The organism is Anabaena sp. AL09 (genome assembly GCF_001672255.1).
GTDB classification, from domain to species: domain Bacteria; phylum Cyanobacteriota; class Cyanobacteriia; order Cyanobacteriales; family Nostocaceae; genus Dolichospermum; species Dolichospermum lemmermannii.
This window is the reverse complement of sequence record NZ_LJOQ01000083.1, coordinates 1-57,671: the sequence shown is the minus strand read 5'-3', so window position 1 is coordinate 57,671 and position 57,671 is coordinate 1. Positions and strand designations below refer to the sequence as shown.

Here is a 57,671-nt window from a genome sequence, read left to right as displayed (position 1 = left end):
GAGGTTTCAAAAAGATGATGAGTTAAATGATTTTTTCATTTTTTCTGATTTAAGGAATGGACATACAACAATTCACTCTTGGGATATTATCAATACGAGTGATAGAGAAAAAATGATTTGCTTAACACTTCTTAAATATAGAAGAAGTAAAAAATATGGAGATAAAGATGGTAATCCTTTATCTTTTGAAGATTTCCGAGAAATAATCACCGATATAGAGATCAATGAATTAAATAAATTGCTGGAAAAAGGAATATTCCGGTTAACATCTGATCATAAATATGAATTTGTAAATTCTAAAAATATGACAGGTATTAATAATATTTATAGAATTATTTTACCGACTGCTGAAATTTTCCCAACTTTAACTGCTACTGGTTCTAAAGACTATATTGCAACTGTGTCTATTCATGCTAATCATCCACAGGAATATAAAAATCTTTTCTTAGAAAAAATTTATCAACCGCAGAAATATATACCCATTACTGCAAAACACGCTTGTAAATTACAAGGATTTCCTCTGAATTTTGAATACCATAAAAAAGATGAGGTTGCTAAAAAACAGTTTGGTAATGCTGTTCCTGTTCCTGTGGTTGAGTATGTAGCTAAAGAATTACTGAGAGTTCTTGATATCTAACTAATTTAGATAAAAAATATCATAAAATTCCTTTGCAACTACATTAGTTAGGCGATTCTTACGGACTACTGAGTATAAGGCACACAGTCCGCGAACGCCATTGTTTTGATCCCTTTTAAATTAAACATATTAATTTAGTGCTACATACTGTCATTTTCGTGATCCTATCAGCTTCAGATATATTTTGGCAAATGAAACTGATTTCAGAATTTATGCCAATCTAGATATAGAAGTCTCTCAATAACTTAATTTGTAGGAAATACTTATGAACCGTTCCCAGATAGTTGCGATTATTACAGGGGCAATTTCTATACTTCTGGCTATTGCATACTTAATTGTTGTCCAGATTATTGATTACCGGGATATGAAACCAGCACCCATTAGCCAAGTCAGCCCAGTCGTAATCATTGCGGAAACTAATTTCCCTAATTTGCAGCTTGACATAATTTCTAAAGTGTGATCAGGATGGGGTGGAAAATGCCGCCCCTATACTATAGACAAATACAATCCATAGACTCAAAATAATAGTTACCATTTGATAATTAAATTGATTGAAATATAAGAATTCTTTACAAAAAATATCGTGAATTTGTCTAATTAAATAATTCCTTTTTGGCACAGATAAAGGTAAGCTATTTCTAACAATATTAAATAAAGATAAATTTTCATTGTCTGTCATCACTAAGTTGATAGGGATCAACGCTACTTGGTGTGTTTTCTTTAAGTTTTGCTGCAACCTATAGAGGTAATTGAATGGATCAGTATTTAGTAGACACTGTTTGGCTAATTCCGGTTTATGCTTTGATAGGTGGGCTTTTAGCCATACCTTGGTCGCCGGGAATCATTCGCAAAACTGGTCCTCGACCGGCGGGATATGTCAACGTGGTGATGACCTTTATCTCCTTTTTCCATGCCGTCTTTGCTTTCTTTGCTATTTGGAATCATCCAGCTAAAGAAGTATTTATTCCTTGGTTATCAACAGCAGGTTTAAATCTGACAATTAATTTAGAAATTTCTGCTGTCAGCGTCGGGGCAATAATTATTATTACCGGCTTGAACTTGTTAGCGCAGATATACGCTATTGGTTACATGGAAATGGACTGGGGTTGGGGACGCTTCTTTTCTTTATTAGGATTATTTGAAGCTGGTCTTTGTGCTTTGGTTTTGTGTAACGATTTATTTTCCACTTATGTAATTCTGGAAGTCCTCACCTTGGGAACTTACCTATTAGTAGGTTTGTGGTTTAGTCAACCCTTGGTAGTGACTGGGGCGCGTGATGCTTTTTTGACTAAACGGGTGGGAGACTTGTTTTTATTAATGGGTGTCTTGGGACTTTGGACACTTTCAGGAACTTGGAATTATACAGAGTTAACTGCATGGGCAGCCACGGCGAATGTTGACCCCACAATTATCACTTTAGTCTGTTTCGGATTAATTGCTGGGCCAATGGGTAAATGCGCCCAGTTTCCTTTGCACCTATGGTTAGATGAGGCCATGGAGGGACCTGTTCCCAGTACAATTTTGCGGAGTTCGGTGGTAGTGGCCAGTGGGGCATGGGTATTAATTAAATTGCAACCTGTGTTTAGTTTATCACCTGTGGCATCTTCGGCGATAGTGGCGATTGGGGCGGTGACAGCTATTGGTGGGGCGTTAATTGCGATCGCTCAAATTGACATCAAACGCTGTTTATCCTATTGTGTTAGTGTTTACATGGGGTTAGTATTTATTGCAGTAGGCACACAGCAAAACGAAGCCGCATTATTATTAGTTCTCACCCATGCCGTATCCGCTGCATTATTAGTTATGAGTACCGGGGGCATTGTTTGGAATAGTGTTACCCAAGATGTTACCCAATTAGGTGGATTGTGGTCACGTCGTCCCATGTCCGGGATAGCATTTATTATTGGTACATTGGGTTTAATTGGTTTTCCCCCTTTAGGTAGTTTTTGGGCATTATTTAAATTAGCTGATGGTTTATGGGAAACACATCCGACTTTAGTAGGAATAGTAATTTTTGTTAATGCCTTAACTGCATTTAGTTTAACTAGAGAATTTGCTTTAATCTTTGGTGGTAAACCCAAACAAATGAGTGAACGTTCTCCTGAAGCTATTTGGTTAATGGTGTTACCAATGATGATTTTATCTGGCTTTGTTTTACACCTGCCTTTAGTGTTGCAAAGTTTATCATTACTTCCTGACTGGGCAACATTAAATAAAGATGTTGCCCTCCTATTAATTTGGTCAAGTATCTTCGGTTGTAGTATTAGTAGCATCATCTATTTAGGCAACATTCCCAAACCAATTCGTTTACCCTGGCAAGGTTTACAAAATTTATTTGCTTACGATTTTTACACCCCTCAAATTTACAAAGTTACCATTATTTTCGGCGTTGCCCAACTTTCTAAATTTGCCGATATGCTGGACAGATTTGTAATAGATGGTATTGTCAACTCTGTGGGTTTATTCTCTCTATTGGGTGGTGAAGGCTTGAAATATAGTAACAATGGACAAACTCAATTTTATGCCTTAACAGTTCTGTTAGGAGTAGGTTTTTTAGGCGCTTGGGTGACATGGACTTTCTGGGGAATTCAGTTCATGAATTTAATTTTCTAAATATCTATGATTTAGATTGCTGATAATAATTTAAAATAATAATTACCATCTAAATCATATTAGGGATAATCCAGTGATCAAGAAAAACCTTTCTCGCCGAAATTTACTCCAATTAGGTACAGGTGTAATTAGTGCCGGAGTAGCTGTAGGAGTCTCCTCCTATCTAGCTACACCCGAACCAGCAATAGCTCAAAACAACATTACTCCTGACGCAGCACTAAAAGCATTACTTGATGGTAATGATAGATTTGCCAAGCAAAAGCGGCGCTATAAGAATCAAGGTTCTGCCCGCTTACAGGAAGTTGCAAAAGGACAAAAACCCTTTGCTTCTATCCTGGGTTGTGCCGATTCTAGAGTCCCAGCAGAAATAGTTTTTGATCAGGGTTTAGGAGATTTATTTGTTTGTCGAGTTGCGGGTAATCTCGCCACACCTGAAGAAATTGGTAGTCTAGAATATGGCAGTTTAGTATTAGGTTCAAAAGTGATTATGATACTGGGACATGAAAGATGTGGTGCTGTAGATGCTACTGTTAAAGGTGAAGAAGTTCCAGGAAAAATTGGTAGTTTATTAGCGGCAATTAAACCAGCTGTAGAGAAATCCCAAGGACAACCAGGAGATAAATTAGAAAATGCTGTTAAAGCTAACGTTTTGGTGCAAATTGAAACATTGAAATCATCACCAGTTCTAGCTGAATTAATCGCAGCCAACAAACTTAAAATAGTTGGTGGTTATTACGACTTAGATACTGGCAAAGTTAGTTTAGTTAGTTAATTCATCATAAATCAATTGGTAATAGCTAATCTATTACCAATGACCAATTACCAATTAATAAATATGTTGAGTGTTTTAATTTGGCTACCAATTATAGCCGCTATAATCATCGGTTTTTATCCGGCAAAAGACGTTCCTGCGAGTCAGATTCGGTTAGTATCTTTAATCGTCACAGGTTTAGTTTTGCTGTGGAATATTTTCATTTTGTTAAAATTTGATATCAGCAATCCAGGGATGCAGTTTACAGAATATCTACCTTGGAATGAAACATTAGGTTTAAATTATCAATTAGGAGTTGATGGACTATCAATATTAATGTTGGTATTAAATAGCTTCCTCACTTGGATTGCTATTTACAGCAGCAGCAAAGATACAGAACGTCCCCGGTTATTTTATTCCCTGATTTTGTTTGTTAGTGGTGGCGTTGCTGGTGCTTTCTTATCAGAAAATTTGCTTTTGTTCTTCCTATTTTATGAATTGGAATTAATTCCCTTTTATTTACTAATTTCTATTTGGGGAGGAGAAAAACGAGCTTATGCAGGCATGAAATTCCTGATTTATACAGCCATTTCTGGGGCTTTAATTTTAGCCACATTTTTAGGCATGGTATGGTTAACAGGTTCTCATAGTTTTGCCTTTGATGCTGTGGCGACTCAAAACATTTCTGCGGGAATGCAATTAGTATTATTAGCAGGAATAGTTTTAGGTTTTGGCATTAAGATTCCTTTAATTCCTTTCCATACTTGGCTACCAGATGCTTATGTTGAAGCTTCCACACCTATTGCTATTTTGCTAGGGGGAATATTAGCAAAACTGGGAACTTATGGACTATTGCGATTTGGCTTGGGAATGTTTCCCCAAACTTGGCAGATTATCGCCCCAACTTTAGCAATTTGGGGGGCAATTAGCGCGATTTATGGGGCAGTTGTAGCGATCGCCCAAACAGACATCAAACGCATGGTAGCATATAGTTCTATCGGCCACATGGGCTATATTTTACTAGCAGCAGCAGCCGCCACACCCTTAGCATTAGTTGGCGCAGTCGCCCAAATGTTTAGTCATGGAATTATTCTCGCTATTCTCTTCCATTTAGTCGGAGTTATTGAAACCAAAGTTGGGACAAGAGAATTAGATAAACTTAGTGGTTTAATGAGTCCTATTCGCGGTTTACCATTAATTAGTGCCTTACTGGTTTTAAGTGGCATGGCTAGTGCTGGTATTCCCGGTTTAACAGGTTTTATTGCGGAATTTATTTCCTTTCAAGGCAGTTTTTCAACCTTTCCTATTCCCACAATTTTATGTGTAGTAGCATCTGGTTTAACCGCAGTTTATTTTCTTATTCTTCTCAACCGTACCTGTTTTGGCAAACTGCAAAATAACCTAGCCTACTATCCCAGAGTATTATGGAATGAAAAAGTTCCCGCGCTAATTTTGGCATTCTTAATTATCTTTTTGGGAGTACAACCAGTTTGGTTAGTGCGTTGGAGTGAAACCACGACTACCGCTATGGTAGCGGCAGTTCCCACCACCGCAAAAACCGTAATTGCCTTGAAGTAATTATGATCAATATCTCGTTCCCAGTCTCCGACTGGGAATGCTATCACAGAGGCTCTGCCTCTAATTCTAATATTATTGAAGGCAGAGCCTTCTAGAATTCATTCCCACACAGAGTATGGGAACGAGAAATTCCCACACAGAGTATGGGAACGAGAAGAAAACTGTTCCGCAATCAAAAAAATTTTATTAACCAAAACAAAAATATTATGGTACAAACTCCAGCTAAACCAAATACAAAAATCCCACCTTCAAAACATGAATTTGCAGAAATTATTCATCGTTTAGAAGCTGGCGGTTCAATGTTGCCAGATACTCCAGAAAACCTCATGCAAATTATCGGTATTTATAAAGCTTATGCTGTACCAATGGATTTCTATTGGCGAGACTTACTTTATATTGCCGAAAGAGTATTTTTAGATCCTTTGCCAGCTTTTAAATATTTCCTACCCCAAGAATATTTAGACTTACATAATCACTATGCCGGGGATGATGCTGATTTAAGAATTTGGCGAGGTATAGCCACTGCACACCCAGAACTTTTGGCATTTATGGAAAAGGGTGAAACTACGAAAATGCCGAAGATTTTCCATCATTTATTCCATGATAGAATCAATATGGAATTTGCGGAAGCCTGTATGCAAGCTATGTTATGGCATCGCAAAATGTATGCACCTGTTAATCAATTTGATGCCTATTTAGATTCCGAAGAATATAAAGCTAATGCTGATAAAGCCATTAAAGCTTATTTTCGGAAAAACCCCCTCATGTCGGGACTTTATAAACTGTTTCCTGATATGTTTTTGGAACAGTGCCGGATGATGTCCTATTATTCTAATTTAGGACTTTTTTGGGAAGTCATGGCACCTGTATTTTTTGAAATGTCAGATATTTATGATGAAGGTGGTTTTAAAGGTGTACCTGATGCCATGAATTTTCTCATAAATGGTATATTTGCTATTGCAGGTCGTCCCATTTATCATCATGTTTATATTGATGGTGAATGTTATGAAATCATCCCCAAATCTAAAGGTTTTACTTGGCTATATGAAGCCGCATTACCCTATGTAGAAGCTGTTTTTTATCGCACAGCACCATTTAGAGGGACAAAGTCTTATAATGCTCAAGCAGGACAAGTTCCAGAAGATCAAAAAGACTTCCATTATGGGATTCTTTACGCTGATGTTTTTCCTGTGGGTACAGCGGGTATTCCTCCTACATTATTAATGCAAGATATGTTGCACTTTTTGCCTCAATATCTTGTTGATTATTACCAAGAATATTGTCGAGGAGAAGAGGATATTTTGATTCAATTGGGGATTACTTTTCAACGTTCGATGTATAATGTCACATCGGCGGTAATTCAAGCTTTAAGAACTGCCCTTTTATATCCTTTAGATGATGAAAATCCTCAGCATTTACAAGCAAATCGGGAATTTTTTGAAATGCAGCTAAATCGCTTTACTCGCACTGATTATGGTATGCGTGATGCAGCGAGATTACGGGATATTCAAAGACAGGATTATAGATAAATTACCCTCACTACCCGCTTTTTCTCTTAATATATTTGATGATCAAGAAAGAGGCGGGTAGAGGCTTGTTAATATCTAATGTTGATGTTCTTGCCCGTGATTTTTGCAACCACCCTGACCATGATGGTGGTCGTGATTATGTCCATGAGTGCAGCCTTGGAGGTTCTGCTGCATGAGGTGTTCACTCATTTGTTTTAAAGACTCATCTGCGGCTTTTAAGCCTATCCATGCGTCAATTTTCTCAACATCAAAGCCTACTTCTCTTTTATCCCCTACTTGGATCAAGGGACGACGGATTAATAAGGGATTTTTCAGCATCATGACCAAGGCATTTTCAGCGGTGATGTTTTCGGGATTCACCTCTCCTGATTTTACACTAGGCGCAGCTTTATTGAACCATTCTATGACAGGGCGATCGCCAAAAAATGACCGCAATTTTTCCACTGTCCAAGGTTCTGTTAATAGGTTATATGCTACTACTTCATGACCTGCTGCTGTTAGCAAAACTTTTTGCTTTGTACCACCTTTACAGCCTGGTTTTTCATAGAAAATTACTCTGGCCATTGCTGTTTCTCCTATAAGGTTATAGTTGGATGTTTGGATAGGAAATAATTAACCGCAGATGAACGCAGATAAACGCAGATGGAAGATGATTATTTTGATTGATAGCTAACACTTAGATCCCCGACTTCTAAGATTAATTATTCATTTATTGAGAATATCTAAAAAGAAGTCGGCGATCTTATTTTCTATAATATTTATCAGCATAATCTGTTATTTCTGTTTTTGCCACTATCTTTAAAATTTTTTAGCACTGTGATTAGTTACGTCAAATTCAAATCTCTGTTTTGGGTTTGTTTCTCCATAAATATTAAATGTTACTGTTGGTTCTTTACCAATGGCTTGAACTTGATGTATTGTCTCAGGTGTAAAACTGATAAGATCACCAGGGGATAAATTTACTTCGCCTGTTTTTTCAATTTTATCAGGAAATTCTGGATGAGAACTCCGTCGCCAAAAGGTGTTTTTTTCCTGACCTTTTAAAATTGCGACTACTCCCCATGTTCCATGATTATGAATATTAGAAGTTGTTCCTGGTGCAAATGTTACTGTTTGTACAGTTAGGGGAAATCCTAATTCATCATATAATAGTAGAACCGAGATTCCCGTTTTTAGATCAGGTTGTAAAGATTGACTTTGTACCCAATAGGAATTAATAATTAATCGTCTTACCAACATTCTAATTTCTGGTAGTCGTGTTGATTCATCTTCAACATTTTTGAGGATATCTTCGACTTCAGTTAAAAAGCGATACAGACGATAATTATCACGCAATAAATCCCATGATCTTGCTGACTTACAAACTTGATATTGTCCATTTTCAGCAACAAATAAATCCTGACCTTGCATAAATTTTAAAATATTGACTGTGGAGAATTAGGTAAAAAAATCAGAGGAGGAGAGGTTTGAGGCATTTTAGTTATAGGAGTTATTGGAGATGTAGGCATTCCCGGTAGAATCACAGTATTCTGGTTAGAAGATGAGGATATTAGCTGGGAATTTGAGTTGAAAGATAACCAATTATTCATGATTCGTAATTTGCTGATTGCTTGTGGTTGTCATTTGTAGGGGTTTTTCCCTATTTCCAGATTTAATCATCTACTTCTGGTGGACGAGTTAAAATATCGAGAAGAATACCAGCACCAAAATCATTTTTGTCATCAATACCTTTTATTCTGATACTGATTTCCTTTGCTTTTTCTATGTTTCCTAGTTTAGCTAATACCAAACCAGAAGCAGCATAAGCAGTTAAGTACAATCTGATTTGAGATTCTTCGTGACGTTTAACTAGGATAGGTTTAAGTTCTTGCCAATTATCAGGTAGACTTTCCGCTTTTTTTATTTTAGCGGTTATTTTCTCTGCTGTTGTCAGTGCTAAGACATAATTATTTTTGTAGTAAAAATATCTATAAGCTGCAACTAAAACATCTGTGTTATCTCCTGTTTTAGCTAACGCTTGCTGCATATATTTTGTAGATTCTTCTGTATTTTCCCAAGTCTGTGCAGCTAATATTAATAATTCTTTGACATCATCTGCTACATCAAACCATGAAAAGCTATTTGTATCAATTTGCATAATAGGTAATTAATCCCATTTGTTCTGGAATATTGGGGATTTCCCATATTTACTATTTAACAGTTAAAATTATATTTAGTTAGATAAATTTAATTATTTTATCACTTTGGTAAAATGAGAGAGAATAACGTCACTTTCTAGTACAGAAAGAGATTCCATACAACAAATTGCAGGAGTTGCTATATTAAGTATTGCTGTTGCTTCCGGATCTTGGGGATAGACTAACTTCTCAGTTTTTTTTATTGATTTTTGGCAAAATCAATAAAAAAATTAGTTTCTATATAAAGCGTAATCATTAAATTTTCTAACCTTTATTGTGCTGCATCAGCAATTTTATCTACAAAGCCTATCTGAGTTAGTTCTTCTGATTTTGGTGGATTATCTGTTTTCCAATTATCAGCCAAATCTCTCAACCATCCTTCAACTAATGTTTCCAGATAGTATTCAAAAATCCTCTTCTTATGACTAAATTCTGGATCATATTCAGACAAAACTTCATGAGTTGGGAAGGTGTAGACATTTTCTAACTTTTCACCATCCCATTGAAAAATCTTAATTTCTTCACGGGTAGCTGTCATAGCATAAGGAATTATAACTTTATTATGTTCATACTCAAATTTGAGAATATCTTCAACTTTGGCAGTAATATCTTCTACAATATTTCTAGCTCTAACTTTTGATACTAAAAGTTTATTTCCGTTTTTATCCCAAGCTGTAATGTCAATTCTCCCAAGCTACAAGATACTTCAACGTTTTCCCGAAAATTTTATTGTACAAGAAGTAATCTGGAGCAATTTTTTTATATGTCCGAGCAGCCGCAGGTGCTGGAACTGAGTTCATGGTATACACAGTAAATTTTTCAGCCAATATACTACTTGCATCTATTCCTTCTTCAAGCCTCCGATCAGTTATATTCTTTCTTGTACTCTCATCAAGATGAAATATCTCACCTTCTTTTGAGAGAATGAAAGCAGATTCGTTGTAAAGTTCACTTAAGAATGCAGCTAAATCACCACTAGTAGTTGCTACTTCTGTCCAAGTAGTTAGTGATTCATTAGAAAAATTAAGTAGTGAAATTGCTTTGTCTGTAATTACATCTTTGGAAACAGTAATTACCATAGTTTGAGATTTTATTTTTCTTTTCTGTAACATAAGCAACACTCTCATCTGGTAAAAATATTTGCTTTATATAGCTTATCAAAGCAGATTGACATTAACCTTATGCGTTTCTGATTTTTGATAAAATCTAAAAAACAGCAAACTCCGTATATTTCCTAATCTCAGGCGCTTTAAACCCTAAAATGATATGTGATTTTGGTATTCCCCCAGCAACTAAATCATTAGCAATTCCTTCCTCAGTGCCATCATGTTGAATCCAAACCTTACCATCAATTAAATCAAGATGTAATAAAGTTCCATATATCCGATAACCATTTTTCCAACCTGTTTCTACTAATAAATAACGATCATTTTTTTCATCTAACACCAATTCAACTTTAACTTGTTCATCATTGCCAAGAAAATCAGCATATTCTTCAAGAATTTTTTTAATGATTTGACGATATTGATTAGTTAAGGAATCCATTTGACAATTACCTCCTGTTCAGCATCAAAACTAAATAAACGAATTACACCATCTTCAATTAAAGTTTGACCAGCTTCTTCTTCAAAAACTGTTTTACAAGTGCTTTCACTCACAGCCAGAAATAACTTATATTCAGGATAATAACGTGCTAATAAATGATCATATAACACAAATTGACCAACAGCGTCTTCCAGGTCTTTCATATCCGAAGGACGAGTAAAACTTTTCACCTCAACAGCTATTTTTTCTGTTTCTCGTTCTGCTGCTAATAATCTTTCAGCACCTAAATCAACAAATAGATTTTTACCTCTTGCTAAACGAATTCGTAAAGGGTCATGGATAATTTTCCAACCATCTTTGATAAGTGCATTTTTTACAGTATTGTGATAGATGTCTTTAGCTGGCATAGTATTTATTTTATCAACATAATTTAACAAAGTAATCTCAACTCTATCAAGTAATACAATTATATCATAATTCATGCTGAGGCAAGCTTTTCTATAACCAGTATCAAACAATTGTTATTGCTTTAACAGAAACTTTACGAAAAATGCAGGAAATTGATAGAATTATTCCAGGTTTTCCAATAATCTAAGTAGATGAGGTTGACGCAAGGAAACCCAACATTTTCCAAACTTTGTTGGGTTGCGCTACCGCTTAAACCAACCTACAATTTTATTAACTAAATCGTATTGGAGTAAATAGCGTAAATATTAATTCCCTATCTACATTGCAAACCCAAAATATCCCCCATTTACCCCTATCTCCTGACGGTGCAAAAATAATATTAGGAAACAATATCACACCAGAACAAATAGCAATACCTATTGCACCTACCCCCACAACAATGTTTGGACCCCGTGCAGCTTGTTTATTGCCACCAACGGGACCATTATGGGTAGCAGATACAGGACATCATCGTTTATTAGGGTGGCGAAATTTACCCACAAAAGATCATCAACCTGCTGACTGGATAATAGGACAACCTGACTTTTTTCATGAAGGACAAAACGCTAAAAGAACACCAGGAAAATCTACATTTAGTGTCCCTACAGGTATTTGCAAATGTGGTCATGGTTTAGCCGTTGCAGACGCTTGGAATCATCGCATTTTAATCTGGTATAATATCCCTAGAGATAGTCATATTCCCGCAGATTTAGTATTAGGACAATCTAACTTTATTGATAATTTACATAACAGAGGAAATCAACAACCTGCGGCAAATACTTTACATTGGCCTTATGGTATTTTCTATCATCAAGGTAAGTTATTTGTAGCTGATACTGGCAATCGTCGCTTATTAATTTGGAATCAATTACCCACAGAAAATGGACAACCTGCGGATATAGTTTTGGGACAACCAGATATGATATCACGCAATGAAAATGGGGGTGGTTCTCCCACTGCTGCTAGTATGCGTTGGTGTCATGATATCACCCTTTGGGAAGATAATTTAGTTGTCACAGATGCAGGTAATAACCGAGTAATGATTTGGGAAGGAATTCCCACAGCAAATAATGCCCCTTGTGCGGTGGTTTTAGGACAAAAGAACTTCAATTTTGTGGAATTGAATCAAGGTGTTTATTTCCCTAGTGCCAGTAGTTTAAGTATGCCTTATGGGGTAGATATTGCGGGGGATTGGTTAATAGTTGCTGATACAGCTAATTCCCGTTTGCTAGGATGGAAAAAACGAGCATCTATTTTATTATTGCAGGGTGCTAATGCTGATGGTGTGATGGGACAAGATAACTTTACAAATAAAAGCGAAAATCGGAATTTTGGACTACCAACACGACAAAGTTTAAATTGGTGTTATGGAATTAAGGTTTGTGGTGAGAATGCGGTAGTTGCTGATTCTGGGAATAATCGCGTTTTGATTTGGAAGTTTTAATTATTTCGCGCAAAGATACAAAGGAGCAAAGACGCAAAGATGAGAATAGAAGAAATTCGGGTTTGTGGTATTGTGCAAGGGGTGGGTTTTCGTCCTACTGTGTATCGTTTGGCGAAAGTTTTTGGTTTGAAAGGTGATGTTTGTAATGATGGTGAAGGGGTGTTAATTCGTGTTTCTGGTAGTGAGGAGGAAATAGCGGAGTTTGTCAATCAATTATATCAAGAATGCCCTCCTTTGGCAAGAATTAATGAGGTGATTAGAAGTCCATATTTGGGGGAGTTTGATTTTAATGATTTTGTGATTTCTCGCAGTGTTAATAGTGTGGTGAAAACGGAAATTTCTCCTGACGCTGCAACTTGTCCCCAATGTCAAAGGGAGATTTTTGATCCTTTTAGTCGTTATTTTCGTTATCCTTTTACTAATTGTACTCATTGTGGTCCAAGGTTGAGTATTATTCGGGCTATTCCTTACGATAGAAATAACACTAGCATGGTGAATTTTTCAATGTGTAAGGAATGTGAAAAGGAATATCAAGATGTCGAAAATCGTCGTTTTCATGCCCAACCTGTGGCTTGTTTTGAATGTGGACCGCGTGCATGGTTAGAAAGGGCTGACGGTAAACCTGTGATATCTGATATGTTTTCTATGTTAGATGATGTGGATGCTGTTTGTACTTTATTACAAAAGGGTGAAATTGTTGCTATTAAAGGTTTAGGCGGTTTTCATTTAGCTTGTGATGCCACTTTAGAAAATGCAGTTTTAAAACTCAGAAATCGTAAACAGCGTTATCATAAACCTTTGGCTTTAATGGCAAGGGATATTAATATTATTTCTGAATATTGCTATATTAATGAGTTGGAAAAAGAATTATTAACAAGTCCTGCTGCACCTATTGTTTTATTAAATATTAAAGATCATAGTAAATTAGCATCTGACCTAGCCCCAGGACAAAATACCCTGGGTTTCATGCTACCTTATACGCCGTTACATCATTTAATTCTCAGAAGAATGAAAGTACCCATAGTTTTAACTAGTGGGAATATTTCTGATGAACCACAATGTATAGATAATGAAGATGCAAAAGATAAATTATCAAAAATAGCTGATTATTTTCTTTTACATAATCGAGATATTATTAATAGAGTAGATGATTCCATAGTTAGAGTTATTGATAATCAAATACAAACCCTTAGACGTGCTAGGGGATATGCACCAGCACCGATTAAATTACCACCTGGATTTGAGAAAATACCGCCAATTTTAGCCATGGGTAGCGAGTTAAAAAATACCTTTTGTTTATTAAGAGAAGGTGAGGCAATTTTATCACAACATTTAGGAGATTTAGAAAATGCGGCTGCTTTTAATGCTTATCAAGAAACATTGAATTTATATCTCAATTTATTTTCCCATAAACCAGAAATAATTGCTATTGATAAACATCCAGAATATCTATCATCTAAACTTGGCAAAGAACTAGCAACAGGTAACAAAATTAAATTAGCAGAAATTCAACATCATCATGCCCATATAGCTGCTTGTATGGCAGAAAATCAAATTTCTTTAGATACAAAACCAGTATTAGGAATAGCATTTGATGGTTTAGGTTATGGTGAAGACGGTACACTGTGGGGAGGAGAATTTCTCTTAGCAGACTATCAAAATTTTCAACGTTTAGCCACATTTAAACCTATGCCCATGATAGGAGGAAAACAGGCAATTTATCAACCTTGGAGAAATACATACTCTCAATTAATTAATGCTTTCACCTGGGAAGAACTTAAAGAAAAATATAGTGATTTAGAAATAATCAAATTCTTAGAACATAAAAACCCTAGACTACTCAATCAAATCATAGAAAAAGGTATTAATTCACCCTTAATATCATCAGTAGGAAGATTATTTGATGCAGTTGCAGCAGCAATAGGTATTTGTCGAGAACAATGCAGTTATGAAGGACAAGCAGCCATAGAAATGGCAGCAATAACTGATATCAATATTTTAAACAATGATAAAGAAAGTCTAAATTATTCCTTTAAATTGGAAAAATTAGATAGTATTTATTATATAGATACATCCCCAACATGGCGAGAAATTCTTAATGATATTAAACAGCACATCTCATCATCAATAATAGCTGCGGGATTTCATAAAAGTTTAGCTATTGCTATTGTAACAATGGTTCAACAACTTAGACAAGAACATCAATTTAATCAAGTAGCATTAACAGGAGGCGTATTTCAGAACCAAATTCTATTACAACAGGTAAAAATGCGACTAGAAAAATTAGAACTTAATGTATTAACTCATAGTATAGTACCCACAAATGATGGCGGATTATCACTAGGACAAGCCGTAATTGCAGCCGCTAAATACTTAAAAGAAATAACATAAAAACCTCTGTTGTCTCTGCACCTCTGCGTGAAATAAATATTAAAAAAGGAAAACTAAAATGTGCTTAGGAATACCCGGACAAATAACAGAAATAACCAACCCAGAACATAAACTAGCCATAGTTAATATTGGAGGAGTCAAACGCCAAATAAACATAGCCTGTATAGTAGACGAACAACACCCCCCAGAAACTTGTATAGGAGATTGGGTATTAGTTCACGTCGGTTTTGCCATGAACAGAATCAACGAACAAGAAGCCGCAGAAACATTACAATTATTGCAAGAAATAGCCCAATCTTATACTTAAAATCTCCTTTATTCCTTTGCGTCTTTGCACCTTTGCGCCTTTGCGCGAAACAAAAATTATGAAATATGTAGACGAATTTCGTAACCCAGAAAAAGCCCAATCCTTACAACAAGAAATCGCCAAACTCAGCCAAAAAATAGACAGACATTTAAAAATAATGGAAGTATGTGGAGGACATACTCATGCTATTTTTAAATATGGAATTGAAGAAATATTACCCGATAATATTGAACTAATTCATGGTCCTGGTTGTCCAGTTTGCGTAATGCCTAAAGGGAGAATAGATGATGCGATCGCACTCTGTCAACTACCCAACATCATATTTACCACATTTGGCGACGCAATGCGCGTACCCGGTGCAAAAACCAGCTTATTACAAGCCAAAGCCCAAGGTGCAGATATTCGCATGGTTTATTCACCCTTAGACAGCCTGAAAATAGCCAAAGAAAACCCCCATAAAGAAATCATCTTCTTTGGTTTAGGCTTTGAAACCACCGCCCCCAGTACAGCATTTACCATCCTCCAAGCAGCCGCAGAAAATATTACTAACTTTAGTATGTTTTCCAATCATGTATTAGTAATTCCTGCATTAGAAGCATTATTAGAAAATCCCGATTTACAACTTGATGGTTTTGTTGGTCCTGGTCATGTAAGTATGGTCATAGGCACAGAACCTTATGAATTTATTGCCCAAAAATATCATAAACCCATCGTTATTTCTGGCTTTGAACCATTAGATATCTTCCAATCAATTTGGATGTTATTAAAACAAATAGTAGAAAATCGTTGCCAAGTCGAAAATCAATATAATCGCTTAGTAGAACCTAGGGGAAATCAAAACGCCTTAACAGCCATAAATAAAGTGTTTGCAGTCCGTGAAAAATTTGCATGGAGAGGTTTAGGAGAAATCCCCAATTCTGGTTTTAAAATCCGTGAAGAATATGCCCAATTTGATGCAGAAGCTAAATTTACAATTCCTAATTTAAAAGTAGCAGATCATAAAGCTTGTCAATGTGGAGAAATTCTCAAAGGAGTTTTAAAACCTTGGCAATGTAAAGTATTTGGAACAGCTTGCACACCGGAAACACCCATAGGAACTTGTATGGTTTCCTCCGAAGGTGCTTGTGCGGCATATTACAAATATGGGCGACTTTCAACTATGGCAAAAAGAGATAAATCAGGTGTATCAACCGAACCTATATCAGTCTAAATTGCACAATTTAAGGAAAATTATATGCCTTTTGTAACTGTCCAAATTGGTAAAGGTCACTCCATAGAAAAAAAGCGAAAATTAGTTAAAGCTGTAACTGACGCTTTAGTTTCTGCCTTAGGAACAAAACCCGAATGGATAACTATTCATATTGATGAATTTGAACGGGAAGATTGGGCAGTTGGTGGCGTTTTACATTACGATAAACATAATGGTAGACATGAAGAAACGGGTAGGTAATTAATTAATAATGACAGGCATCTTGCCTGTCCCACAAGAAAAAATATAATTACAAAGCAATTTTAAAATGACAATCAACTCTCATCAAAATCCCCTTTTCCAAAAAATTGAACAAATCCGTCGTCGTCAAGGAAAGGTAAGAGATACTCATATTAACTTATCCCATGGTAGCGGTGGTAAAGCTATGAGAGATTTAATAGATGATATCTTTGTTAAAAGTTTTGATAATCCCATTCTTTCCCAATTAGAAGACCAAGCAACATTTGATTTAGCCAATCTTTCCCAATATGGAAACAGATTAGCATTTACCACAGATTCCTATGTAGTAGACCCCTTATTTTTCCCTGGTTCAGACATAGGAGAATTAGCCATAAATGGCACAATTAATGATTTAGCCGTGAGTGGTGCAAAACCTTTATATCTTACCTGTAGCGTTATTTTAGAAGAAGGTTTACCAATAGAAACATTACGCCGTGTAGTTGCCAGTATGCAAAAAGCAGCAGCAGCAGCCGGAGTGCAAATAGTCACAGGAGACACAAAAGTTGTGAATCGTGGTTGTGCTGACAAACTATTTATTAATACTACCGGAATTGGCATAATTCCCCCAAACATTGATATTTCTCCCCGCAACATTCAACCAGGAGACGTAGTAATTATTAACGGTGAAATTGGCAATCATGGCACAGCAATATTAATTGCCAGAGGAGAATTAGCATTAGAAACAGATATAGAAAGCGACTGTCAACCATTACATGAATTAGTCGCCGAAATTATCAAAGTTTGCCCGCAAATTCACGCCATGAGAGACGCAACCAGAGGAGGTTTAGCCACAGTATTAAACGAATTTGCCCACACAGCAAACGTAGGAATACGCATTAATGAAAACGCAATTCCTATCAGAGAAGAAGTAAATGGAGTATGTGAAATCTTAGGTTTAGAACCATTATATTTAGCCAACGAAGGAAAATTAGTCATAGTTGCACCTCCAGAAAAAGCCGATTTAATTTTAGCAACAATGCAAAACCACCCCACAGGAAAACAAGCATCTATCATAGGTGAAATTATTCCCACACCACCAGGAATAGTCCTCTTAAAAACCGCCTTTGGTGCAGAAAGAATCATAGATATGCTAGTAGGAGATCAACTGCCAAGAATATGTTAAAATCTATAAATTACGTAGGTTGAGTTGACAAAATAAACCCAACGCTTCCAACATTTTTACGGTTTTGTTGGGTTGCGCTATCGCTTAACCCAACCTACAAATTCACTTCTTTTCTCTGTGTCCTCTGTGCCTCTGTGGTTCGTTTAAAAAAAGTATATGCACGAATTAGGAATCACCCAAAACATCATCGCCATAGTTAGCGAAAACGCCCAAAATAAAAAAGTCCAAAGAGTATTATTAGAAATTGGCAAATTATCAGCGATTATGCCAGATGCCATTAAATTTTGTTTTGATATTTGCGCCCAAGGTACAATAGTCGAAGGGGCAATATTAGAAATATTAGAAATACCCGGAATGGCTAAATGTCGTCAATGTAGGACAATCTTTCCGATAGATAAACCTTTTGGAATTTGTCAATGTGGTAGTGTGCAATTAGATATCATAGCTGGTGAAAAATTAAAAATCAAAGAAATTGAAGTAGAGGAATTATGTGTGTAACTTGCGGTTGTTCTGACGATAATCAAACGACAATTACAAATATGGAAAATGCAGATCATCATACCCATACTTTAGCAGATGGGACTGTAATTACCCATACTCATCACCATGAAGAAGCACCCCAAATTCATGCTAAAATTCATAATACAACAATATCTTTAGAACAAGAAATTTTAGGTAAAAACAACTTATTAGCTGCTCAAAATCGCGGCTGGTTTAAAGGTCGAAATATTCTGGCTTTGAATTTAATGAGTTCTCCCGGTGCGGGAAAAACCACATTATTAACTCGGACTATTAATGATTTAAAAGATAAATTAACTATTAGCGTGATTGAAGGTGATCAAGAAACTACCAATGATGCGGAAAAGATTAAGCAGACAGGTTGTAAAGTCGTGCAAATTAACACGGGTACAGGCTGTCATTTAGACGCATCAATGATAGAAAGGGGTTTGCAAGAATTGAATCCGCCTCTTAATTCTGTGGTGATGATTGAAAATGTCGGAAATTTGGTTTGTCCCGCTTTATTTGACTTGGGAGAAGCTGCTAAGGTTGTAATTTTATCAGTGACAGAAGGAGAAGATAAACCAATTAAATATCCTCATATTTTCCGCAATAGTGAAATCATGATTTTGACAAAAATTGATTTACTTCCATATTTACAATTCGATGTTCAACGCTGTATTGAATATGCAAAACAGGTAAATCCCAAAATCCAAATTTTCCAAGTTTCTGCTACTACTGGGGAAGGGTTAGATGAGTGGTATGGGTTTTTGTTTAGTAAGGTTGTGGTTTCTGTTTAATTGCAATTTTCTTTTGATAAACTAATCAAAACTTGGGCTAGTTTACGCTAGTAAGCTGTTTTGCATTTAATTTACACAGGATTAAGCAAGGGAGCAATATGCTCCCATTACAGTAATTTTTATTTCACCGAATTCAGTGGAAAATAAAATTCCCAAAACCAAGAAAAAAAAGAGATCCGCGCAATCATCATCTGAAAGCTTTACACAGCTTACTATCTGGGATACGGCAGGTGAAATTAGCTTTGAGTAATCAGGTTAATTGCAAGACTGTAACAGGCACTTGACGACTTTTAAAATCAATGCCATTATTAAGAAGTCGAAAGGGAACGGCCCACAGACAACCAAAAATAGCGAACATTAAACCTTTGCGCCTAACTCTTAATTGGGTAGGTAACTAGCCCGAACTTTATACCATACGTGGTAAGAACTTAGTTCGGAGTATATATGCCTATAATAGCATAATTATACATATTTATATATGTAGCAATGTTCTGAAGCGTGTATTTAAAAGTGAATACAACTATTTTATTAGTTAGCTTTGCTATACGTAGAAACATCAGACACAAAAACGATAGAAACAAACTATAAAACGGTTGTATATAGGCGACCGCCTTGAAAATATTTGGCTATTAGATAGATACAAATAAGGTGAAATTAGCTTTGACTAATCAGGTTAATTGCAAGGGGATCTTCTGCGACAGCCAAAGCATCAACCTAAAAGGTGAAATTAGCTTTGAGTAATCAGGTTAATTGCAAGAATTGCAAGACGCACCCTACAAAGATTATTTCTGAAAAACCGTTAATAATACAAATCCTAATAAGTCATAATGACCTACACAAGTTAATCCAGCATTATTACCCATTTCTTCTCTTTGTTTCTGACTATAAAACCTAATTCCTGTGGGAGAATGGGGCGTAATTTGACATGGTGATGAGTTATTAAAAGTAATGTCTACTAAATAAAACTTACCACTAGGAGAAAGTATCCTTGCTACTTCATTTAAAACCTGTTCTGGTTGGGGATAATGCAAGAAGCTGATAGTATTAAAAACTGCATCAAATTGTCCCTCAGCAAAGGGGAGATTTTCCGCATTACCTTCAAGATAAATTAGTCGGGGACGATGACGGTTATTTTGCCTCGCTACCCGCAACATTTGGGGAGATAAATCTAAACCTGTTCCTGTGATTTCTGGAAACTGTTTTGCCAATCTATCTAATAATCTACCTGTTCCACAACCTAAATCTAAAATATTTGCATGAGGTGATAATTCAACTTTTGTAAGTAATCTTTTATGGATTGCTTGATAAATAAAAGAAGGAAATGCCCAATCATAACTATTTGCCCAACGGTCAAATAATTCTTTTTTATTATTAACAAAGTTACTAATCATGGCTGCTATATTTTTGTGTTGATTTTATTATAACAAGATAGATGATAGATCCCCGACTTCTTTGAGAAGTCGGGGATCTGATAGTGATTAAAATATAATTTAGGACTTACAACCAATCTCGATAAGCTGAAATCTCGTTCACTCCAATTTCAAAGGGTGATCCTTTACCAAAAGGAGGATAAACGCGAATTTTGGCATTTTTAGTAAATCTTTCCAGTCTATTTCCCAATTGGGGAATATTGCTGACTATGTGCCAATAAGCAACTATATCGGGACAGTCTACAATTAACATCAAAGTAGTCTTATCTGTGGTCATGTACCACTGACAATTAGATAGTAATACTTGGGTAATGCGATCGCACGCATAGAAAAAGCATCTACCTATAGATTGTTCCAACTCCAAATGGAGAATACCATCCTCTTTTGTTACCTTAGTCGGAGGTAAATCATCGGGAGGAAGCAAAGAAAGTTTAGACATAATTCCGCACCTCTTGATTGTAGCGTTGCAAACTTTCTCGATTTTTTTGCAAAGAAAAAGATGAGGGTTTTAACGCTAGTGTGCTGAGATCTAATTCGTCCTGAAATTTCTTGATTTTGTCACGACAACCGTTAACATCACCGATAATTGAATTCTCAATCAAATAGTCTTCATCGAAACAGATATTTGTCCGATCAAATGCTGGTTGTTGAGGACTTTTCTGCATTACTTGAGTTGAGTTAGCTGTCATTTCTTTGCTGAAATGGCGAATAAAAGGCAATGCTTCATTTACCGCTTCATCATGAGTTTTACCCACAAAAAAGAACCGCGCTAACAGAAACTTATCTGCACCACTGGAATTAAATTCCCGATATTTATTGACTGTCTTCTGCAATCTTTCCAGAGAAAAAGGCGGACCACCCATTAAACCAAAAGAATTTTTCGCAGCAAATTCAATTGCATCATTGTCACCACTAGCAACATATATGGGAATTGGTTTTTGCAATGGTTGGGGATGAATTGTGAGATTTTCGCATTGATAATATTGGCCATTAAATGATACGTTAGTCTCATATAAAAGCTTTTGAATCAATGCCACTGACTCTAACATTCTGCTGCGAGATTCCTGAGTTGTCACCCCAAAATGTTTATTTTGCTGCGGAAAAGGTCCACCTTTAGCTACCCCAAAAGCCAGCCTACCACTACAAAGATTGTCCAACGTAGCAATATCTTCAGCCACGCGAATCGGCTGATGAAATGGCAATAATACAGCGGCAGTTCCTAGACGAATTTGCGAAGTCACACCTGCCAAATGTGCCAATAACAGCAAAATTGAAGAACTGAGATTGAACTCATTAAAATGATGTTCTGTTACCCAAGCTTCTTCAAAACCTAAAGTTTCAGCCTCTTTTACCAATAAAACTTGCTCAAAAATAGTCCGTCTAGCATCTAGGTGATGATTTTCGTAATTGCAGAAAAGTCCTGTTTTCATTGTTGACCAAATATCAGATTAGGCTGCCATTAATTGCAACTCCAACCATAATCGAGGTTCAGACTGTTTTAACTTCGACATAGGGTCACGTAGCAATCGTTTAGCATTGAAACAAACTACTTGAATTAACCCCATATTTTCGGCTAATTCTCTGAGGATTTCTTTTTTGGCTTGAATACAGGGCATCATGTCTTCTCGACAATAAATTCCTATATATCGAAACCGTTTTGCAGGTCGTCCCCAAAAGCAAGTGATAACTTTCACGTGGCAGCCTTCTAAAAGTTCTCCCACGGAGGGATAATAGTCATTTACGACTCTAATAAATTCTTGGGCTAGGATGTCTTCAGTAATCATTTGACTGATTCTTCTGTAGCTTCCATAACTCTATTTAGTATAACATATAATTGTCATTTAAATCTGACAAAATTAATAATAAAATACCAGATCCCCGACTTCTTTAAGAAGTCGGGGATCTAAATATCTCAAGTTTTTATCGAGAATTACGTTCTGCTACTAAAACATCAGCAATAATATCTGGTAGACTTTTCAAATCGGTATATCCTTCTGCACCAGAGATTGGAGAAATAAAAGTATAGTTAGGGTCACAAACTCCTGTGTCATAAACCTGCATAAACCATTTATCAGGTAATCCCTCTACACCCAATTCTACAATGTACCAACTCTCACCCATTAATCGAGAATTAATCACTGTAAACCAATCTCTATAATCATCAGCAATATTCCAATCTGCCAAAAGAAATTCTAATGATATTTTTCCAGCATCAGTTGAAGTCAATAGCATCATTACTCCTGAGTGACAACTTGATTAGAAACTTCAGGATATAAACCTAATTCTTTTGCTAATTGTTTAGCAACAAAAAATAAAAATTGCGCTCCATCTTGATTACCTTGATGAGCAAACATTGTGGCTACTTGTAACATTGCTTGCACTAAACCAGAGTCAATTAATTCCGGTTGTGCTTCCAAAACTTCTGGTTCTTGACCATTAGGACATTGGAGAAGTTCATCAATTAAATTAAAATACTGTGTTTGGCGTTCGTCTGTCATGATAATTTAGTTTATGGTGAATGATTAACTTGAAAAATTACTGTTCGATGCTTTGTTGCCACATTCTTTCTAAGATGGCAATGTGTTCTTTTAATACAGCAGCACGATAGACAAGATATCTGTCATAAGCGATAATTCCTATACCAGTACAAATCGGTGTGATTAAAAATATCCATTGCAAAATTGTTGCTAATTTATATTTTCTTGCAGCAATTTTTAATTGATGTAGAAAGTTATTGTTAGATAATTTAACCTTGACTAAAGATGGCTGAGTATTGATAATTTTTTGTTGGGGAACTAATTGAGGAGATGCTATATTTATTTTCGGCAATTCACAGGATAAATTCTGTGTTTTAACGAACTCTCTATGTTGTCCCCAAACTATAGCAAATACTACTACCCCTGGAGAAATTAATGCTAAAGTTACCAAACTTACGGTAAGCACATTTAAAAGTTTGACTTTCATATTTATTCTCCATTGCCAGGTATAGATTACCTAGATAGAAATAAAATTTCTATTAGATTGATTTTTGCACCTTTTTGTTATTCAAAATATGCTGATCAAAATCTCCTCAAAAATAAAATTATGTCCTTTCTGTATGGAGGAATACAGATAGTATTTAGATGAATCTTGAGAGATATAGGAGTTAAGAAGTCCCCCCTGATTCGTCAGACTTTCATCTTAGGAACTTCGGGGGGTAGAGGGGAATCTCTGCGTAAATCCTATATCGTTTATATCAGTTGCCTTTCTGGTCTCAGCTTTAAGGGATGCCAATTAATATTATTAAGATGATTACGACAATACTCACAGCCTGTAATCCTGACTGTGTAAACATTAAAAAAAATATTTGGTGTAGGGGTGCTAGTATTTATTGAGTGGGGTACTAGCATTTTTGAGGGAAGGGACGGGGGATTTTGTACTCAAACTCAAACGAAGATGGGCTATTGGTTTGAGATATTTTGAAAGGAAGATTCACAAGTACAAACTGTACTCAAATCACAGGATATCATGACAAGGCTAGACCTAAGATATCTTGAATAACTCAGAAACAAAATTAAGATATTCTAAGAAAGGTAGAACAGTATTATTTTCAACAATCAATACCTTCACCATTTTTGTAGGTTGGGTTAAGCGACAGCGCAACCCAACGCTCATGTTGGGTTTCATGCTATTGCTCCGCAACACTCACGCGAACAACCCAACCTAGGAATCAAGACTTTTTTCAATTTGGCGAAGGTATTAACAATTAGGAATATTTTCTTGTGGGAATAGACAGAGATGATGCTAAAATGGCTATGGCTGATATCAAAACTCAATCAGATAAATACTTAACCAAAATAGATTAATATATAAATTTTAGGGTTGAATAAATGCGAATTGCTAAAGACGTAACAGAACTTATTGGGAAAACTCCATTAATTCAGTTGAATAAAATTCCCCAAGCCGAGGGAGTGGTAGCTAGGATAGTTGTCAAATTAGAAAGCATGAATCCTGCTGCCTCTGTAAAAGACAGAATTGGCGTGAGTATGATTCTTTCCGCTGAAGCTGAAGGTTTAATTTCACCGGACAAAACCATTTTAGTCGAACCCACATCTGGTAACACAGGTATCGCCTTAGCAATGGTAGCAGCCGCCCGTGGCTACAAGTTAATTCTAACCATGCCAGAAACCATGAGCCAAGAAAGACGCGCCATGTTGCGGGCTTATGGTGCCAGTTTGGAATTAACACCTGGTACTCAAGGAATGCGGGGAGCAATTAACAAAGCTGAAGAAATTGTTGCTAATACTCCCAATGCTTTTATGTTGCAACAATTTGCTAACCCAGCTAACCCGAAAATTCACCGAGAAACCACCGCTGAAGAAATTTGGGCAGATACAGACGGAGAAGTTGATATCTTAATTTCTGGGGTAGGAACGGGCGGCACAATTACTGGTATTGCTGAAGTAATTAAACAACGCAAACCAAGTTTTCAAGTGATTGCAGTTGAACCTAGTAATAGTCCGATTCTATCAGGTGGTAAAGCAGGTTCTCACAAAATTCAAGGTATTGGTGCGGGATTTATTCCTGATGTTTTGCGTCAAGATCTAATTGATGAAATAATTCAAGTTGAGGACGCAGCAGCAATGGACTATGGACGGAGATTAGCCAGGGAAGAAGGGTTATTATCAGGAATATCTTCTGGTGCGGCTTTAGCTGCTGCTATTGAAGTAGGTAAACGTCCAGAAAATGCTGGTAAATTAATAGTAATGATTCAACCTTCCTTTGGTGAACGCTATTTAAGTACCGCCATGTTTCAAGATTTAATGAGTTAAACATTTCGTAGGTTGGGTTGACGCAAGGAAACCCAACATAATTTTTGTCTGATAGCATAGCGTGGCGTAGCCATATCAGGATTTACAGGATTTAAGGATTTATAGGATGTTGACTCAAAATCTCATCACTCTATGGGGAAACCTGGAATAATTCTATCAATCTCCTGCATTAGTTGTAAAGTTGCTGTTAAAGCAATGACAATTTTTTGATAATGGTTAATTTCTTCAATAGATAATTTTCTATTAGCATTTTTTCGGTCTTTTAACCATTTATCTAATACTTGATATCCTCCTATTTTAAATTCCCAAATATGTGGAGGAATATTGGTAAAATAGCTTTCTTTATTGATATACACTCTTTGCAATTCGGAATTATAGGTAACTTCGCTAATTTGATTATCTCCTATTGCTTGGTATGTTGTGATTAAGGTATTGAGTTTATCAGATTTCATTAAATGTAAATTAACTAATTCTTCTCCTTTGATAGCTAATTCATGAAAGAGTTTTTGATTACTTGTTAAGGGAAGACGCGGAAAATCTATCTTTAGAAATTCAGCATATCTAGTGCGGTATGTAGGACTGTGAAATATAGCATAAGCATAGTAAAATATTTTTTCTGGAGTTGGTATTTTACCGAGTTTTTCTTTGATAGCTTCTAGGAATTTTGGGGATAGGTTGGGAGTTTTTTCCAGAAAAAGATTTGTTTGATCATTTTCTGTATTTGGGTATGTGTAGAGAGGAAAAACATAAGTCCTTTCTCTACTTGCTGACGAAATAGAACAGATTTCAGGAACTGAGTTAGTAACAAAAATATGTCTCCACCCCATAATAGAAAGCTGACGATTACATAATAAACTCAGATTATCTTGTATTAGATGCTGTTTCAATGGTGGACGCGGAAAATCCATTGCTACTGTACTTAAATAACAGAAACGCTTATCAAAAGGACGATACAAACAAGAAATTAAATCATTTTCCCAGTTGAGATTTTTTCTAACTTGTTTTCGTGCTTCAGCTAAATTCCAATCTCTACTATCATGAATACTATATAATTCTTGCAAATAATCATTAGATAAATTTTCAGACATTAAATCACGTATTCTTTTTTTAATTATATCTCTATCAAAATCTATTGCAAAGTTATCTCTATGAGTAGTAAAACCACTGGAATTAATTATAAATATATCGCTAATTAAGCATCCTTGATTATATTCCGTTGCTAAATCAAAATCTTTCGGTGCAAAAAAGTAATTAGGTTCAGTTGGTTGTAACTCTATCCAATCAACACTATCTAAACTTGCAGATTCTAAAAACTTATATTTATCTTCACGACTTCCCCACAGATCATAATATAACACCTTAGCCATTTCCTTCATTCCGTCTCTGGATTTATAAGCCGTAAAAAAATAATCAGGTTCGCTTTTTTCGCGCACAGCAATTAAAATAGATACACCTTGTTGAATATCAAAAACATTTTGATCAACATTTCCCTCTGGTGTAGTTTCTTTTAATAAAGAATTACCATGTAAATCCATGATATATAAAGTATCAAAATACTTTAATAATTCTTCCCTCATACCTCGATGAATTAAACCATTGAGATAGGAATGATTAGTAATAAAACCAATGATACCATAACCTTGAGGTGTTTTTTGAATTTGATATTGAGCAAAACGAATAAATTTAATATAATCATCATCTAAAGGTTGAATATTCTTTTCTTTTTCTAACCTGACTCTACCTTTATATAATTCTAAAAGTTCGCCAATGTGGGTTAATTCCGTAATGGTTTTACCCGCTTTTCCTGTTTTGTAAATCCGATTCCAAGCTGAACCAGTATATTCAACATCTGCTAAATATCTTTCATCTTGATTTAAAACTCTTTTGCGTTTACTAGCATTTTCAGAACTGACAGAATAAGGAGGATTTCCTAATACCACCATGACCGGAATTTCTGTTTTCACTTTTCCTGCTTGACTGGATTCTTCGGCTATTATTTGAGTAATACCAGGAATTAAATCACCTTCCTTTATTCCTGCTTCTAACGCATTGGTTAAATAAACTTTCAATCTTTCCTCTGGTACAAATTTATAACCTAAATCTCCTAATAATAAACCTAATTTTAAATGCGCTATAGTATAGGGAGTCATTAATAATTCAAATCCAAATAGACGGTTTAAAAGTCTTGCACCTCTTAAAAAATTATTCCATTGACGGATATCAAATTTAGCAAAATTATCACGAATTTGTTTAATAACTGCATATAAAAATGTTCCTGTTCCTGTTGCGGGGTCAAGAATTGTAACTTTGCGATTTCCTAAACCATATTCTAAATCAAAGACTTGATCTAAAATATCATCAACAGCACGAACAATAAAATTAACTACAGGTTCAGGAGTATAATAAACTCCTCTACTTTTCCTTAATGAAGATTCATAAGCGGCTAAAAATGTTTCATAAAAGTGAATAACTGGGTCTTCTGTGCGGGTTTCCTGACCAAAGTTTTCTAAAATATTGGTCATGTCTATTGTGTTAAATAAGTCTATTAAATTTTCAATTGATTTGTGAATTTTACTAACGCTATCAGTTCCTAAAACCAAATCAAATAACCCTTTTAAAAAAGGGATTCTATCACTAATATAAATACTGGCTGTAGTGCGATTAAATGCAAATTGTCCAGGGTTTTGTGCATGACCAATTTTCGCAGTAAATAACCCATAAGCAATAGTTTGGGCATACATATCTGCAAATTTATCATTATCTATATCTAAAAGTAGTAATTTCTTAAATGTTGATTTTAATTGATTTAATTCTTCTGTAGTTGTTTCTATTTCTAAAGATGATTGAATTGCGTTTCTAATAGTTTTAGTATAAGCTGCCATTTCCTTAGCCAAATCATAATAATTGTTAATATCTTTGGCTTTTTGATTGAGAAATGATTGTAGTAATTCTTTGATAGGTTGTAAATCATTAACTAGAATAATTTCACCTTGTTCTAAATTAGCTAATTTAGCAGTTTTTTCACATTCTCCGTCTACATACCAATGAAATTCTAGATAATTAGTTAAAATCAAGTTATAACCAATGTTTGATTCTAAATAACGTTTGATTTGTGCAGTTTTTTGGATTTTACCTAAATCAATATCAATATCTTTAGCTTCTATATATCCCAAAATCCGATCATTTTTTCTGATAGTTAAATCAGGGATTCCCGCTTGGTTGCCTTTTTCTTCAATTCTGGCATTAATACCAATCATTAAATCCTCAATTAGACGTTTTAGACCGGGGTAATGACTGCGTTCTCCACCGCGTTTAATATTTTCTTGTAGATATTGGATATAGTTATTAAAATCAGACATAATCCCTGGAAATTATTTATTAATCTTCTTTTCATAATAGCATATAATCGTAATATATTTGTAGGTTGGGTTAAGCGACAGCGAAACCCAACAAATTCCTGAAAATGTTGTAACCTACTTGTTTATCGGAAAACCCAAATGTGAATTTATATTATGATCATGTTGGGTTTCCTGGGTCAACCAAACCTACTTGTTTATCGAAAAATCCAAATGTGAATTTACATTATGATTATGTTGGGTTTCCTGGGGTCAACCCAACCTACTGTAAATCATTTCATTCTAAAATCTTGCAACAAAAAAGGCATAATTGCACCTGTAGTCAAACTAGCCACACCAATGGGAATACAAAGGGGAATTGATGCTTGTGCTAATAATACTAATATAATCGTACCAATACCACTAGCAATTATAATTTGACGCAGAAAATATATAGGGTCACGGAATAGTTTACCCTTGAAAAATAACTGAATAGAAAACCAAGTTAATGCTAACATATATGCTCCTAATGATTGGCTAATAAATTCAGGATAAATAACCCTAAAATTACCGCAGGAATTACCCCTGCTGGTGCAAATAAACTACCAATTATGGCTGCAAATTGGTATCCGATATCTTTACCCGCAAGGATAATTCCTCCTATTGCACCACCAATCATTGATAAAATCACAGCAATGATTAACCAAGTAAATCCTGTAGTGAGATTTAATTCTGTATTTAAACTATGCAGAAATTTGAGAAATACTGGATCATTTACTAATTCAAACATAGATATTCTCCTATTTAGGGTTTAATTTAATGAAAATGCTTGAATTTCCGCAGTTAAATCTTGGAGGGCTTTGGCTACTATTTCGGCTTGTTCTAATTGCTGATGTTCTGTAAATATTCGCCAAGCTTCTTGATAGTATTCTTCTGCTTTTAAGAGATTTTGGGGATTCCCTAATTCTGGTTTTTCGGGGTCGTCAGGTAAGTTGAAGAGAAGGTTAGCTTTGTTAGAAATTGTATTCGCATATTCTAACGGTGTATCTTGCAAATTACGCACTTTTAAAGCTTCATTGTAAGCTAAAACAGCCCGTAAATTATTTTCGATAGGATGAGAACTTACTAAATATTGTAAAGCATTTCCTAAATTATTTTGCAACATTGCATACTCTCTAGGATGGTCAATTATGTTAATATGCTTGAGGGCAATTTCAAAAGACTGAACCGCTAAACCTTGACGCAAAGATTCCTGTGCCGACGACATGGGCATGGAAAGATAAGCGATCGCTATGTTATTATGTAAAATCGCATATTCCTGGGGGTAATCTTCCCAAGTAAACACCCGCAAAGCCTCATGATAAGCATGAATACTCTCAGTTATCCGCGCTAAATTATAGGGAACTAAAGATTGGAAAACTAACCCCAAATTCATCTGCACTTCTGCCACTTCTTCCGCTGTGGCAAATTGTTGTAAAATGGGCAAAGCTTCCTGATAATCTGTCCGCGCTTGTTGCAAAAATTGAGAACCCCCATCAGGAATCATCTGTAATGTCCCTGCCATGCCCACCTTAGCCCGTGCTTTCAGTAAAACATAGTCATCCCCACACATTTGATAAGCGCGGTCAAATAGCCCAATTGCATTATGTAAATCTTGGGCTGTTTTCGGCTTTTTTTGAAAACCTTGTGCTATTTCTATCAGCATTTGGATTTTTTCGGCTGTTGTTGCTGACTCTGAAGATATGGACGCAATAGCAGCTTTCACAAATGAATCTGTAATACTAGAAGTCATAAATTTGCCTGGGGAATGGAGTTATGATCACCCATATATTAGGGTTATTAACTAAGCCGATTTACGCAGTTTTCGAGTTGATACAAATTCCCCAATTTCGTTCTAGATATAACCCCCGCCCTGAACTAAAGTATGGCTTACGCCACGCTTCGGTATCAGGGCTAATAACTAAAGTCCGTTAAAACGGACTAGAATTTTCTTTTAGTCGTCTTTAGACGACTTTCGCTATGAGACTCCGAATTCATTCGGAGGCGGGCTAATTTCGCTATTAGACTTGTGAATACGGCTTACGCCAGGCTACGCTCTCATTTGGAGGTGAACTACATGAGAAGGCAATAACATTAATGCTCTCTAATATAAAACAATTGGGTTATAAAAATCTAGAGTGAATTTACCAATAAAAGGAGTTGCCTTTCTATCCTCAAATTCGTGATTTATCTAGCAGTTATCAAAATTGCCATAAAATTAAAACCACAACAAAAAACCCACTCATTAAGTGGGTCACGCATATTTAATTTTTGGAGATGTCTAATTACTAGAGTTTCAACTTAGGAAAATTACTCTGCCAATAAGATAATAAAGCCTGCCAAGCAGTTTCTAATTCAACATCACTAGTATCAGCCTTAGTTAACGAAAGTTGCCCCCAGATACAGCGACGGTCACGGAAAGTTTGTTTACCGTTCAATAGATTCAACCATTGAGAGGGATTTAGATAAGGACGATAAAAATGGGCAGTGAATTGAGATATTGTCACTGTACTTTTTCCCAGGGAATTAATGCAGGCCGTCAAATAGCGGTTTTGTTGATCAAAAAACTCTAAATGATCACCTTTGAGGTTCACTTTTTCAACGGGCTTTATCAGCTTAGGTAAATTAGGTAGATAACTAAATTGCTGATAGTATTCTTTGACATCACCTAAGCTAGAAGGGACATAGTAAAAGTTAGCAGTTAAGCCCTGACCGGCTTTTTGGTAATGATAAATTTGTCCTAACAAGATATCCTTCGTCTTATCGGTTTCGATATCTGTGTTTAGTAGAGGACGATTATTCTCCTGGGCTAGTTGCTTTGACGATAAAGATAGAGGTTCACTAGCCATGAATTGCCAACCAGGGAGAGGAATTTGTGACGGAAAACGATAGACGGCGGTTTCACTCAAGCCCGCGCTGGGATGGATACAAAAATTAAATAAAATGATGATCAAACCGATACCTGTTAGTACAATTAACCAGGATACTGGCTGAGACTTTTGAGGGGGGGCTTTTGTCAGTGACGATGGAATTTGACTGGGTGATAGGAAAAGAATCACTGCCCCAAAGGATAGGAACGAAAGTAAAGCAAAAATATCACCACCTTGAGAACCATGCCAATAACTAAATGCAGGTTTATCTGTCACCACTAGTGCTATAATAACCAATCGGATCACGGACAGAATAACACTAATAAGCACTGAAAGAATAAAAGGCAAATAAATATTTTTCAGATAAGAGGGAAAAAGAATGGCCAGCACGAAAGAAAATTTTAATAGCATGATTAAAAGTGGTATCGCCGTGCATTCTGATAAAATATCAATTACCCCATTATTAACAGAAACAAGAGAGCCTTGAGTAGCGGAATTAAAGCCCAAGTACCATAAAAGATAAGAAGTAAGTTTGGCGGAGATTACCGTAATCCGAATCAGCATTCCCAATAATTTGACAAAGACGAAAATCAAGGGAAATATAGCAATTACTGCTAATTCTCGCTTAAATTGTTTAATTCCCTGAAATCCTGATGCTAATAAAGTCAAACCAATGGCACTAACTAAGGGGAGAAAGTACCAAAAAATAGAGATTTCTTGAACTGAAAATTTTGCATTGATGTAGGGAATAATAATTAAACAACAACCAACAAAATTAGCAGGAAACTGGCTGACGAAAGCAAGGTTATTCCGTCTCTCGTAAATGTGGAATATGACACTTGCATATAACAATAGTTGAAAGAACCAATCGTTAGCATTTTGTTCAACTCGCCAATAGAGTGTTAGGTGAGTTGAAGTTACTAACCCAAAAATAAATAGAATGAAGAAAGTATAATTCAGAAAATTAACTTCCCTAAACTTTTCTATTTTACCTGTCATTGCTAATATCGTTTTCAACATTCTAAATACAAGCCCGTCCTATTTGAAGCCAAACAATCACAAAGGTAACACCAATAATTAGGAGAGCAATAACTGTTCTCAAGCTACTTTTCCATCTATTCTTCCACTGCCCTCGCTGGTTTAGGGCTGCTTCTTGGGAGACTGTCTTTTTTGCACTGGCTAAGTTTTTTTGAATTGTATTTTTAAGCTGAGGAGTTGGTAACTTTAAGTCATCTGGACTCATGTTGATATTTTTAGCGAACAGCTTGATCTGTTCTGCGCTAACCCCTGAAGCAAGACGCTTTTCGATTTGGGTTATTTGTTCAACACGGTTATTTCTCTGTTCGGTGATTTGATCATTGACCACTTTTAGGACTCGTTGCGTATTTAATAAAGTCAGGGGAATTAAGGCAAAAAAGGCGATTCCCATGAGCAGAATCACCCAGCGGATAAATCTCAAAAAAACAATTTCTAGGAAGCGGATATCATTTTTATTGTCACGAAAGTAACGAGTAAAAATCAACCCTAAGCCAATCAAAAAAACCCAACTATGCTGAGTGAGGAGACTAATGGCATTGAGTTCCCATTCAGGGTTTTGGAGTTGAGGTGGGACAATCACATAGATAAAATCTATGAATGACATCATCACAATTCCATAGCCAATAATTGGTAATAGACCAGTCAAGTCACTAGTATTTGATAAAAGACCTTCCCAGTTAACTAGACCGAAAAATGCCCTGAAGTTCTTGACAGAAGAGAAAATAAAATAACCAATATTTTCTTTGATATCTCTAAAATTCATCGATCTTAATGTTCCTTTTCAATGCAAAGTTGATAATTACAACAGCTATCAGCGGTAAAGCCCTTTAAGTGCAAGGCTTTGTGATTAAAATTTGTACCTCATTTACCTGCAATTTACTGGAATTTATCCTCATGACGGCTGAGATTTGAATTTTTACAAGATTACGAAAAATCCAGATGTGTAGGGGTTTAGCATTGCTAAATTCCTACCTCTATAGAAGCAAACGATTCAGCTATCTTGAGTATAATCAAGGAAATTAAATAACATAAAACAATACTGTAGCCATGCAGTAAAAATAACTTACCAGTTCTAACATAGCATCAATACCTTGTCAATAACTCTACTACATCAGCCCTCTCTTCATCCTATTTTCTTGGCTACAGTATTGTTAGGGTCTACTTATATACCTAGGTTTTATTATTCGGGGATATTCTTGTTAAAATTAAATAACATTTGTGAATCTTCCAAAGGTAATACTTCTACGGAATAAGACTTTAACCACTGCTGAAAAGAACGTCCACCTTCTTCAACATACTGATTTAATTCCGGTAAACAACGACGGCGATAAAAACCACATAGAGGTTGCCAGATTTGATTATTTTGGACTAAAGCCGCCATTTTATTTTCGGGAATTGTATCTAATTTAGATATCCAATCTTGTAATATTTCTAGCCGCAAATTTGGTAAATCACAAGCTAATAATAGAACCCAATTTGTTTTTACTGCTGCTAAACCTTGTATAAAACCTACAAGTGGTCCATGAGTGCGTGGTTCATTTCCAGTTTCCCCAGGTAAAGGAACTTCTGGAATAAATTGACTTTTAGGTGTTAGCAATTCTTGATAACGTTCTGGCCAGGGAGTGACGATATAAACTTTATCAGTGCAAGCTTCAGCAATAGTACAAATTAATTGCAACATGGGGACACCGACCATGGGAATTAAAGCCTTATCTCTACCCATACGAGTGCTTTTACCACCTGCTAAAACAATAGTAGTAACATCACGCTTTAAATCAATATTCATAATGTTTGGATTCTATTTAATAAAAATTAACTGTATTTTCTCATAAATTGTTTACAATTATTATATAAATCTATAATTTATAAATATCATTATCATCAGTTTTATGACAATTTTTTTTGAATTTGAAGCAGATTTTGTTGATTCCTGGCGTTGTATTCCTATGCAAGTGCGCTATAAATTAGACACTTGCGGTATTAAGCTAAAATTAGCAGAATGGAATCAGATGAATCAAGAATCACGTCAAAATTTAGCGATATTACCTTGCGATACAGATGGTCAAATTCATGATTACAGACATTATATTCAAGAGTTGGTATTGCAACTCACTGGTAAATCGGTAGCCGAATTACCCATTGAAACTCATCCAGCATGGATGGATAATACCGCTATTCCCAGCAGTATTCACGCAAAAGCCCAGGAAATAGGTGTGATCATCACAACTGAGGCATGGGCAAGCTTAACTATTTTACAGCGTTTTGCCTTGATTAAACTGAGTCGTTCTAGCCATGAAAATAAAAACTTCTTACCGGCTTTGCAAGAATTTAAATTGTTGCCAAAATCCTAAATTCTGATATATTGCTATAAATAATACTTTTTAAGTAGTGGGTAAAAGCAAATGATTAAACTCGACCAGTTTTTAAAGTTTTCCGGTATCACCGCTACCGGAGGTCAAGCTAAATGGATGATTGTTGATGGTGAGGTTAAAGTTAATGGTGTAGTGGAAACGCGCAGAGGACGAAAATTAGTAGATGATGATCAAGTAACAGTAGCAGGAAAAACTTTAAAGGTTGGGGAAATACTATCAGATACCGTTGATTAATTTCGATATCTATGATTTTGCCCTCACTACTTTTCTGACCATAACATCCAATTATGCTAATTCTTAATTTTTATTTCCAAAAAATTAATTGCTTTAAATAACACCTTGATTTAAAATAATAAATATTGATCAATAGGTCATTCTCTACAAGTAAATCCTCTCAAAAGGGGAATTATACCCCTACAGAACTTCTTTAATTGTGCATTGTCAACATATATAGAAAGACATAGCTAATGACTAATGTACTCTGGTTACAAGGTGGTGCTTGTTCGGGTGACACCATGTCGTTTCTGAATGCCGAAGAACCAACAGCTTGTGATTTAATGGCTGATTTCGGGATGAAAATACTTTGGCATCCTTCCTTGGGTGTAGAATTAGGTGAAAACGTCAAAACCCTTTTATGGGACTGTATTTCTGGTAAAATTCCTGTAGATATTTTGGTATTTGAAGGTAGCGTAGTTAACGCCCCTAATGGTACAGGAGAATGGAACCGATTTGCCGACCGTCCCATGAAAGATTGGTTAAACGATTTAGCCAAAGTTGCGAAATTTATTGTGGCTGTGGGAGACTGTGCAAGTTGGGGAGGAATTCCCGCTATGTCACCCAACCCCAGCGACTCCAAAGGACTGCAATTTCTCAAACGGGAAGAAGGCGGTTTTTTAGGTTCAGATTTTGTCAGTCAAGCCGGCTTACCTGTGATTAATATTCCCGGTTGTCCCGCACACCCCGACTGGATAACGCAGATATTAGTAGGAATCGCCACTGGACGAATTGATGATATAGTTCTTGATGAACTGCACCGTCCCCAAACCTTCTTTAACACCTACGCCGAAACCGGTTGTACCCGCAACATTCACTTTGCATACAAAGCCACAACCACCGAATTTGGACAACGCAAAGGTTGTCTATTTTACGACTTAGGTTGTCGTGGTCCCATGACTCATGCCTCCTGTAACCGCATTCTCTGGAATCGCGTCTCCTCCAAAACCCGCGCCGGAATGCCCTGTTTAGGCTGTACAGAACCCGAATTTCCCTTTTTCGACCTCAAACCCGGAACAGTCTTTAAAACCCAAACCGTCATGGGAGTACCCAAAGAAATACCCCCAGGAGTCAACCACAAAGATTACGCAGTCCTCACCGTTGTTGCCAAAAACACAGCCCCAAAATGGGCAGACGAAGACTTTTTTACAGTTTAGTCATGAAAAAAGACCTAACCCCCCAACCCCCTTCCCTACCAGGGAAGGGGGAGTCAATTATTCCCCTCTCCTTGTAGGAGAGGGGTTAGGGGAGAGGTCGTGTAACTAATAACTAATAAAGGACAAATATGCCAATTCAAACATTAGATATTTCACCTGTCGGTAGAGTCGAGGGTGATTTAGATGTGCGTGTCGAAATCGAAAATGGATATGTCACAAACGCTTGGACTCACGCTGAACTTTTTCGCGGCTTTGAAATAATTTTACGCGGAAAAGACCCCCAAGCCGGCTTAATTGTCACCCCTAGAATTTGTGGAATTTGTGGCGGTTCTCACCTGAGTTCCGCTTCTTGGGCGTTGGATACAGCTTGGGGAACAGAAGTTCCGAGAAATGCAATTTTAGCGAGAAACTTAGGTCAAATTGTTGAAACAATCCAAAGTATTCCCCGCTACTTTTATGGCTTATTTGCCATTGATTTAACTAATAAAAATTATCGCCGGAGTCATTTTTATGATGAGGCTTGTCGGCGGTTTGCTGCCTTCACAGGTAAATCCTATGAAATCGGCATTACAATTTCCAGTAAGCCTGTAGAAATCTACGCTTTATTAGGTGGACAATGGCCGCACAGCAGTTATATGGCAATAAATTAGGGAATTGCTTATATAGTCAGGATTATTCAGATTAGATTTAATTATTCCCTGGTTTTTCCTTAAATGAGGCCATAAATCCACCCCATCCATATCATAAGTCCATTTATTTTAGTTATTTGGTGTTTTCAGACGTTACCTAATTTTTCCCTTAATCGCTGTTCAGGAAGTTAAAGGCAAATAGTTAAGTATAATTTTTTCTTTTTATTGAAATATAAACCCGGTTTTTTCTCAATATAAATACGTAATTTTTAGTATAAAAGTTAGAATATTTACAGCTTGGCTTGAGTATATAAGTATTGATTTATTTGGATATTGAGCGATCGCACTTAAACCAGAACTAGCGATCGCATTAATCCCAGTTAAGGAAGCACAAGATAATGGATTTTGAGCGATCTCTTACCCATGAGATCGCAGTTAATCCCAGTTAAGGAAGTACAAGACAATGGATTTTGAGCGATTCCTGCGGAGCGCTTCGCTATCGCATTAACTCAATATTAGCGATCGCACTATCACAGTTAAAGAATCACAAGACATTCTCAAAGATATTTCACGGACTCGTTAGAATTTACCTCACAGATGACTTATGATCAATGTATTATTGCCTGTATGGAAGTTTAAACCATGTCACTCACTGAGTTAATTCCTCTGGTCAACAATCTGAGTCAGTCAGACAAATTATCACTCTTCAAACTCCTAGCCACACAAATCCCAGACGCTGAACTACAAGTCATCTTTTCTGCATCAGAGTACCCGGTTTGGTCGCAATATCACGCAACGGAAGCTGCAAACATTCTAATGCAGATGATTCAGGATAACAAAGAGACATCAACTCATGCGTAGTATAGTTGAGTTTCCCTTTTCTGACGATGAAGCATTACCCACAATTCCTGTCATTCTGAGTTATGCAGACTCTTCTGTTTCTGCAAATGCACTGCTGGATACTGGGTCTACGGTCAATCTTTTACCTTATGACATTGGGTTAAAATTAGGTGCAATTTGGGATAATCAAACTGTCCGCTTGCCATTGGCTGGAAATCTTGCAAAGGTTGAAGCACGAGGGTTATTTGTGCAAGTTCAAATTGGGAATCTTGAACCCGTTCGTCTAGCATTTGCCTGGGTAGAAGCCTCTCATGTACCCTTAATCCTGGGACAAACAAACTTTTTTCGAGAATTTGATGTCTGTTTTGAGCGATCAGAATGCAAGATAAAAATTATCCGAGGTGATTAGCGATCGCACTAACCAAATATTAGCGATCGCAGTTAATCCCAGTTAAGAAAGCACAAGAAAATGGATTTTGAGCGATTCCTACAGAGCGCTAGTTCCCTCCGGGACGCTTTGCGAACGCTATCGCACTACGTCATAAAAATTTATTAAAGAGGTTATCGAACGGTTCTGTATTTTTCCAACGATAGGTGTTGAAGTCTCGATAATCAACCGATAAAATTTGTCCATGACCTAATTCTTCTGCCAGAATAACGAGAGAGGCATCGGCTAAATCCATCGGTAAGTCTTTATATTTTTCCATCAGTTCTTCAATACGCTGGCAATGATGTTGTTTGAGATCAAAGATTTGTAGCTTTCCTGTAGAAATTTTATGAATAAAGATTTTTGGAGCATCTACTCCTACTCTTTTTTGTAATAAATAGCAAGTTTCTGTAACGACACACCAGGTTGTAATAAATTGCTGATTAGCTAAATCTTGAAATCGTTTTTTGGCGGCTATATGAACTGCATCCTTTTTATTGGCAAGAGCTAACCAAAAGCCTGTATCAACTATGATCATATTTTTGATTAAGTTCACGGTCTAAGTAGTTTTTATAGTTTTTTGAGAGGTCTGTTTCAGCTTCTATGCAACCGATAAAGTCTGACCAGTCTTGCAAGGAATTTTCTGAAGATTCGTGTTGATTCTGAAGGTAGCGTTTTTTCAGGACTTCTACGAGTTCGACTATGATTTGTTGTGCATCGGGAGGAAGAGACGCAATATCTTGTTGAATTGTATCTAAGTTCATAATCTCATTTTTCTGTTTCCCTGATTATAGTTTAGCAAAAAATGATCGCACTTAAACCAGAACTAGCGATCGCAGTTAATCCCAGTTAAGGAAGCACAAGGATATGGAAATTGAGCGATCGCATTAACTCAATATTAGCGATCGCAGTTAATCACAGTTAAGGAAGCACAAGGCAATGGATTTTGTGCGATCGCATTAACTCAATATTAGCGATCGCATTTAATCACAGTTAAGGAAGCACAAGATAATGGATTTTGAGCGATCGCATTAACCAAATATTAGCGATCGCAGTTAATCGCAGTTAAAGAAGCACAAGACAATGGATTTTGAGCGATCGCATTTCCCCAATATTAGCGATCGCAGTTAATCGCAGTTAAGGAATCGCTTTTCTCAAAGATGTTAAACAGCAAATCTAACACCTCTGCACCTCTAGACTGCGATCGCTTGATTAAAGTCTCTAATCCTGGTGCATTTCCAGTAATTTATCAGCAGATTCATTAGGAGTGTTGTGGGGAACGCACTTGAAAAAAATAAAAGAAATTCATTTTGAAAGAATCTTATTGATTTCATTCACAACATCTTCAAAATTTGAATTCTGGTGTATATCACTTGACGGAATTAGCATATCTCTTAGATGACCAATAACCCCACTTATTGTTCGAGTAATTTTTGAGTACAAGTCGATATCTTCTCTTATATTTGGTGCTATGTTGGCAAGTTGAACAGACTTCATTGCTTGCTCCGCAGCCTTAAGTTTCTCTTCCCAAAATATAATATACTCAACGATATCAAGTGGCTCATAAATCTTCGCATCCTCTAAAACAAGGGGGACAATTCTTTCTTTAAAATTTCCGTTTTCAATAAACTCAGTTAATTCAAACATACAGTATCTAGATTTGAGATATTTATCACTTATAACTGTAACTACACATTTACCTTTTCCCAATCTTTGCATAAAGTTTTTTAGTGAGTCTTTATACTCCAACTCTTCTGAATCACGAACAATATCAATATTTTTGTCCTTAAGAACTTGATATAGCTTATCTACAATTTCACCGCTACTTCCTCCACGAGCATAGCTAATACATACCTCTTTTTGTGTAGTCATATGTCGGCACTCCAATGACAAAAGTAGCTCTGTACGGAGGTTATTAACCTTTTCAGCAGATAACGCTGCTGCCTTATCTCGATTTTTTTCTTGATGATGTATGTAGTAATCAAGAATCTCTGGATACTTTTGAACTGTAGCATCGATAGCCTGTTCAATTTCCGCTTTCTTAGGTTTATCTGGAAGTCTATCTTTAAAATAACGGTTTATCGCATCTCTAAGAGCCGAGTTTTCTAGTGCATTTGTTATTTGCCTAAACCTACTCGTAAAATCCCTGTGACAGATAAAAGCATCATCTTTGGTAAGAATATCTATAGGAGTGAGAATTAGATAATCTTCATTATTATCTCCCTTGTAGAAGTATGGTAGATCGAAAGTTTTGGGTTTCCAAATCATTAAACTAGAATCAAAAGAGCAGCGAATAGAAAACTTCTTTCGCCTATTCTCTTGCAAATGCAACTCTGCAAACTTTTGCGTGTACTCTAGCAAATGCTCTAGAATCAAATTAGTCGTAAAATCACTAATGAAATCTCTACCAATCCCTGAGCCTACCAGTGTAAGCTTTTCTATATGGGATGAAGATGTAATAACTTCGTTTCCAAAGTCGGCATAAAATCCATTGAATGCTGCGATAAGGTTGCGAGCAAACTCTGGACCCAATCCTTTCCCGTTATTACCCCATTTACACAATCCTAGCCAATTCTGTTTGACTTCTGGGAATTGAAAAAGATGTAAGTCAGATTGAGGGTTATTTGCAGCAATTTTTTTGAGATTTACTAAGTGTTCAATTATCTTGTCGTGTAAAGCTTTATATTTTGGTTTATCTGATGCAAAAAGTAGAAAAGGGTCAATAAACAGAGGTAAATCAGCCTCAATACATATATTTAACGCACCATATTCATCTAGAACAGACACGTCGATTTCAAAATAATCTGAGAAGAGTAACTGACTATTCATGAGGCACCTTTCGGAATATCGCTAATATACAGCTATTATACAGAAAATTTCCAGATAAATACCTAAATTTGGGTGGATAGCAATAAATTTTCTGGCTATCATCCTTTTCTGGGTAATAGACGGAATGATTCAGTATATTTATCGCTGTCCAGAAATTTTCCTCATAACATTCTAATTAGGACATTAGACAGAATTTTCAAGATGTTCTTAACCGTAGTGATAAACCTGTTCGCAGTCCTCTACATTTTTTCTTTCCAAAAATTTCAACTTTTCCACCTCCAACCTTAACCTTTCATTCTCCACCCTCAACGCCAAAATTTCATTCTTCTGCAACTCAATTAACGACTTTTGACTAATTACCTCACCAAAGGCTTTTTTCCGGTTTTCAATCCCAAACCATCTTTGATAGGTTTTTGTATGTTCATCAACAGTATGACCTAAATTATCTGCTGCGGCTTTAATCGGTATTCCCTGAAGATGCGCTCGAATCGCGCAACCATGACGCAAATCATAAGGTTGAAACTCAATTCCCACCTTTCTAAACCATCTGGATATATCTCTCCGCATCCAATTAATATTTTGCACAGATGCAATTTTTGCCACCTTTTGTTCTAAAATCTTTAATGGTTTGGGATTATGTAAATCAAATAATTCTATCCATTCAGGAACAAAAGGAATAACTTCTCGATATCCAGTTTTGGTATTTTTATTCACTTTCCAAGTATGGTCTATATTTTGGGGAGACATCCACCAATTAATATCCGGTTCTACAAATAATTCCCTTGGTCTTAACCCATAAGTTGCTAACATTCCATATACCCAACGCCACATTTCCCAGGTGTCTATTCCATCACTAATATTTGTATTTTTGCGGTTGAGGGCGAATTTTTCAAAGAGGTCAAAAGCCGATATTATTTTTTCATCTTCAGGTATTTCTCGATAAGCAGGAGTGACATGATCTCGTTTGACATCGAGTTGAAATCCTAAATTAAAGGTTTTAATCAAAACAGAACTTACCGCAATCAGTTCATTTTTTTTATTTCCCTGAAATGAATTAATAACTTCCTCAAAATTTTCTTTTGTGGCTAAATGGGAGAGAGTCAAGTTTCTTTTAATTACAGATATATAGTTAGCAAAAGTATTTTGACTGGTGATCGTTTTCTGACGGGTTTGATAATATTTTTCCGCAAAAGTATCTAATAATTCCCCAATAGTTTTGATCTCTTGCTTCTCTCTCGATTTAATTCCTAAATACTTCTCATTCCACTCGAAAGTATGACGAGCAATTAATTTACCCAACTCATAACTTTCTTCAATTGCAGTTTTTAATCCCTCTAAATTTGCGGGTATTCCTAGAGATAAATCATACTGCTTTTTTGTCTTACCTAAACTGTAATCTCCTGGTTTTAAAGGTAAGGTAGCTCGTAATTGGAGAGAATTGCCAGTTTGTTTAATACTAACTCTTATTCTCTCTCTTTTTAAATTATTATTAGCTGCAATTAACTTCTGTTCAAAAACTGCTTGATACTGTAATTCTGTTGCTTTTATTTTCGTCATTCCCTATACCTACCGTCTGTGGTGTTCTGCGGTTCAAAATCGGCAAATATATCGGCGAATAAATCGGTTGAGTCTGCATTTGTATATTCCTGTGTAGATGTGGAATATATACCCTCACAATTACCCTGATTTTGCCTGTCCATTCCCTAAATATTCCCTTATTTATATAAGCTGAAATAGTGAAAATAAAATGTTATTACCAAGCAAAATTACTTTAAAAATAAGTTACTCAGAAACATTTTTAGAATATCACCTGTTGTCATAGCAGTTATATGGTGCCTGGTGGTGTGATGTGCGCCCCCACTTTAACTGATATTACCCGCGCCTGGGCAATTTTGGAATATTTCCGCACCAATTGGTTAGAACCAGTTTGGTTAGGTTGTTCTTTAGAAAGATATGAAGAAATTCAATCTTATGAGGACTTTCAAAAGTGGTTAAATGAAGATGTTAAACATCGAGAATCTGACTTAGGTTTATATTGGAGAATGGGTTTAGATATCGGTTTAGATAGATATGGTGCGGGAGTCGGTAAATATGTGACTTGGGGTTATATTCCCCATGAGGATAAATACAATAAACCAACCATTGAAGGACGTAACGCTGCTGTGATTATGAAAGGCGGTGTTTATGATAGTTTTACTGATACTCATAGCTTAATGAATCAATCATTTGCTCGGGAGAATTTAACCCATTCTTGGTATGATGAAGGTAGAGAAAATTGGCATCCAAGCGATCGCACTACAAAGCCAATTAATCACAATCAAAAAGACTTTAATGGGGCATATTCTTGGTCAAGCGCCGTTCTCCACCAAGACTTAGGACGATTAGAAGCAGGACCCCTCGCTCGTCAATTAGTTGCAGGGGGAAATCATGGGGAATCTTGGCAACATTATGACCCATTTATTCTCGACATATTCAAGCAAATGGGTGGTGCAAGTGTTCATCTTCGTCAATTAGGAAGAGTCCACGAAATAGTTAAACTATATCGTCAAGCCGAACGGTGTTTAAGAGAGTTCAAATTAAACGATCCTTGGTATATTAAACCTGAAGAAAAAGATGGTAAAGGTTGGGGTGCAACTGAAGCCGCTAGAGGTGCATTATGTCACTGGGTAGAAATCGAAAAAGGCAAAATTAAAAACTATCAAGTTATCGCTCCCGGTACTTGGAATATTGGACCCCGTGACGGAGAAGGACAACTAGGACCGATTGAAAAAGCATTAATCGGAACACCAATTCAAGACCCGAAAGACCCCGTAGAAGTGGGTCATGTCGCCCGTTCTTTTGATTCATGTTTGGTGTGTACTGTTCACGCCCACGACGCGAAAACTGGGGAAGAATTAGCTCGTTTTAGAACAGCTTAATTTAAGATCCCCGACTTCTCTAAGAAGTCGGGGATCTATTTTTCGATAAGTCAGGGTTCTATATAATTGTTATGTGCAGTACAAAAGTTCCCAAATCAGTGGGTTAGTCTGAATTTTAAGGAATAATTGATAATTCCTAACTATCAGATTATGAATTATCAATTAGGAATTACTAAATACTAAAAATGGTAACTAATTGTGTCTAATTTAGAACTACATCAATATCTTCCTCAGCTTCCTGAATCTGCATTGCAAGAATTTATAGAATGGTGTATGTTGGAGCAGTCAACAGCCGCAGGATTAGAATTTAAACCCGATCAAAGTAAGTTAAAGAATTTAGCACCAGCGGATTATTCTAAGCAATTAGTTGACCAATTTATGAAGGTAAGACCTGACCCTATTAGAGCCGGGTTAGTAGCTGTAATTGCTGGAAAACAAGCCGATAAACACGAATTAACAGGTTTAGCTGCTGTGGTTGATTTTGTTTCTCTTTATGTTAAGTATTTAATTCCTAAAGATGGTAGTAATGCACAAGAAGCAGATGCAATTTTAGCTAAAGCATCACAACATCAATATGAAAAACTTGTGGAAATTGCCAAAAAACATGGTGTGAGTTTATAAATTTGTAGGGTGGGTAATTCCCACCCAGAAAAACGCGGAGAATTATAAACTTTTGTCTGAATCAGGATTTACAGGATTTAAGGATTTACAGGATGTTTATTTTTAATATTAGAAATGGGAATTTATGTACTTAACATGAATAAATCATCAATAAACAATCCTGTTAATCCTTTAATCTTGAGCATCCTGATTCTGACAATATGAGTATCAAAGATTGACTAAATTGCTAAAAAATGAGTTTCAGGAATTTTGTGATCAAGTTGGCAAAAATGCTGAAGCAAAAGGTATGACAGAAGAAAAGCTCAAAGAAATTCTTGAAAGTGATGATTGAGCAAAGAATTGTCATTGACACTAATTCTTACTCATTTTTTCTTTTGCTGCTGTTGGTGGATACTTATCAACTTCTATCAATAATTGCCTTTCTATAATTCGTTCATTTTTGTTAAAATCGAGAATACGGGATGTTACTTCACCAATATCTGTTAATGGTTGAATGATAGCTTCATTAAGTTGAAAATGATCACCCCAAAAGTCTCTACGAGGGTTAAAAAATCTCACTAATTCACCATTTCGCCAATTAATTGAACCTAAATCTGTACCTTTTTGCAAATTACAGAAAACACAAGCATAACAGAGATTATCATCCGTACTTGCTCCACCATGTTTGACACTAATGATATGATCAACTTGACAAGATGTAGTATCTTCTTCTGAAATTAGACAATATTCACAGATATTACCAGCACGTTCCACAACTAAACGCCTTATTTCTAAATTAATGTAAGTACGAGACACCTTATTTACCCTCAGCGTTAATATATTTATGAGCCTTAGCTTTAGCTAATCTAATAATGTGTTCTAAAGTCAAAAAATACTCTAATTCTTCCTTGTCTTGTTTCGTTAGTTCATTATTTTTAGCACTATCAATTAAATCCTCTAAACGGTTTTGTGCTGTTTCGGAAAGGTGGAAGTTAATCACACTTTCGGGAGTAGTACCAGCAGCAATGAAATCTACAATTTCGTCATAGACTTTGATTGTTTTAACAGATGTATTCATGGCGGTATCCTTTTTTACAATACTTGTCTGATAGCGTAGCCATATCATTGAGTTATAATTATAGCAAATGCACAAATAACCCTGGGTTAAAATTTGTATGAATATTCAAGATAAAACTATTGCTCAAATTCGGCAAATGCCAGATTATTTAATTCAGGAAGTAGATGTTAATTTTTAATATTAGACACAGGAATTTATGTACTCAAAATGAATAAATTATCAATAAATAATCCTGAAAATCCTTTAATCCTGAAAATCCTGATTCTGACAATAGTAAATGTTGGGTTTCCTTACCTCAACCCAACCTACTCTTCTACATCAAACCAAACAGGAGAAATATCATCAACCTGCCCATTATAATTAATCGTAATTTCCTGCCCTTCACGAATATATTTATAAGCAACAATATCAATTACATTTTTAGCAAAATTCTTAATATAAACCGCATTGGGATGATAAGAATGATTAAAAAGAGAAGCAAAACCTAAACCTATCGCCCCGCTTTCTCCATGCCAACCAAAATAATAATTTAATAACACCGTTTTAGTAATTAACTTAACTTGCTGTTTAGGAATAACAATCACAGCGGCTCTTTCAATTAAATCTCCTGTAGCAAAATCTTGCTGGGCAAATATCCCTCTACCTTTAGTATCTGTATCACGAAATACTAGCATATAGCAATTCTGTCATGGGTAAGAATGATTTTTGACTAACCACTACAGATAAACGCAGAGAAGATAAAGACAAATTTTTGTCACTGACTTACGGCTACTAAACTCACTATAAAGTCAATGATCAAAGATGTAGTCAAAATTTCCGTAAATTTTAATTTTTTGTGCAAAGTTGATAATATTCATGTTATTATAAATATCCCATGCTAACTATCATTGGTTGTGGCAATCTCAATCGGAATGATGATGCTGTCGGCGTAATTATTGCCCAACGTTTACAGCAATATCTCGCCCAAAATCCTCACCCCAACATCCGCGTTTTCGATAGTGGAACTGCGGGAATGGAAGTGATGTTTCAAGCGAGAGGAAGTCAAAAATTAATTATTCTTGATGCTAGTTGCACAGGTTCAGAAGCAGGTGCTATATTTAAAGTCCCAGGGAACGAACTAGAAGCACTGCCCGAACCTAGTTACAACTTACATGATTTTCGTTGGGATCATGCCTTGGCTGCTGGGAGAAAAATCTTTTTAGATGATTTTCCTCAAGAGGTGATAGTCTATTTGATTGAAGCTGCAAATCTGGATTTTGGGCTGGAATTAAGTCCTGTTGTGCAACATTCTGCTGATTTAGTTTTTGCCGAACTAATTACAGTTATCCAACAGAATGTTATGGCTTAATCAACAATCTCAAATCCCCAATTGCATCAGATCCAATCACGATAAACTGGCAACTCATCTACTCTCATTTCAAAGGGTACAGTTTGACTATCGGGAGGACAAACCCGGATTTTGGCACTGCTAACAATGCCATAAAGAACATTTGCCATAGGGACAATTTGTTGCAAAATTTGCCAGTTAGTAACTTGGTCAGGGCATTCAATTACTAAAGTCAAAATACTCGCATGAGTTGTGGCATACCAACGACAATTAGACAATAAACTATGAATAATGCGATCGCATCCTTCATAAAAGTATTTGCTAATTGAATGCTCCAATTGTTGTCGAAGCATAATATCTGCTGATGTTGGCTGTATAGGGTGCTTATCATCAGCATGGAATTGATGTTCTCTTCTCGCCATTTCCAGTTATTTTCCTATTTATTTACCAATTGCCATTGCATACAATACGTCCTTATTGGTTTCTAGAAAGGCTTGGGTTTCATGATCATAGAAAGCACCAATACCACTACAATCTATTTCCCAATAGTTGCTAAATAAATACACTCTCTGTCCGACAAATCCGGCTAATTGCATAGCCGTTTGATAACTCAAATAATCGGACACCTATTCCAAACGTTCTCCAAAAACCGTTCTCGGTCAGAATTAAATTGAGGATGTTCTAGCTGCTGCTGGTGACTAGGCTGTAAAGACGTTGTTTGATAGGCATCTTCAACACATTGATTAACTTGAAAATAGTCAGTACCACAGACAAAAGGAATAGGTAGCCTTAAGCGTCTGACTGGTTTTTCTTGCGCTTCTGGTGATATCACACAACTAGTAATAAACTCCTTATTCTCAAATCCCAAATCTGCATTGAGAATAAGTTTATCAAAATCAAAGCCTAGTTGTATGTTGTTTTCATGAAGATATGCAAAAAGCAGCGATAGCACCTAAACGGTGTCCGCTATCCAACAAACAATATCTCAAACTCCTGTCTTGATATTTCCAGCTAGACCTATGATAAACACAACTAACTAAAAAGATGAATCCGTTAATACATTTATTTGGTATAACATAATTATCCAATCCATCATCGCCTAATTCATAAATTAAGGTCAGACAATTATTCTCAACTTCTATATGGTAGATGCCATCTATTATGCCTTCTAACCCACGTATTTGTACATAAATTTCTGTCGGGTATAAAGCCCCCGCAGACGGATTTACCCGCAATTTATAGGGACTATCTTGATATATCTTTTCTCAAGTAATAGCACTGGTTAACCACAAAAAAGTATGAATAGGATTATTGCGATTTAATTGCAGCCGACGATAAAAACGAGGATAAACTTTAAAAGAAGTTGGTTGTGTAGCGGCATCTACATAATTAGGATTAACTTGTACCGACAAGTAACCTTAAAACTTCTATATTGCTGGCAAAATCAATTGCTTTATCAGTAAACCAAATTTTGTAAGTTCATGTTAGGATTGTATTATGAAGGTATGAAATTCCCAAATTGAACCTTTAAAACTCTTACCTTTGGGCTTTTGCGGCTTTGTGTGAGACTAAAATTCATACCCTTAATCAGCAACGCCAGTTTTCAGCAACAGGAATGGTAATCAACTTATTTGTCAAATTGCAAAATTCTGTACTATAATAAAAGTGTGAAGTACATGGGGCTTTAACGGTTTCGACAGGTTGGCGAAAGCTACTCTGTGATTCAGGTCGAGAGCGAGTCATCTCTCGCAAATCAAAGACTCAAAAAAAAAGTAAATGCGAACAATATCGTAAAATTTGCTCGTCGGGAAGCTCTAGTAGCTGCCTAAGAAACCTCTAATAGGTTCGAGCGTCTTTAATTTGACTCCGTTAAGGATTAAAGACCTAACCCCCAACGGATGCTCCAACAAGCGTTCTCTGGTTGGCTTGAAGGCTAAGATTAAATCAGAGCATCCTACGTTCGGGATAATGAACGATTCCCGCCTTGAGGGTCAGAGAGGCTAAACCTGTGAACGAGTGGAGGGTTAATACCCAATTTGGACATGGGTTCGACTCCCATAAGCTCCATTTTCAATTTTCAATAATTTTTAAGCCCGCTAAACACTTTGATATGTAAGCGGGCTTTTTGCTATTTGGGGGATTTCTCAACATGGATATCCCGTTCCCAAATTATTTATTAGTATGGGATAGTGCTGATAGTTAGGCTTGCTTTAAAGCATCGCGTTTTTTGCGATCTGCTGTCAAAATATCTGCCATGACTATGAGTGCTTGCGCCATTTTTTCTAGGTTAGAACTGTATAGTTCTAAATCTTTGATGAGTTTATCTTCAGAGATATGTAACCCGTTAGAGATTGCTTTTAGTGCTTCAGCCCTTTGCTCATCGTTTTTGACAAGTTCAGGATCTGACTGGACTAATAATGCAAATAAACCAACGCCAAATAAACGACTATATTTAAAGTTGGAATTTGCGGCCACCGCTTCTAGTTGCTTTTGCAAATCTGCATCTTGATTGAGGGGACTTGCTTGACTTAAACTAGTGATCAAATCCTTAGCTGGTAAACTGGCAGCTAAAGTTTGCAATCTGGAGGCATCTTGTCGGTAGCTCTGGGGGTCTTGTTCCACAGCCTGACAGATTGCCAGAAAAATTGACTCTTTGTCCTGTTCTGGTTGGTAGCCATCCATGAAGCGGTCAAAAGTTGTGACAACGCCCAAGGCATAAATCGCATCGTAGCTAAAATCAACATTGACTGATAGTAGGTGCATTTCTACCATCAACTCCTCCACTACCCGGCGGTAAATAGTATTAATCGGCCTGGTATGAAGAGTGTAAAAGGTTCTTTTTGTATCAGATACTGTACGGACGTTATTCACAAAGAAAATTTTAGTAAAGACGTATTCCTGTTATCTAGTATGAACTAATCAGAGCTAATTAGCGAAAGTCAGATCAAAAAGGAGTTGATAAATCCTATGGACCAGTGAAAATCTGGTGCCGAGTCTCTAAAACCTGTTTTTCCGTCTCAAAGATTTCAAATACAGTATCCATCATTGTGACTTCAAACACCAGCTTGGCTTCTGGATGAACATTACAAATCCGAAAACTACCATTAACCCTATCAGCTTCACGCATCCCAGCTAATAAAGAAGTCAGCCCAGAACTATCAATAAAATTTACTTGGCCGAGATTGACAACAACATGAGGACTGTGTTTAGAAATACATTCCTGTAGCTTGAGACGAAATTGCCAAGCAGTAGTAATATCTAAGCGACCAGCGGGTGTCAATACCATAACGGTATGACCGTCTTCAGTTGTAAGGATTTTTTGATCTATATTAATCACTGAACCGATACTTTTTTGCTAAGATTTGCTAATCAACACACTCACAAAGTGAGAAACTATCAATCCATATCCAGAGGACGATACCGATGTCTTTGATGATTTCGGCTTCTGGGTAAAGAGACTGCATATAAGCGATTTGTCTGTCAAGAATGGCTTCGCCACGCAGGCTATCATCTCGCTGTTTTGAGGAACTGACTCGGCAGTAACAAATGTAGCTCGTTCTGAGCTACCGTTGATCTATGATTCGACATCATACAGCCTTTGTCCTGCGGGGTTTTTTGATGCTTTTGATTTTCCCTTCATCTGCATATTTCCTCAACGTATTTAGGTGCAATCCCAGAAATTCGACCGCTTTTCACCAGTGGTATGTATGCCATTGGCATACTATAGCATACGTAAAGAAAAATTAGCAAATAAGCAACTAGTAGTTCGTCAAATTTATTTTGACGGGTAATGATCGGAAAAAACTTCTGTTTTCCCCTCCCCTACTCCCCCTGCCCCTCTTCTCCCCCTGCTTGCCTTTACCCGTCATTTTTGGATTGACAGACTACTAGTTACTTGCCCTTTCCCTAAAATTCTCAGAAATAGGGTTTCTGGTGTGTTGGGGAGTTGGTGAATCGCAATAATTACGGTTTTTAAGCCTTCTCCCCAAAAATAAATCCCTTTTCCCCAGTTTTCTTCATCTCCAGTTGTATTAAAACTTGCGAGAAGTTCCGCTGACGCAGTAGGAGAAAAAATCCATAGCCGGGGTAATTCGGCTTCATCATTGATTAATCTCTACTTATAGGATAAGAAATGTGGGGGTTTTATATCGAAATATTAAGGAATATTGCATTTCTATCAAAACATAGAGCTATAGAAGGAATTCAGCCAAAAGTCCGTGATAGGATACTTTGGGAAAATGTTTATAATTGGGAGAAAACCTTTGACACTACGGGTTGCTGTTGTTGGTTCAGGACCTGCGGGTTCATGCGCTGCTGAAACACTAGCTAAAGCTGGGATTGAAACCTATTTATTTGAGCGGAAGCTAGATTACGCCAAGCCTTGCGGGGGTGCTATTCCCCTCTGTATGGTGAAGGAATTTGACTTACCTCCAGAAATTATTGACCGTCAAGTCCGCAAAATGAAAATGATTTCTCCCTCTAATCGTGAGGTTGATATCAATCTAATAAATCAAGATGAATACATAGGAATGTGCCGCAGAGAAGTGATGGATGGCTTCTTGCGGGACCGGGCGGAAAAATTAGGGGCAAATTTAATTAACGCCACTGTTCATAAAGTTGATATTCCTGCCGGCAAGTCTGACCCCTATACAATCCACTACGTTGACCATACAGGAGAAGGAGCGCAGGGCGTTACTAAAACCCTGAAAGTGGATTTAATCGTTGGTGCGGACGGGGCAAATTCCCGCATTGCTAAGGATATGGGTGCTGGGGATTACAATTATGCGATCGCTTTCCAAGAACGTATTCGTCTTCCCCAAGACAAAATGGCCTATTACAATGAACTCGCCGAAATGTACGTTGGCGATGATGTTTCTACCGACTTCTACGCTTGGGTATTCCCCAAATATGATCACGTAGCGGTAGGTACTGGCACAATGCACATCAACAAAGCCAGAATCAAACAATTCCAAGCTGGTATTCGCGCCCGTGCTTCTGAAAAACTAGCCGGCGGTGAAATCATCAAAATAGAGGCACACCCCATCCCCGAACATCCCCGTCCCCGTCGCGTTGTTGGACGCATAGCCTTGGTAGGAGATGCTGCTGGTTATGTTACCAAGTCTTCTGGTGAAGGTATTTACTTTGCGGCTAAATCTGGCAGAATGTGCGCCGAGGCCATTGTAGAAGCAGCTAACGGCGGTGCGCGGATTCCCACAGAAGCCGACCTCAAAGTATACCTGAAACGTTGGGATAAGAAATACGGACTCACCTACAAAGTATTAGACATTCTCCAAAATGTCTTCTATCGTTCCGATGCTACCCGCGAAGCATTTGTAGAAATGTGTGATGACATGGATGTACAAAAGCTAACTTTTGATAGTTATCTTTATAAAACTGTAGTTCCCGCTAACCCCTTCACTCAATTAAAAATTACTGCCAAAACTCTTGGTAGCTTAATTCGTGGTAACGCCCTTGCGCCCTAAAAGGGGACATGAGAAGCCCAAAATTTATTTCTGGGCTTCTTTTTTTTCTGGGTGAATGAATTACATATTATTTTTGTTTCACTCACCCAAATTAATCGCGGGATTCCTCTTAAAAAATCCCCTTGGCATCAATTTAAAACCAACGCGGTGAGTTGGCATTACAGGCCAATCTTCTGGACGGGGAATATGAGTGATTCCCATTGTGTACCACACAACTAGATCTTCATTATTCACGGATTCATTATCACCAATATATTTTGGTAAACCCTCCCCCAATTGTGTTTGGTTGGGATAATCTCCACCTGCATACATTTCACTGGGTTTATATTTTGTCACCCAAAAATGATGAGTTGCAAAACCTGCTTTTTTCCTAATATTTGCACCTTCTACCGCATACAAAATTGTACTTCCTCCTGGCATTAACATATATGCAGGTGAAACACCTAAATTATTTTGTTTATTTGCACTAGCAATCATCCATTCTCGACTGTGTTGAATATCTAGATCACGCACAGCATATTTTTCGGTTTTTAGTGGAGTATCTTCTACAGTTATAGCATTGCCTAATGGGTTTTTATCACCCATTGCTAACGCTTCTACATTCATTTCCATTACAGAATTAGCTTGTCCATCTATATCTAAATCTAAGCGATAATTGAAAAAATGCTGATGATTTACACCAAAGATATTTTTAGCTAATAATCTGCCAAATGACTTATTTTCAGTTTGTTTTATGCTGGCTGTTCCCTGGACTAAATCAATTCCCGTTAACTCATTCTCTACTTCTAAAGTACCGTCTTGCCTAAATATCCAATTGATACTGTAATCATAGTTATCAACTGTTGCCATCATTTTCATGACTAATTCACGATTACGACGGATATATTTTTGTTGATTTCTGTAATTAAAATGTTTCCACAGGATACCGTTATCTCTTTCATAGATACCAATTAATCCAGGTATGGTAAAAGGTTCTCCTTCAGGATTAGCAAATACTGTATTTAATAAAACTCCATTTTCAGGAATTTCTTTACCTAATTCTAGTTTATTCGCTAATAATCCCAAATTATATTCTCCCACATCAAATGCATTACGAAATGACCAATTGGGCTGAGGATGACCGTAAGGAACTGCCATTTCTGAAAGACTACCACGATATAAAATTGATCTATCTTTTTCACCATCATTATATTTGACAAGATACAAAACTAAACCTTCGCGGGGGTGCATTAAATAACGAAATTTCCAACCTTGCCAAGTAATTTCATTACCTTTAATTTGGAAACTTGTTCCTTCTGGTTGATTAATATTTAATGGTTTTGGTGGTGCAATTACTTGACTAAAAGCATTAACATCATAATCCCAATTTTCTTGGGAAAGAGGAACTATCCCATTATCAATAAAACTATCAACTTCACCTTTATTTAAATTAACTATAACTAAAACACCTTCTATGGGACGGGCATAAAAATTCCAATGTTTACCTTGATAATAAGATAATGCTCGACAAATTCGATTACCAGATTTTGCTTCTGCTTTATTTAGTATTCCTGCTCCCCAACAACTTATTTCTACATTTTTAAAATCTTTAATTCCCCGTTTTTGCATAGCTATTTGCCAACGTAAATCTGATTTTACAACTTCGTTAGCTATGGCATAATCTGGGTTTAAAATAGCGGGTTGTCCATGCGGTATTTCTTGCCAGGAAGTGAGGTTTTTAGTGTTTAAATTAACTATTCCAGTAAAGGTTTTATTCAGTTCGATTTCATAAACTTGCAAAAAAACCTGGCGGAGAAATGATTTACCAGGTGTAAAATTTAAGACTGCTTTTTTATCGGGTTCTTGTAAGGCAATTATGGGAAAAATTGCGGTTTCACTGAGCTTTTTTTTCTCTTTAACTATGGTAACTGCTGTATTAATTTCTTGTTCTGTTAAGGCGTTGAGAGGGTGTGGAATTATCGCTTCTTCAGCTAATACAATGTTAGAAAATCCCCAGCAGATATTAATAAAAATAATAATGCTAATAGTTAGCCTGTAAAAAAGATTTAGCCTCTTAATCATCTTGCACATTTTTCTGAAAAAGTACATTTATTGATTCGTCAACTAAAGATGAGAAACAGTAAGATTAAGAGGATATTTTAACTCTCCTCGTTCCCATAGTCTGTATGGGAATGAATTCTAGAAGGCTCTGCCTTTAATAATAGTAGAGGCAGAGCCTCTATGGTAGCATTCCCAGTCAGAGACTGGGAACGAGATATGTCCAGCGCACTATATAGAAACTAAGCGACGTAAAGATTCAGCCCGACGTTTAGCAACGGGGTTATTAGGTGATAATTTGAGTGTTGCTTCATACATTTCCAAGGCTTGAGCATTCAATTTTTTCTTCTCATAAGCGTGTCCGAGATTATTTAAGGCTGATACATAATCTGGGTTCAATTTAATCGCTTCTTTGTAATGACGAATTGCTAAGTCATATTGCTCTTGAGCAAAGTAAACATATCCCAAACCGTTGTAAATGGGAGCAATAGATTCTTCTCCCTCTTCTTCGGCTGCTTTGAGAGATTTTTGAAACAGGGGTATGGCTTGGCTAAATACTTTTTTTTCTGAATAGATACTAGCTAATTCATAATATTCTTGAGCCGTACCTTTTTCTTTAGTTAATTTGTTTTTTAACTTACCTAGAGAGTTTTCAAGTTTGCGGGTTTTGAATACTTGACGAAAAACACTCACACCTGCAAATGCAAGTAAACTAACAAAAATTGACAGATAAATGACGACTAAATTGCTATCCATTTTCTACAAATACAAATTATTAAAATACCCTATCTATTATCAGTTATTAGGTTGTATATTTCTCACTAAATTACGACAATCCCCAATATTCTATCCGTTCTTTTAGCCAACCTGTAACTGTATAACGAGCGATCGCTTCATTCACGTTACGTCTTAACTCATCATACTGCAATCCCTTTTGCATAACTACAGATAATGGTTGTGCTGATAATTTAGTTGGCAATATGTGATATTCAGGATGTACTTGCACCCAACCACTAAGAACGCTGACATCCGCTGCAAAACCATCTACCTGATTATTTTCTATTTTTTCCCAACCTTGGGCGTAAGAATTTACGCCGACCAATTCAGCAGACGGTGTAAAATATTTTAAGTATCCAACAGTGCTAGAGTTGTTGAGAACGGCTATTTTCCCTTTGTCTATATCTTTTAATTCTTGAATAGATGTATTTTTTGTAACTATTGCTGCCCCATCATAATAATAAGGAACACTGAAGCTAACAATGCGGGAACGTGACTCTGTGGCTGTGACTCCAGCAATAGCCAAATCAACTTGTTGATTAAAGACTACAGGTAAGCGATCGCTATTGGCTACCGGTTGCAATTTTACAGCGTCAGCTTTACCCAACAAATCACTGGCCAAATGTTTGGCTAAATCAATCTCTAACCCTTGTAAATTGCCCTTCTCATCCCTAAATCCCAAAGGACGAAGATTATCCTTAACTGCCATATTTAAATAGCCTCGCTGCTGAATTTCCGCCATTGTTGCGGCAGATGCAGTTAAATTTCCACTGAGAAAAGACAGCCAAAAAATCAAAGATAGGGTAGCGGATAATACCAGATGTAACTTATTCATAATCGCTCTGCGTTTTACTCCAATTAAAAATGCCAAAAAGTTTCTTGATTTTTAATTTTCAATTCTCCGAAGTGCCATCTGTTACATCCGTTATTCATCCGTTGCCACCTTTATCCGTTAACCGAGTTAGCGAGTTCCGCAATTTTAGCGAAGCTTGCAGGATCAAGAATTGCCAATTGTGCCAACATTTTGCGGTTTAGTTCCACATTGGCCTTTTTCAAATTACCAATCAAACGGCTATAGCTTAAACCGTGTTGTCTAGAAGCTGCGTTAATCCGTGCTATCCACAGACGGCGAAAATCACGCTTCTTCTTTTTGCGATCGCGGTAAGCACTGCGAAGCGCCTTCATTACTTGTTGGTTAGCGGTTCTAAACAAAGTTGAGTGAGAACCACGGAAGCCTTTAGCTAATTTGAGAATTTTATTGCGGCGTTTACGAGCTACATTACCGCGTTTTACCCGAGTCATATCTTATTACCTGTGATCTTTTACAAATATGGAAGCATTAAACGCACGTTAGGTTCGTCCCGTTCATGAACAATTGCCATTTTGGACATATTGCTCTTTTTGCTAGAGGATTTATGCTCTAACAAGTGGTTTTTGAACGGTTTACGGCGGACGATTTTACCGGTACCGGTGACGCGGAATCTCTTCGCCGCAGCCTTGCGAGTCTTTAATTTAGGCATGGGATGGCTTTAATTCAACACAATCTACTATTATATATGAGAAAAGGCAAATTGTATGCCCCCTTGGCAAGATCGGCAAGGATTCCCAAAATATCTTAATTCAAGACTTGACAAGGCGAAAATTTTAGTTTACACTAATGTTAGGAGTGGAAATCTGTCCGCGCATATATAGTAAACTTTTGGATTGTCTGAATCAGGATTTACAGGATTTTAGGACTTACAGGATGTTGGTTTGCGGTGGAGATTTTTGATTTTCAGTTTTTTATATGATTCTTGACATCAAGACTTGACAAGATGCGATAATTGGTTTACACTAATGTTAGGAGTGGAAATCTGTCCGCGCATATATAGAGTCAATTTTTAAACTAATAACTAAAGATCCCCGACTTCTTTTATCGGTGATTCTGTATCAAAATAAATTATCCTAGAAGTCGGGGATCTAAATCCTGTACATCCTTAAATGTGACTTGAATCATAAAATAAGCTTTTAGCTCACTTTATGCTTCACAAAGCAGATGTCCATTTTATGCTTCAAAAAAATGTGAAAGTAGA

Annotated in this window: 59 protein-coding genes, 1 other RNA gene and 5 pseudogenes (1 of these 65 running past the window's edge); 27 read left to right on the top strand and 38 right to left on the bottom strand. The window is 36.5% G+C overall.

Annotated elements, in window-relative coordinates:
- From AN490_RS16290 to AN490_RS16265, 6 genes are all read left to right on the top strand, one after another.
- Positions 1–637, top strand: the end of a protein-coding gene (locus AN490_RS16290; protein ID WP_300005462.1) for a DNA cytosine methyltransferase. It extends 731 nt beyond the left edge of the window; only the last 637 of its 1,368 coding nucleotides appear in the window; its start codon lies off the left edge, out of view; the stop codon is at positions 635–637.
- Between the two features lie 265 nt (positions 638–902).
- Positions 903–1,097 carry a hypothetical protein gene (locus tag AN490_RS16285; protein ID WP_300005460.1) on the top strand — a complete coding sequence of 65 codons (195 nt, stop codon included), beginning with the start codon at positions 903–905 and terminating at the stop codon, positions 1,095–1,097.
- A 293-nt stretch (positions 1,098–1,390) separates the two neighbouring features.
- Positions 1,391–3,250 carry an NAD(P)H-quinone oxidoreductase subunit F gene (locus AN490_RS16280; protein ID WP_300005458.1) on the top strand — a complete coding sequence of 620 codons (1,860 nt, stop codon included), beginning with the start codon at positions 1,391–1,393 and terminating at the stop codon, positions 3,248–3,250.
- A gap of 76 nt (positions 3,251–3,326) precedes the next feature.
- Positions 3,327–4,022, top strand: a complete 696-nt coding sequence (locus AN490_RS16275; protein WP_300005528.1) for a carbonic anhydrase — start codon at positions 3,327–3,329, stop codon at positions 4,020–4,022.
- A gap of 63 nt (positions 4,023–4,085) precedes the next feature.
- Positions 4,086–5,579 carry an NADH-quinone oxidoreductase subunit M gene (locus AN490_RS16270; protein WP_300005456.1) on the top strand — a complete coding sequence of 498 codons (1,494 nt, stop codon included), beginning with the start codon at positions 4,086–4,088 and terminating at the stop codon, positions 5,577–5,579.
- Positions 5,580–5,785: 206 nt separating this feature from the next.
- Entirely contained in the window at positions 5,786–7,108 is a 1,323-nt protein-coding gene (locus AN490_RS16265) for a CO2 hydration protein (RefSeq protein WP_300005454.1), read from the top strand.
- 75 nt (positions 7,109–7,183) lie between these two features.
- Here the strand turns inward: AN490_RS16265 and AN490_RS16260 are convergent, their stop codons facing one another.
- From AN490_RS16260 to AN490_RS16230, 7 genes are all read right to left on the bottom strand, one after another.
- Complete coding sequence (locus tag AN490_RS16260) at positions 7,184–7,672, bottom strand: ArsC/Spx/MgsR family protein (protein ID WP_300005452.1); 489 nt, start codon at positions 7,670–7,672, stop codon at positions 7,184–7,186.
- Between the two features lie 234 nt (positions 7,673–7,906).
- Positions 7,907–8,518 carry a cupin gene (locus AN490_RS16255; protein WP_300005450.1) on the bottom strand — a complete coding sequence of 204 codons (612 nt, stop codon included), beginning with the start codon at positions 8,516–8,518 and terminating at the stop codon, positions 7,907–7,909.
- A 241-nt stretch (positions 8,519–8,759) separates the two neighbouring features.
- On the bottom strand, positions 8,760–9,245 hold the full coding sequence (locus AN490_RS16250) for a hypothetical protein (RefSeq protein ID WP_015079410.1): 486 nt from the start codon (positions 9,243–9,245) through the stop codon (positions 8,760–8,762).
- 311 nt (positions 9,246–9,556) lie between these two features.
- Entirely contained in the window at positions 9,557–9,823 is a 267-nt protein-coding gene (locus AN490_RS16245) for a hypothetical protein (protein ID WP_300005448.1), read from the bottom strand.
- 142 nt (positions 9,824–9,965) lie between these two features.
- Complete coding sequence (locus tag AN490_RS16240; RefSeq protein ID WP_300005446.1) at positions 9,966–10,397, bottom strand: hypothetical protein; 432 nt, start codon at positions 10,395–10,397, stop codon at positions 9,966–9,968.
- Between the two features lie 94 nt (positions 10,398–10,491).
- The gene (locus tag AN490_RS16235; protein ID WP_300005444.1) at positions 10,492–10,830 is read right to left on the bottom strand and encodes a XisI protein; all 339 of its coding nucleotides are present in this window, start codon (positions 10,828–10,830) and stop codon (positions 10,492–10,494) included.
- Positions 10,818–11,237, bottom strand: coding sequence for a XisH family protein (locus tag AN490_RS16230; RefSeq protein ID WP_041458292.1), 420 nt, complete (start codon positions 11,235–11,237; stop codon positions 10,818–10,820). The genes AN490_RS16235 and AN490_RS16230 overlap by 13 nt, the downstream gene beginning before the upstream one ends.
- A gap of 323 nt (positions 11,238–11,560) precedes the next feature.
- Here AN490_RS16230 and AN490_RS16225 point away from each other — a divergent pair, with 323 nt between their 5' ends.
- The 8 genes from AN490_RS16225 to hypB all read left to right on the top strand — a co-directional run bounded on the left by AN490_RS16225 (position 11,561) and on the right by hypB (position 19,329).
- Complete coding sequence (locus AN490_RS16225) at positions 11,561–12,721, top strand: hypothetical protein (protein ID WP_300005440.1); 1,161 nt, start codon at positions 11,561–11,563, stop codon at positions 12,719–12,721.
- 39 nt (positions 12,722–12,760) lie between these two features.
- Positions 12,761–15,112 (top strand): carbamoyltransferase HypF, encoded by a 2,352-nt coding sequence (hypF, locus tag AN490_RS16220; protein ID WP_300005438.1) that lies wholly within the window; start codon positions 12,761–12,763, stop codon positions 15,110–15,112.
- Between the two features lie 58 nt (positions 15,113–15,170).
- A complete protein-coding gene (locus tag AN490_RS16215) occupies positions 15,171–15,419 on the top strand; it encodes a HypC/HybG/HupF family hydrogenase formation chaperone (protein ID WP_300005436.1) in 249 nt (82 codons plus the stop codon).
- Between the two features lie 58 nt (positions 15,420–15,477).
- Positions 15,478–16,629: a hydrogenase formation protein HypD gene (gene hypD, locus AN490_RS16210; protein ID WP_300005434.1), complete on the top strand. Its 1,152-nt coding sequence runs from the start codon at positions 15,478–15,480 to the stop codon at positions 16,627–16,629.
- Positions 16,630–16,653: 24 nt separating this feature from the next.
- On the top strand, positions 16,654–16,869 hold the full coding sequence (locus AN490_RS16205; RefSeq protein WP_015079398.1) for a 4-oxalocrotonate tautomerase family protein: 216 nt from the start codon (positions 16,654–16,656) through the stop codon (positions 16,867–16,869).
- Between the two features lie 67 nt (positions 16,870–16,936).
- Positions 16,937–18,031 carry a hydrogenase expression/formation protein HypE gene (gene hypE, locus AN490_RS16200; protein WP_300005432.1) on the top strand — a complete coding sequence of 365 codons (1,095 nt, stop codon included), beginning with the start codon at positions 16,937–16,939 and terminating at the stop codon, positions 18,029–18,031.
- A gap of 156 nt (positions 18,032–18,187) precedes the next feature.
- Positions 18,188–18,529, top strand: a complete 342-nt coding sequence (hypA, locus tag AN490_RS16195; RefSeq protein WP_300005430.1) for a hydrogenase maturation nickel metallochaperone HypA — start codon at positions 18,188–18,190, stop codon at positions 18,527–18,529.
- Entirely contained in the window at positions 18,520–19,329 is an 810-nt protein-coding gene (gene hypB, locus AN490_RS16190; protein WP_300005428.1) for a hydrogenase nickel incorporation protein HypB, read from the top strand. The genes hypA and hypB overlap by 10 nt, the downstream gene beginning before the upstream one ends.
- A gap of 782 nt (positions 19,330–20,111) precedes the next feature.
- Here hypB and AN490_RS16185 read toward each other — a convergent pair.
- The 7 genes from AN490_RS16185 to AN490_RS16155 all read right to left on the bottom strand — a co-directional run bounded on the left by AN490_RS16185 (position 20,112) and on the right by AN490_RS16155 (position 23,723).
- Positions 20,112–20,720 carry a class I SAM-dependent methyltransferase gene (locus AN490_RS16185; protein WP_300005426.1) on the bottom strand — a complete coding sequence of 203 codons (609 nt, stop codon included), beginning with the start codon at positions 20,718–20,720 and terminating at the stop codon, positions 20,112–20,114.
- Positions 20,721–20,826: 106 nt separating this feature from the next.
- Entirely contained in the window at positions 20,827–21,198 is a 372-nt protein-coding gene (locus AN490_RS16180; protein WP_300005424.1) for a hypothetical protein, read from the bottom strand.
- Positions 21,191–22,189, bottom strand: a complete 999-nt coding sequence (locus AN490_RS16175) for an LLM class flavin-dependent oxidoreductase (RefSeq protein ID WP_300005422.1) — start codon at positions 22,187–22,189, stop codon at positions 21,191–21,193. Before AN490_RS16175 ends, AN490_RS16180 begins: the two co-directional genes overlap by 8 nt.
- Positions 22,190–22,207: 18 nt before the next feature.
- A complete protein-coding gene (locus AN490_RS16170; RefSeq protein ID WP_015079391.1) occupies positions 22,208–22,543 on the bottom strand; it encodes a hypothetical protein in 336 nt (111 codons plus the stop codon).
- A 136-nt stretch (positions 22,544–22,679) separates the two neighbouring features.
- Positions 22,680–22,991 (bottom strand): hypothetical protein, encoded by a 312-nt coding sequence (locus tag AN490_RS16165; protein ID WP_213714999.1) that lies wholly within the window; start codon positions 22,989–22,991, stop codon positions 22,680–22,682.
- 2 nt (positions 22,992–22,993) lie between these two features.
- A complete protein-coding gene (locus tag AN490_RS16160; RefSeq protein ID WP_015079389.1) occupies positions 22,994–23,257 on the bottom strand; it encodes a hypothetical protein in 264 nt (87 codons plus the stop codon).
- A 37-nt stretch (positions 23,258–23,294) separates the two neighbouring features.
- Positions 23,295–23,723, bottom strand: a complete 429-nt coding sequence (locus tag AN490_RS16155) for a hypothetical protein (protein ID WP_168632508.1) — start codon at positions 23,721–23,723, stop codon at positions 23,295–23,297.
- A gap of 905 nt (positions 23,724–24,628) precedes the next feature.
- On the opposite strand from AN490_RS16155, the gene cysK reads away from it, so the two are divergent.
- A complete protein-coding gene (gene cysK, locus AN490_RS16150) occupies positions 24,629–25,570 on the top strand; it encodes a cysteine synthase A (RefSeq protein ID WP_148761936.1) in 942 nt (313 codons plus the stop codon).
- 125 nt (positions 25,571–25,695) lie between these two features.
- Here the strand turns inward: cysK and AN490_RS16145 are convergent, their stop codons facing one another.
- The 4 genes from AN490_RS16145 to AN490_RS16130 form a co-directional block, all read right to left on the bottom strand.
- On the bottom strand, positions 25,696–28,929 hold the full coding sequence (locus tag AN490_RS16145; RefSeq protein WP_300005417.1) for a type ISP restriction/modification enzyme: 3,234 nt from the start codon (positions 28,927–28,929) through the stop codon (positions 25,696–25,698).
- Between the two features lie 269 nt (positions 28,930–29,198).
- Complete coding sequence (locus AN490_RS16140; RefSeq protein WP_300005415.1) at positions 29,199–29,423, bottom strand: hypothetical protein; 225 nt, start codon at positions 29,421–29,423, stop codon at positions 29,199–29,201.
- Between the two features lie 8 nt (positions 29,424–29,431).
- Positions 29,432–29,695, bottom strand: coding sequence for a hypothetical protein (locus AN490_RS16135; RefSeq protein WP_213711658.1), 264 nt, complete (start codon positions 29,693–29,695; stop codon positions 29,432–29,434).
- Between the two features lie 21 nt (positions 29,696–29,716).
- Positions 29,717–30,697, bottom strand: coding sequence for a hypothetical protein (locus tag AN490_RS16130; protein WP_300005413.1), 981 nt, complete (start codon positions 30,695–30,697; stop codon positions 29,717–29,719).
- Between the two features lie 23 nt (positions 30,698–30,720).
- Here AN490_RS16130 and AN490_RS16125 point away from each other — a divergent pair, with 23 nt between their 5' ends.
- The gene (locus AN490_RS16125; RefSeq protein WP_300005411.1) at positions 30,721–30,879 is read left to right on the top strand and encodes a hypothetical protein; all 159 of its coding nucleotides are present in this window, start codon (positions 30,721–30,723) and stop codon (positions 30,877–30,879) included.
- 353 nt (positions 30,880–31,232) lie between these two features.
- Here the strand turns inward: AN490_RS16125 and AN490_RS16120 are convergent, their stop codons facing one another.
- The 3 genes from AN490_RS16120 to AN490_RS16110 all read right to left on the bottom strand — a co-directional run bounded on the left by AN490_RS16120 (position 31,233) and on the right by AN490_RS16110 (position 34,638).
- The gene (locus AN490_RS16120; protein WP_300005409.1) at positions 31,233–32,834 is read right to left on the bottom strand and encodes an archaeosortase/exosortase family protein; all 1,602 of its coding nucleotides are present in this window, start codon (positions 32,832–32,834) and stop codon (positions 31,233–31,235) included.
- 1 nt (position 32,835) lies between these two features.
- Positions 32,836–33,615: an HpsJ family protein gene (locus AN490_RS16115; RefSeq protein ID WP_300005407.1), complete on the bottom strand. Its 780-nt coding sequence runs from the start codon at positions 33,613–33,615 to the stop codon at positions 32,836–32,838.
- A gap of 417 nt (positions 33,616–34,032) precedes the next feature.
- Positions 34,033–34,638 carry a molybdenum cofactor guanylyltransferase gene (locus tag AN490_RS16110; RefSeq protein WP_300005405.1) on the bottom strand — a complete coding sequence of 202 codons (606 nt, stop codon included), beginning with the start codon at positions 34,636–34,638 and terminating at the stop codon, positions 34,033–34,035.
- 103 nt (positions 34,639–34,741) lie between these two features.
- On the opposite strand from AN490_RS16110, the gene AN490_RS16105 reads away from it, so the two are divergent.
- The 6 genes and pseudogenes from AN490_RS16105 (at position 34,742) to AN490_RS16080 (ending at position 38,532) form a co-directional block, all read left to right on the top strand.
- Positions 34,742–35,203 carry a nitrate reductase associated protein gene (locus AN490_RS16105; protein WP_300005403.1) on the top strand — a complete coding sequence of 154 codons (462 nt, stop codon included), beginning with the start codon at positions 34,742–34,744 and terminating at the stop codon, positions 35,201–35,203.
- A 51-nt stretch (positions 35,204–35,254) separates the two neighbouring features.
- On the top strand, positions 35,255–35,458 hold the full coding sequence (locus AN490_RS16100; protein WP_300005400.1) for an RNA-binding S4 domain-containing protein: 204 nt from the start codon (positions 35,255–35,257) through the stop codon (positions 35,456–35,458).
- Positions 35,459–35,691: 233 nt separating this feature from the next.
- Complete coding sequence (locus AN490_RS16095; protein ID WP_300005397.1) at positions 35,692–36,654, top strand: hydrogenase small subunit; 963 nt, start codon at positions 35,692–35,694, stop codon at positions 36,652–36,654.
- Positions 36,655–36,782: 128 nt separating this feature from the next.
- Positions 36,783–37,292, top strand: a pseudogene (locus tag AN490_RS16090) (nickel-dependent hydrogenase large subunit); the annotation flags it as partial.
- A 633-nt stretch (positions 37,293–37,925) separates the two neighbouring features.
- Complete coding sequence (locus AN490_RS16085) at positions 37,926–38,144, top strand: hypothetical protein (RefSeq protein ID WP_027401683.1); 219 nt, start codon at positions 37,926–37,928, stop codon at positions 38,142–38,144.
- Positions 38,137–38,532, top strand: a complete 396-nt coding sequence (locus tag AN490_RS16080; protein ID WP_300005392.1) for a retropepsin-like aspartic protease — start codon at positions 38,137–38,139, stop codon at positions 38,530–38,532. Before AN490_RS16085 ends, AN490_RS16080 begins: the two co-directional genes overlap by 8 nt.
- Positions 38,533–38,662: 130 nt before the next feature.
- Here the strand turns inward: AN490_RS16080 and AN490_RS16075 are convergent, their stop codons facing one another.
- The 4 genes and pseudogenes from AN490_RS16075 to AN490_RS16060 all read right to left on the bottom strand — a co-directional run bounded on the left by AN490_RS16075 (position 38,663) and on the right by AN490_RS16060 (position 43,079).
- Positions 38,663–39,088 carry a type II toxin-antitoxin system VapC family toxin gene (locus tag AN490_RS16075; protein ID WP_300005389.1) on the bottom strand — a complete coding sequence of 142 codons (426 nt, stop codon included), beginning with the start codon at positions 39,086–39,088 and terminating at the stop codon, positions 38,663–38,665.
- Complete coding sequence (locus AN490_RS16070) at positions 39,075–39,314, bottom strand: hypothetical protein (protein ID WP_300005386.1); 240 nt, start codon at positions 39,312–39,314, stop codon at positions 39,075–39,077. Before AN490_RS16070 ends, AN490_RS16075 begins: the two co-directional genes overlap by 14 nt.
- Positions 39,315–39,855: 541 nt before the next feature.
- Positions 39,856–41,379, bottom strand: coding sequence for a toll/interleukin-1 receptor domain-containing protein (locus AN490_RS16065; protein ID WP_300005383.1), 1,524 nt, complete (start codon positions 41,377–41,379; stop codon positions 39,856–39,858).
- 207 nt (positions 41,380–41,586) lie between these two features.
- Positions 41,587–43,079: pseudogene (locus AN490_RS16060) on the bottom strand (site-specific integrase).
- A 117-nt stretch (positions 43,080–43,196) separates the two neighbouring features.
- Between AN490_RS16060 and AN490_RS16055 the strand changes: the two are divergent.
- Both AN490_RS16055 and AN490_RS16050 read left to right on the top strand, forming a co-directional pair.
- A pseudogene (locus tag AN490_RS16055) lies at positions 43,197–44,297 on the top strand (nickel-dependent hydrogenase large subunit); the annotation flags it as partial.
- 198 nt (positions 44,298–44,495) lie between these two features.
- On the top strand, positions 44,496–44,918 hold the full coding sequence (locus AN490_RS16050) for a hypothetical protein (protein WP_300005377.1): 423 nt from the start codon (positions 44,496–44,498) through the stop codon (positions 44,916–44,918).
- Positions 44,919–45,269: 351 nt separating this feature from the next.
- On the opposite strand, the gene AN490_RS16045 is transcribed toward AN490_RS16050, so the two are convergent.
- The 3 genes from AN490_RS16045 to AN490_RS16035 all read right to left on the bottom strand — a co-directional run bounded on the left by AN490_RS16045 (position 45,270) and on the right by AN490_RS16035 (position 46,649).
- Positions 45,270–45,713, bottom strand: a complete 444-nt coding sequence (locus tag AN490_RS16045; protein ID WP_213711672.1) for an HNH endonuclease signature motif containing protein — start codon at positions 45,711–45,713, stop codon at positions 45,270–45,272.
- A 1-nt stretch (position 45,714) separates the two neighbouring features.
- Positions 45,715–45,975 carry a hypothetical protein gene (locus AN490_RS16040; protein ID WP_148761886.1) on the bottom strand — a complete coding sequence of 87 codons (261 nt, stop codon included), beginning with the start codon at positions 45,973–45,975 and terminating at the stop codon, positions 45,715–45,717.
- 305 nt (positions 45,976–46,280) lie between these two features.
- Positions 46,281–46,649: an SET domain-containing protein gene (locus AN490_RS16035; RefSeq protein WP_300005370.1), complete on the bottom strand. Its 369-nt coding sequence runs from the start codon at positions 46,647–46,649 to the stop codon at positions 46,281–46,283.
- Positions 46,650–46,849: 200 nt separating this feature from the next.
- On the opposite strand from AN490_RS16035, the gene AN490_RS16030 reads away from it, so the two are divergent.
- Positions 46,850–47,323, top strand: coding sequence for a hydrogenase maturation protease (locus AN490_RS16030; RefSeq protein WP_300005367.1), 474 nt, complete (start codon positions 46,850–46,852; stop codon positions 47,321–47,323).
- Between the two features lie 26 nt (positions 47,324–47,349).
- Here the strand turns inward: AN490_RS16030 and AN490_RS16025 are convergent, their stop codons facing one another.
- Both AN490_RS16025 and AN490_RS16020 read right to left on the bottom strand, forming a co-directional pair.
- Positions 47,350–47,724 (bottom strand): hypothetical protein, encoded by a 375-nt coding sequence (locus AN490_RS16025; RefSeq protein ID WP_015079356.1) that lies wholly within the window; start codon positions 47,722–47,724, stop codon positions 47,350–47,352.
- An 18-nt stretch (positions 47,725–47,742) separates the two neighbouring features.
- Positions 47,743–48,714 (bottom strand): annotated as a pseudogene (locus AN490_RS16020) (SagB/ThcOx family dehydrogenase).
- Between the two features lie 266 nt (positions 48,715–48,980).
- Here AN490_RS16020 and ssrA point away from each other — a divergent pair.
- Positions 48,981–49,372: a transfer-messenger RNA gene (ssrA, locus tag AN490_RS16015) on the top strand.
- Between the two features lie 129 nt (positions 49,373–49,501).
- On the opposite strand, the gene psb29 is transcribed toward ssrA, so the two are convergent.
- From psb29 to AN490_RS16000, 3 genes and pseudogenes are all read right to left on the bottom strand, one after another.
- The gene (psb29, locus tag AN490_RS16010) at positions 49,502–50,173 is read right to left on the bottom strand and encodes a photosystem II biogenesis protein Psp29 (protein ID WP_300005364.1); all 672 of its coding nucleotides are present in this window, start codon (positions 50,171–50,173) and stop codon (positions 49,502–49,504) included.
- Between the two features lie 94 nt (positions 50,174–50,267).
- Positions 50,268–50,639 carry an STAS domain-containing protein gene (locus tag AN490_RS16005; RefSeq protein ID WP_300005361.1) on the bottom strand — a complete coding sequence of 124 codons (372 nt, stop codon included), beginning with the start codon at positions 50,637–50,639 and terminating at the stop codon, positions 50,268–50,270.
- A 555-nt stretch (positions 50,640–51,194) separates the two neighbouring features.
- Positions 51,195–51,404, bottom strand: a pseudogene (locus tag AN490_RS16000) (hypothetical protein); the annotation flags it as partial.
- Positions 51,405–51,564: 160 nt separating this feature from the next.
- Between AN490_RS16000 and chlP the strand changes: the two are divergent.
- A complete protein-coding gene (chlP, locus tag AN490_RS15995; RefSeq protein WP_213801020.1) occupies positions 51,565–52,785 on the top strand; it encodes a geranylgeranyl reductase in 1,221 nt (406 codons plus the stop codon).
- Between the two features lie 78 nt (positions 52,786–52,863).
- Here the strand turns inward: chlP and AN490_RS15990 are convergent, their stop codons facing one another.
- From AN490_RS15990 to rpmI, 5 genes are all read right to left on the bottom strand, one after another.
- Positions 52,864–54,846: a primary-amine oxidase gene (locus AN490_RS15990; RefSeq protein ID WP_300005357.1), complete on the bottom strand. Its 1,983-nt coding sequence runs from the start codon at positions 54,844–54,846 to the stop codon at positions 52,864–52,866.
- Positions 54,847–55,053: 207 nt separating this feature from the next.
- Positions 55,054–55,578, bottom strand: coding sequence for a tetratricopeptide repeat protein (locus AN490_RS15985; protein WP_300005354.1), 525 nt, complete (start codon positions 55,576–55,578; stop codon positions 55,054–55,056).
- Positions 55,579–55,648: 70 nt separating this feature from the next.
- Positions 55,649–56,434, bottom strand: coding sequence for a transporter substrate-binding domain-containing protein (locus AN490_RS15980; RefSeq protein ID WP_300005351.1), 786 nt, complete (start codon positions 56,432–56,434; stop codon positions 55,649–55,651).
- Positions 56,435–56,544: 110 nt separating this feature from the next.
- Complete coding sequence (gene rplT, locus AN490_RS15975) at positions 56,545–56,901, bottom strand: 50S ribosomal protein L20 (protein ID WP_015079973.1); 357 nt, start codon at positions 56,899–56,901, stop codon at positions 56,545–56,547.
- 20 nt (positions 56,902–56,921) lie between these two features.
- A complete protein-coding gene (gene rpmI, locus AN490_RS15970) occupies positions 56,922–57,119 on the bottom strand; it encodes a 50S ribosomal protein L35 (RefSeq protein WP_015079972.1) in 198 nt (65 codons plus the stop codon).
- Between the last annotated feature and the right edge of the window lie 552 nt (positions 57,120–57,671).

Bases quoted from the DNA above. Each gene is read 5' to 3' on its own strand.
- AN490_RS15980 (WP_300005351.1), bottom strand. From the start codon at position 56,434: ATGAATAAGTTACATCTGGTATTATCCGCTACCCTATCTTTGATTTTT.
- AN490_RS16285 (WP_300005460.1), top strand. From the start codon at position 903: ATGAACCGTTCCCAGATAGTTGCGATTATTACAGGGGCAATTTCTATA.
- AN490_RS16270 (WP_300005456.1), top strand. From the start codon at position 4,086: ATGTTGAGTGTTTTAATTTGGCTACCAATTATAGCCGCTATAATCATC.
- AN490_RS16095 (WP_300005397.1), top strand. From the start codon at position 35,692: ATGACTAATGTACTCTGGTTACAAGGTGGTGCTTGTTCGGGTGACACC.
- AN490_RS16175 (WP_300005422.1), bottom strand. From the start codon at position 22,189: ATGAAAACAGGACTTTTCTGCAATTACGAAAATCATCACCTAGATGCT.
- AN490_RS16120 (WP_300005409.1), bottom strand. From the start codon at position 32,834: ATGTTGAAAACGATATTAGCAATGACAGGTAAAATAGAAAAGTTTAGG.
- hypA (WP_300005430.1), top strand. From the start codon at position 18,188: ATGCACGAATTAGGAATCACCCAAAACATCATCGCCATAGTTAGCGAA.
- AN490_RS15985 (WP_300005354.1), bottom strand. From the start codon at position 55,578: ATGGATAGCAATTTAGTCGTCATTTATCTGTCAATTTTTGTTAGTTTA.
- AN490_RS16155 (WP_168632508.1), bottom strand. From the start codon at position 23,723: ATGAAAGTCAAACTTTTAAATGTGCTTACCGTAAGTTTGGTAACTTTA.
- AN490_RS16070 (WP_300005386.1), bottom strand. From the start codon at position 39,314: ATGAACTTAGATACAATTCAACAAGATATTGCGTCTCTTCCTCCCGAT.
- AN490_RS16215 (WP_300005436.1), top strand. From the start codon at position 15,171: ATGTGCTTAGGAATACCCGGACAAATAACAGAAATAACCAACCCAGAA.
- hypF (WP_300005438.1), top strand. From the start codon at position 12,761: ATGAGAATAGAAGAAATTCGGGTTTGTGGTATTGTGCAAGGGGTGGGT.
- AN490_RS15990 (WP_300005357.1), bottom strand. From the start codon at position 54,846: ATGATTAAGAGGCTAAATCTTTTTTACAGGCTAACTATTAGCATTATT.
- AN490_RS16245 (WP_300005448.1), bottom strand. From the start codon at position 9,823: ATGACAGCTACCCGTGAAGAAATTAAGATTTTTCAATGGGATGGTGAA.
- AN490_RS16025 (WP_015079356.1), bottom strand. From the start codon at position 47,724: ATGGCGAGAAGAGAACATCAATTCCATGCTGATGATAAGCACCCTATA.
- AN490_RS16100 (WP_300005400.1), top strand. From the start codon at position 35,255: ATGATTAAACTCGACCAGTTTTTAAAGTTTTCCGGTATCACCGCTACC.
- AN490_RS16165 (WP_213714999.1), bottom strand. From the start codon at position 22,991: ATGCTATTGACTTCAACTGATGCTGGAAAAATATCATTAGAATTTCTT.
- AN490_RS16065 (WP_300005383.1), bottom strand. From the start codon at position 41,379: ATGAATAGTCAGTTACTCTTCTCAGATTATTTTGAAATCGACGTGTCT.
- AN490_RS16205 (WP_015079398.1), top strand. From the start codon at position 16,654: ATGCCTTTTGTAACTGTCCAAATTGGTAAAGGTCACTCCATAGAAAAA.
- AN490_RS16115 (WP_300005407.1), bottom strand. From the start codon at position 33,615: ATGAATTTTAGAGATATCAAAGAAAATATTGGTTATTTTATTTTCTCT.
- rpmI (WP_015079972.1), bottom strand. From the start codon at position 57,119: ATGCCTAAATTAAAGACTCGCAAGGCTGCGGCGAAGAGATTCCGCGTC.
- rplT (WP_015079973.1), bottom strand. From the start codon at position 56,901: ATGACTCGGGTAAAACGCGGTAATGTAGCTCGTAAACGCCGCAATAAA.
- hypE (WP_300005432.1), top strand. From the start codon at position 16,937: ATGACAATCAACTCTCATCAAAATCCCCTTTTCCAAAAAATTGAACAA.
- AN490_RS16265 (WP_300005454.1), top strand. From the start codon at position 5,786: ATGGTACAAACTCCAGCTAAACCAAATACAAAAATCCCACCTTCAAAA.
- AN490_RS16130 (WP_300005413.1), bottom strand. From the start codon at position 30,697: ATGACTTCTAGTATTACAGATTCATTTGTGAAAGCTGCTATTGCGTCC.
- AN490_RS16140 (WP_300005415.1), bottom strand. From the start codon at position 29,423: ATGTTAGCATTAACTTGGTTTTCTATTCAGTTATTTTTCAAGGGTAAA.
- AN490_RS16260 (WP_300005452.1), bottom strand. From the start codon at position 7,672: ATGGCCAGAGTAATTTTCTATGAAAAACCAGGCTGTAAAGGTGGTACA.
- cysK (WP_148761936.1), top strand. From the start codon at position 24,629: ATGCGAATTGCTAAAGACGTAACAGAACTTATTGGGAAAACTCCATTA.
- AN490_RS16075 (WP_300005389.1), bottom strand. From the start codon at position 39,088: ATGATCATAGTTGATACAGGCTTTTGGTTAGCTCTTGCCAATAAAAAG.
- AN490_RS16240 (WP_300005446.1), bottom strand. From the start codon at position 10,397: ATGTTACAGAAAAGAAAAATAAAATCTCAAACTATGGTAATTACTGTT.
- AN490_RS16110 (WP_300005405.1), bottom strand. From the start codon at position 34,638: ATGAATATTGATTTAAAGCGTGATGTTACTACTATTGTTTTAGCAGGT.
- AN490_RS16230 (WP_041458292.1), bottom strand. From the start codon at position 11,237: ATGCCAGCTAAAGACATCTATCACAATACTGTAAAAAATGCACTTATC.
- AN490_RS16135 (WP_213711658.1), bottom strand. From the start codon at position 29,695: ATGTTTGAATTAGTAAATGATCCAGTATTTCTCAAATTTCTGCATAGT.
- hypD (WP_300005434.1), top strand. From the start codon at position 15,478: ATGAAATATGTAGACGAATTTCGTAACCCAGAAAAAGCCCAATCCTTA.
- hypB (WP_300005428.1), top strand. From the start codon at position 18,520: ATGTGTGTAACTTGCGGTTGTTCTGACGATAATCAAACGACAATTACA.
- AN490_RS16145 (WP_300005417.1), bottom strand. From the start codon at position 28,929: ATGTCTGATTTTAATAACTATATCCAATATCTACAAGAAAATATTAAA.
- AN490_RS16030 (WP_300005367.1), top strand. From the start codon at position 46,850: ATGCTAACTATCATTGGTTGTGGCAATCTCAATCGGAATGATGATGCT.
- AN490_RS16255 (WP_300005450.1), bottom strand. From the start codon at position 8,518: ATGCAAGGTCAGGATTTATTTGTTGCTGAAAATGGACAATATCAAGTT.
- AN490_RS16160 (WP_015079389.1), bottom strand. From the start codon at position 23,257: ATGACAGACGAACGCCAAACACAGTATTTTAATTTAATTGATGAACTT.
- AN490_RS16080 (WP_300005392.1), top strand. From the start codon at position 38,137: ATGCGTAGTATAGTTGAGTTTCCCTTTTCTGACGATGAAGCATTACCC.
- AN490_RS16235 (WP_300005444.1), bottom strand. From the start codon at position 10,830: ATGGATTCCTTAACTAATCAATATCGTCAAATCATTAAAAAAATTCTT.
- AN490_RS16180 (WP_300005424.1), bottom strand. From the start codon at position 21,198: ATGTCTAAACTTTCTTTGCTTCCTCCCGATGATTTACCTCCGACTAAG.
- AN490_RS16105 (WP_300005403.1), top strand. From the start codon at position 34,742: ATGACAATTTTTTTTGAATTTGAAGCAGATTTTGTTGATTCCTGGCGT.
- AN490_RS16040 (WP_148761886.1), bottom strand. From the start codon at position 45,975: ATGAATACATCTGTTAAAACAATCAAAGTCTATGACGAAATTGTAGAT.
- AN490_RS16185 (WP_300005426.1), bottom strand. From the start codon at position 20,720: ATGATTAGTAACTTTGTTAATAATAAAAAAGAATTATTTGACCGTTGG.
- AN490_RS16170 (WP_015079391.1), bottom strand. From the start codon at position 22,543: ATGATTACTGAAGACATCCTAGCCCAAGAATTTATTAGAGTCGTAAAT.
- AN490_RS16085 (WP_027401683.1), top strand. From the start codon at position 37,926: ATGTCACTCACTGAGTTAATTCCTCTGGTCAACAATCTGAGTCAGTCA.
- AN490_RS16035 (WP_300005370.1), bottom strand. From the start codon at position 46,649: ATGCTAGTATTTCGTGATACAGATACTAAAGGTAGAGGGATATTTGCC.
- AN490_RS16125 (WP_300005411.1), top strand. From the start codon at position 30,721: ATGATCACCCATATATTAGGGTTATTAACTAAGCCGATTTACGCAGTT.
- AN490_RS16280 (WP_300005458.1), top strand. From the start codon at position 1,391: ATGGATCAGTATTTAGTAGACACTGTTTGGCTAATTCCGGTTTATGCT.
- AN490_RS16250 (WP_015079410.1), bottom strand. From the start codon at position 9,245: ATGCAAATTGATACAAATAGCTTTTCATGGTTTGATGTAGCAGATGAT.